Source organism: Streptomyces sp. NPDC056580 (assembly GCF_042793175.1).
Classification (GTDB): Bacteria; Actinomycetota; Actinomycetes; order Streptomycetales; family Streptomycetaceae; genus Streptomyces.
The window spans coordinates 112,079-168,812 of the sequence record NZ_JBHTVE010000012.1 but is presented as its reverse complement, the minus strand read 5'-3'; the positions used below and the strand labels follow the sequence as shown (position 1 = coordinate 168,812).

Here is a 56,734-nt window from a genome sequence, read left to right as displayed (position 1 = left end):
CGAAGGTGACGACGACGGACTTGAAGGAGGCGTCCCGGCCGATCAGCGCGTTGTGCTGGGCCACGTGGACGGCCTTGTCGTCCCAGTCCTGGACGGAGACGACGGTCAGCTTGGCGCCGTCGCCCAGGAGGTAGTCGACGTTGGCCGCGAGGACCGCGTCACCGGTGTGGTCGATGACCACGACGGCCTCGGCGAAGGCGCCCAGCTCGATCACCTGGTGGCCGAAGGCCACCCCGCCCTGGCCGTGCACGGCGATGCGGATCGGCTCGGTGAGCACCGTCTCCTTGGGGACGGTGACCACGCCGGCCTGCTCGAACGCCGAGTACGCCTGGGCGGCGACCCGGTCCACCGGGGTGCCGGCCCTGCCGATCCGCGCGTCGTCGCGGCCGACGGTCTCGACGGTCACGCCCTCGGGGGCCTCGACGGCGACCTTCACGCCCGCGCCGTTGGCGACGGCGGTGCCGTCGTGCAGGCCGCGCAGGCGCTCCAGCGGCGTGAACCGCCACTCCTCCTCGCGGCCGTGCGGGACCGAAAAGTCCGCCACGTCGAAGGACGGGGGCGCGCTCATGCGCGTGGCGACGGTCGACTCGGCGGCCACCGCGATCTGGCCCGCGGTGGTGGAGCCCACGGGGATGTTCTGAGCCTCAGCCATGGCTGTCGGTCTGCTCTCTTCCTACGTCAGAAATTGCTGGCTGCTGTCCGGGACGGTCTCAGCCGACCGCGCCTTCCATCTGCAGCTCGATCAGCCGGTTGAGCTCGAGGGCGTACTCCATGGGGAGCTCCTTGGCGATCGGCTCGACGAAGCCCCGCACGATCATCGCCATCGCCTCGAACTCGGACAGACCGCGGCTCATCAGGTAGAAGAGCTGGTCCTCGGAGACCTTGGAGACGGTCGCCTCGTGGCCCATGGACACGTCGTCCTCGCGGACGTCCACGTAGGGGTAGGTGTCGGAGCGGGAGATGGTGTCGACCAGCAGCGCGTCGCACAGCACGTTGGACTTGGAGCCCGCGGCGCCCTCGCCGATCTCGACCAGGCCGCGGTAGGAGGTGCGGCCGCCGCCGCGCGCCACCGACTTGGAGACGATGTTGGACGAGGTGTTCGGCGCCATGTGGACCATCTTGGAGCCGGCGTCCTGGTGCTGGCCCTCGCCCGCGAAGGCGATGGACAGGGTCTCGCCCTTGGCGTGCTCGCCCATCAGGTAGACGGCCGGGTACTTCATCGTCACCTTGGAGCCGATGTTGCCGTCGATCCACTCCATGGTCGCGCCCTCGTAGGCCACGGCGCGCTTGGTGACCAGGTTGTAGACGTTGTTCGACCAGTTCTGGATGGTCGTGTAGCGGCAGCGGGCGTTCTTCTTGACGATGATCTCGACGACCGCGCTGTGCAGCGAGTCGGACTTGTAGATCGGCGCCGTGCAGCCCTCGACGTAGTGCACGTAGGCGCCCTCGTCGACGATGATCAGGGTCCGCTCGAACTGGCCCATGTTCTCCGTGTTGATGCGGAAGTAGGCCTGGAGCGGGATCTCCACGTGCACGCCCTTCGGCACGTAGATGAAGGAGCCGCCCGACCACACGGCGGTGTTCAGCGCGGCGAACTTGTTGTCGCCGGCCGGGATGACCGTGCCGAAGTACTCCTTGAAGAGCTCCGGGTGCTCCTTCAGGGCGGTGTCGGTGTCGAGGAAGATGACGCCCTGCTCCTCCAGGTCCTCGCGGATCTGGTGGTAGACGACCTCCGACTCGTACTGCGCGGCGACACCGGCGACGAGGCGCTGCTTCTCGGCCTCCGGGATGCCCAGCTTGTCGTAGGTGTTCTTGATGTCCTCGGGCAGGTCCTCCCAGGACTCCGCCTGCTTCTCCGTGGAGCGCACGAAGTACTTGATGTTGTCGAAGTCGATGCCCGACAGGTCGGAGCCCCAGTTCGGCATGGGCTTCTTCTCGAAGAGCCTCAGACCCTTCAGGCGCAGCTTCGTCATCCACTCCGGCTCGGACTTCTTGCCCGAGATGTCGCGTACGACGTCCTCGTTCAGACCGCGCCTGGCAGAGGCACCGGCGACGTCGGAGTCGGCCCAGCCGTATTCGTACTTGCCCAGGCCCTCGAGTTCGGGGTGGGCAGTCTCCGTGGGGAGAGTCATGCGGGGTTCCTCCCGGCCGTGCTTGCAGATGCTTGGTGGCTCTGGTGATCGGACTTCGAAATCTTGGGGATGAACGTCGTGCAGACGCCGTCGCCGTGCGCGATGGTCGCCAGCCGCTGCACATGGGTACCCAGCAGCTCGGCGAAGATCTCCGTCTCCGCCTCGCACAGCTGCGGGAACTGCTCCGCCACGTGCGCGACCGGGCAGTGGTGCTGACAGAGCTGCTCGCCCTGCTGCGGGAGGGGCGCGCTGCGCGCCGCAGCAGCGTACCCGTCCGCGCTCAGGGCCTTGGCCAGTGCCTCGGCGCGCCGGTCGGGGCCGACGCCCGCGATCGCCTCGCGGTACGCCCTCGCCTGCGCGGCGAACCGGGCCCGGGCGAAGGCGGCGACCGCCTCCGGGCCGCCCTCCCGCTCGGCGATCCAGCGCAGCGCCTCGGCGGCGAGCTTGTCGTACGACTGGTCGAAGGCGTCCCGGCCGCAGTCGGTGAGCGCGAACACCTTGGCGGGCCGCCCGCGCGTACGCGCGCCGTACACCCGCTGCTCCCGGGCCTCCACGACGTCGTCGGAGACGAGCGCGTCCAGGTGGCGGCGTACGGCGGCCTGGGTCAGGCCCAGCCGTCCGGCCAGCTCGGCGACGGTCGACGGGCCGTGGTCCAGGATGGACCGCGCGACCCGGTTGCGCGTCGAACGCTCCCCGGTCGCGAGCTCCTCCTGGGGGGTCCCCACCGGGGTCTCCCGAGCCTCACCGACGTTTTTCACAACGCCATTGTTGCGTAATTCCTCGGGGACTGACAAGCGGCGTCCGGATCACCCTCCGGTGCCCTGCATCACTTAGGCATACCTAATCGGACCTGGGGAAACGATCTTCTGATCGATTGTCCCGGGCCCGCGGCCAGGCAATCCACTGGCGCCGGGCACCCTCGTCGGCAAGACTCCGGGACCATGTCCACACCCCCTCCGACCGGCCCGCTCCTCACCCGCGACGACATGGCCGCGGCGCTGCGCCGGCTGGGTGTCGCGAGCGGCGAGACACTCCTGGTGCACTCCTCGCTGAGTTCCCTCGGCTGGGTGAACGGAGGCGCCGTCGCCGTCGTCCGGGCGCTCCTCGACGCGCTCGGCCCGGCCGGCACGCTCGTCGTCCCCACCCAGTCCGGCGACCAGTCCGACCCGGCGGTGTGGGGGAACCCGCAGGTGCCCGAGGAGTGGTGGGACCGCATCCGCGCCACCATGCCGCCGTACGACCCCGCGATCACCCCCTCGCGCTGGGTCGGCGTGATACCGGAGACCGTGCGGACCTGGCCGGGCGCCCTGCGCAGCGCGCATCCGCAGACCTCCTTCGCCGCCCTCGGCCCCGGCGCGGCCCGCATCCTCGACGGGCACTCCCGCGACTGCCGGCTCGGCGAGCGCAGCCCGCTGGCCCGGCTGGAACGGCTCGGCGCACGGGTGCTGCTGCTCGGCGCGGGCTACGACGCCTGCACCAGCTTCCACCTCGCCGAGTACCGGATACCGGCGCCGCTGGTGCGGGTGGGACGGCCGGCGCCGGGCGGCGGCTGGGAGACGGTGACCGAGGTGTCGATCACCTCGGACCGCTTCGCCGAGCTGGGCCACGACTTCGAACGGGACCGCCCCGTCGTCCGCGGGAAGGTGGGCGCGGCCGGCGCGCGCCTGTTCCCGGTGGCGGACGCGGTGGCCTACGCACAGCGGTGGCTGCCGGTGCACCGCCCCCGTGAGGAGGACTTCCAGCACCCCCGCGTCTGAGCGGCCGGCGGCCTCCCTAGACTCTGGGTTCATGCGAAGTGAGCCCGTGGTCCAGGTCGAGGCCTTGGTGAAGCGGTACGGCACGAAGACCGCGGTGGACGGGCTGGACCTGGTGGCCGGGGCGGGAGTCACCGCCGTGCTCGGTCCCAACGGGGCCGGGAAGACCACCACGGTCGAGACCTGCGAGGGGTACCGGAAGCCGGATTCCGGCACGGTGCGCGTCCTGGGCCTCGACCCGGTGCGGCAGTCCGCCGAGCTGCGTCCCCGGATCGGCGTGATGCTCCAGTCCGGCGGCGTGTACTCCGGCGCCCGGGCCGACGAGATGCTGCGGCACGTCGCCAGGCTGCACGCGCACCCGCTGGACGTGGACGCGCTGATCGAGCGCCTGGGGCTCGGCTCCTGCGGCCGGACCTCCTACCGGCGGCTGTCCGGCGGCCAGCAGCAGCGGCTCGCGCTCGCGATGGCCGTGGTCGGGCGCCCGGAGCTGGTGTTCCTGGACGAGCCGACCGCGGGCCTCGACCCGCAGGCCCGCCGGGCCACCTGGGACCTGGTGCGGGACCTGCGCGCGGACGGCGTGTCGGCGATCCTCACCACCCACTACATGGAAGAGGCCGAGCAGCTCGCCGACGACGTGGCGATCATCGACGGCGGCCGGGTCATCGCCCAGGGCTCCGTGGAGGAGCTGTGCAAGGGCGGAGCCGAGAACACGCTGCGGTTCACCGGCCGTCCCGGCCTCGACGTGGCCTCGCTGCTGAAGGCGCTGCCCGCCGACTGCACGGCCGCCGAGCTGACCCCGGGCGCCTACCGCGTCGTCGGCAAGGTCAACCCGCAGCTGCTGGCCACGGTGACCTCGTGGTGCGCCCAGCACGGGGTGATGCCCGACCGGATCTCGGTCGAACAGCACACCCTCGAGGACGTCTTTCTGGAGATCACGGGCAAGGAGCTGCGGTCATGACCAGCGCATCGGGTACCTACACCCCCAAGCCGGGCGCGGCGCCGCTCCACCGCATGATCGCGGCGCAGGCGGCGCTGGAGACCCGGATGCTGCTGCGCAACGGCGAGCAGCTGCTGCTGACGGTCGTGATCCCGACCCTGCTGCTGGTGCTGTTCAGCTCCGTGGACATCGTCGACACCGGCAAGGGCGAGGCCGTGGACTTCCTCGCGCCCGGCGTCCTCGCCCTGGCCGTGATGTCCACGGCGTTCACCGGGCAGGCCATCGCGACCGGCTTCGAGCGCCGCTACGGCGTGCTCAAGCGGCTGGCCGCCTCCCCGCTGCCCCGCTGGGGCCTGATGGCGGCGAAGACGGCGTCGGTGCTGGTCACGGAGATCCTTCAGGTGATCCTGCTGACCGCGATCGCGTTCGCCCTCGGCTGGTCCCCGCACGGCAACCCCTTCGCCGTGCTGCTCCTGCTGGTCCTCGGCACCGCCGCCTTCTCCGGACTGGGCCTGCTGATGGCGGGCACGCTGAAGGCCGAGGCCACGCTGGCCGCGGCCAACCTGGTCTTCCTGCTGCTGCTGGTCGGCGGCGGGGTCGTCGTCCCGCTGGAGAAGTTCGGCCCGGCCGGCGAGCAGGTGCTCGGCCTGCTGCCGATCTCGGCGCTCTCCGGCGGCCTGCGGGACGTGCTGCAGCACGGGGCCGGGGTGCCCTGGAGCGACCTGGGCGTCCTCGCGGTGTGGGCGGTCGTGGGGCTGGCCGCGGCGGGGAAGTTCTTCCGCTGGGAGTGAGCCCGCGGTGGACCCTCGTGAAAGAGTGCACAAGCGGCGGCCTACCATGGTGCACGTGCCAAAGCTGACCCGCGCCGACGCCACCGCGGCGCTGCGCAACCCGCTCGCCTTCGTCGCCGACCGCTGGACCCCGGATCCCCGGACCGTCCGCCGGGCGGCGCTCACCGCGCTCGTCATGTCGGTGATCATCGTGGTCACCGGCGGCGCGGTCCGCCTCACCGGCTCGGGCCTCGGCTGCCCGACCTGGCCGACGTGCACCGACGACTCGCTGACCACCACCCGGGCCATGGGCTTCCACGGGGTCATCGAGTTCGGCAACCGGATGCTGACGTACGTGCTCTGCGCCGCCGTCGGCTGGGCGATCGTCGCCGCCCGGGCCGAGAAGCCGCGGCGGCGCAGCCTGACCCGGCTGGGCTGGGCGCAGTTCTGGGTGGTCATGGGCAACGCGGTGCTCGGCGGCATCGTCGTCCTGGTCGGTCTGAACCCGTACACGGTCGCCGCGCACTTCCTGCTCTCCTCGGCGCTGATCGCCATCGGCACGCTGATGTGGCAGCGCACCCGCGAGGGCGACGGGGCGCCGCGTCCGCTGGTCGGCAAGGCGGTGCAGCAGCTCGTCTGGTTCCTGGTGGCCGCTTCCGTGCTGCTGATCGCGGTGGGCACGGTGGTGACCGGGGCCGGTCCGCACGCGGGCGACTCCTCGGAGGTCGAGCGGATCCCGATCGACTGGGAGACGGTCAGCAAGCTGCACGCGGTGCTCGCGTGGATCGTGGTGACGCTGACGTTCGCGCTGTGGTTCGTGCTGAAGGCGGTGGACGCGCCCAAGGGCCCGCCGAACCGCACCCGCGAGCTGTTCCTGGTCCTGCTCGGGCAGGGCGTCATCGGCTACGTCCAGTACTTCACGCACCTGCCCGAGGTCCTCGTCGGCGCGCACATGCTGGGCTCGTGCCTGGTGTGGATCTGGGTGCTGCGGGTGCTGCTTTCGCTCCGGGAGCGGCCCGGGGCCGCGCTCGGCCTCCCCGGCCCCGCGGCCGAGGTGGCGGTGGGCACGCACGCGTGAGTCACCCGTAGGAGGTGACCAGCGCGTCGATCGCCGGCCCGAGGTAGGCCCGGGTCAGTCGGGCGCGGTGGGCGAGCCAGGCCTCGCCGCGCGGGGCCGGAGCGCCGTAGCGCCGGCGGGCGATGTCCTCGACCACCTCGGCAGGTGCGCCGAGAGCGGTCAGCTCGGCCAGCGCCTCCCGTTTGGCGATGAGCCGTCCGTCGCGCACGGTGACGGTGGCCCGGGCGAACGTCAGCAGGCCGAGGTCGACCCAGACGTCGTGCCGCCACAGCCGGGCGCGGTCCACCTTGGGCCGCCAGTAGTCCCGCTGGTCCCGCACGACGAACTCATGGAGCTGCCCGTCGGGCACCGGCGGCAGCAGTCCGGCGGGCGGCGCGCCGTGCAGCACCCGGCCGAAGTCGTGCAGTTCGCGCCGGGTCACGGGGGTGACCGGCCGGCGCATCACATGGCCGTGCGCCCAGGTCAGATGAGCCGCGCCGGGGTCCGCCGAGGCGGCCGGCGTGAGGTACGAGCAGTGCAGCCCGGCCGCGAGCGGTTCGGCGCGCAGCCGGCGGTGGGTGCGGATCACCCCGCGTACGGTGCCCAGGGTGACCGGGCCGGGAAGCACCGCGATCAGGTCGAGGTCGCTGCGGCCCTCCTGGTAGTCGCCGCCGGCCAGGGAACCGTGCGCCCAGAGGGCCAGCGGCCGCAGCGGCATGAGGTCGTGCAGGAAGCGGGCGAGGAGCGCGTCGGTCGGCATGGCGGCAGTCTGCACGGGACCCGCGACGCGGCGCGCCCCTCAGTCCAGCGCGTAGACGCGGCGCGCGTTGTCCGCGGCGACCATCCGGGCCACCCGCCGGGCGTCGTCCAGGGACCACGCGTCCTCGGCGACCCAGGCGCCCAGCACCCGCTCCAGGGCCTCGCGGAACAGCCGGGCGCCGACGACGTGCAGCTCGGGCAGGCCGCGGGCGCCGCTGGAGAAGAGGATCTTGCCGAACGGGGCCAGCTCCAGGATCTCGGCGAGGACCGCGACCGCACGGGCGCCGGTGCGCACCAGGGCCGCGCCCGAGTCGGCGTACACGTGCGGGAAGACCCCGGCGAGGTGGGCGGCGTGGCGGTGGTGCGGGTGGCCGTGCAGCAGGATCAGATCGGTGCCGAGCCCGGCCGTGGCCCGGGCGAAGTCGGTGAGCAGCACCGGGTCGGCGCGGTCGACGCGCGAGCCGGGCTCGCCCGGGCCGGCGTGGAGCTGCAGGGGCCGGCCCGAGGCGACCGCGATCCACAGCAGGTGCCGCAGCAGCACCGGGTCGGTCAGCGTCCCGCCGACCCGCCGTCCGGCCAGCCAGCGGCCCGCCGCGCCGCGCACCTCGCCCGGGCCGGGCGGCTCCGGGGCGAGGGCCAGGCCGTGTCTGAGCGCGGCGACGGAGGTGAAGGCGACCGCCTCGGCGGCGGCCGCGTGCACCGACTCGGCGAGGTTGGCGAGGAAGCAGTCGACGGTGCCCGAGGTGTCCGCGACCTGTTCGGCGAGGAGTTCCAGGCGGACGATCTCGTGGGCCTCGGCGTCGCCCGCGGACGCCAGCTCCGCCGGGCCGGTGAGGTCCCCGGGCAGGCCGGTGTCGACCAGGTAGGTGGTGATCCCGCTGCCCCGCAGCAGCCGGCGGCCCGCCTCCAGCACGCCCAGTTCCCTGCGCCGGGCCAGATAGCGGGCGGGCGGGCAGTGCGGTTCGAGGCCGAGCAGCGGCGGGCACCAGCGGCGGACCGCGAAACCGGTCTGCGTGTCGAAGAGGGTGGTGCCCGGCGCGGGCGGGCCCTCGGTCCGCGCGAGCCGGGCCTCGAAGGTGCCGAGGCCCAGCTCGGTGCGCAGCACGCCGTGGCAGTACTGGTCCACGAGGGACGGCGTTTCGATCATGCGGGCTCCCCGGGGAGGCGCTGCGCTTCTCGCAGGGCCTAACGGGTGAACCCGGGATCCGGTGTCGCCCGGGTGTCGTTCGAACAGCAGGCCGCAGGCGTCAGCCGTTGGCCGGACCGCCCACCTGGATGCCCGCCATCCGGCTCCACTCGTAGCGTCCGGTGGTCACCTTGGCGGCGAACTCGCCGTCGAAGGACTCGTGGACGGTGATGCCGGCCTTCCGCACGGCCTGTTCGGCGACGGCGGTGCTGGGCGCCACCAGGTCGCCCCAGCCGCCGTCCTCGCCGACGAGCACGATGCGGGCGCCGCGCTCGCCGATGTAGGCCACCTGGCCCTCGGCGCCGCCGTGGGCCTTGGCGAAGGCGCCGATCTGCCGGGCCAGCTTCGCCGCCCTGCGCTCTTCCTTGGGGTCAACCTGCTGCGTGTCTGCCATGCACAGGATGCTACTCACGGGTAGATCGACTGGCGAGAGCAGGGCTCTGTGACGTACGCCCGGCGCGGGTCAGCGCAGGAACGGGTCGACGGCGACCGCGACGAAGAGGATGGAGACGTAGGTGATGGACCAGTGGAACAGCCGCATCTCCTTGAGCTTGACGCCGGTCACCTCGGCCTTCGCCCGGTTCTGCAGCCCGTGCGCCTCCCACAGCCAGAAGCCGCCGGCCGCGAGGGCGACCACGGTGTAGAACCAGCCCGTGTAACCCAGCGGGGTGAGCAGCAGCGAGACGGCGACCATCACCCAGCTGTAGATGACGATCTGCCGGGCGACCACCTTGTTGGAGGCGATGACCGGGAGCATCGGCACGCCCACGCGCGCGTAGTCCTCCTTGACCTTCATGGACAGGGGCCAGTAGTGCGGCGGCGTCCAGAAGAACATGACGAGGAAGAGGACGACCGGCGCCCAGGACATCGAGTTCGTCACCGACGACCAGCCGATCAGCACCGGCAGGCAGCCCGCGATGCCGCCCCAGACGATGTTCTGCGAGGTGCGCCGCTTGAGGATCATCGTGTAGACGACGACGTAGAAAAGGAGCGCTCCGAGTGACAGCCAGGCGGACAGCCAGTTGACGGTCAGCCCGAACAGCAGCGTCGAGACGACCGCCAGGGTGATGCCGAAGGCCAGGCACTCGCGCGGGCTGACCATGCCGGTCACCAGCGGCCGCTGCGAGGTGCGGTCCATCAGGGCGTCGATGTCCCGGTCGATGTACATGTTCAGCGCGTTTGCGCCACCCGCCGAGAGGTACCCGCCCACACAGGTGAGGAGCACCAGCTTCAGGTCGGGCACACCCTGCTGCGCCAGGAACATGACCGGAACGGTGGTGATGAGCAGCAGCTCGATGATCCGCGGCTTGGTCAGCGCCACGAACGCCTTGACACGGGCCCCGAACGGCCGGTGAACCGGGCTCCGGCTCGCATCGCGAACCGCACCCTCCCCCAGCGCCTGAAGGGCCTGGGAAGTGCCCCCAGGACGGGATTCGACGGCCGTCACGCACACCCCTGACAGAGACTCCCAGCGAGCCTCCCCTCGTGAAGGTCGGGTAGGGGCTCGCGCGTACCACGCCACTGTAGACGTTGCCCATACCCGGGCATTCGCGGGGGTGGGGTCGTGTTGGCGGGCCGCCCGTCAGAGGTGGGGCGGGGCTCGGTTGAGCACCCGGATGAGCGGCTGCGTATTCATCTGGCGAACGGACCGTCGGCCGGTCGGGAGGCGGATGTCCGTGAGTCCCGGCAGTCTGTAATGACCCGCAAAAACGCACGTCCTCACGGGGGTAGGCTCGAAGCGGCCGGTGGGCAGGCAGTGCACCGGCGGCCGGGCGGGGGGCACGCCCCCAGGGCCGGCGACCGATCATGTGGAGAGGAGCCCTGACCCAGGGTGAGCACCAAGCCGACCACCACAGACCTTGAGTGGACCGAGCTGGACCAGCGGGCCGTGGACACCGCCCGGGTCCTGGCCGCCGACGCCGTACAGAAGGTCGGCAACGGCCATCCCGGTACGGCGATGAGCCTGGCCCCGGCCGCGTACACCCTCTTCCAGAAGGTGATGCGGCACGACCCGGCCGACCCGGAGTGGGTCGGCCGCGACCGCTTCGTGCTGTCCGCCGGACATTCGTCCCTGACCCTCTACACGCAGCTCTACCTGGCCGGCTTCGGCCTGGAGCTGGACGACCTGAAGGCCTTCCGCACCTGGGGCTCCAGGACCCCGGGCCACCCGGAGTACGGGCACACCAGGGGCGTGGAGACCACGACCGGCCCGCTGGGCCAGGGTGTGGCCAACGCGGTGGGCATGGCGATGGCCGCCCGCTACGAGCGCGGCCTGTTCGACCCGGAGGCCCCGGCCGGCGAGTCCCCGTTCGACCACTTCATCTACTGCATCGCCGGTGACGGCTGCCTCCAGGAGGGCATCTCCGCCGAGGCGTCCTCGCTGGCCGGCCACCAGAAGCTCGGCAACCTGATCCTGCTGTGGGACGACAACCACATCTCGATCGAGGGCGACACCGAGACCGCCGTCTCCGAGGACACCGTCAAGCGGTACGAGGCCTACGGCTGGCACGTGCAGCGGGTCGCCCCGAAGCCGAGCGGCGACCTCGACCCGCACGCGCTCTACGACGCCATCGAGGCCGCGAAGCGGGTCACCGACCGGCCGTCCTTCATCGCGATGCGCTCGATCATCGCCTGGCCGGCCCCGCACGCGCAGAACACCGAGGCCGCGCACGGCTCGGCGCTCGGCGACGACGAGGTCGCGGCGACCAAGCGCGTCCTCGGCTTCGACCCGGAGCGGACCTTCGAGGTCGCCGACGAGGTCCTCGCGCACACCCGCAAGGCGCTGGAGCGCGGCGCGCAGGCGAAGGCCGAGTGGGAGAAGTCGCTGCAGGTGTGGCGGGACGGCAACGCCGAGCGCGCCGCCGAGTTCGACCGCATCGTCAAGGGCGAGCTGCCGGCCGGCTGGGAGGAGAAGCTCCCGGTCTTCGAGCCGGGCAAGGGCATCGCGACGCGTGCCGCGTCCGGCAAGGTGCTGCAGGAGCTCGGCGCGGTGATCCCCGAGCTGTGGGGCGGCTCCGCCGACCTCGCCGGGTCGAACAACACCACCATCGACAAGGACAGCTCCTTCCTGCCGCCGGGCAACCCGCTGCCGGAGGCGAACCCGTACGGCCGCACGATCCACTTCGGCATCCGCGAGCACTCCATGGCCGCGGAGATGAACGGCATCACCCTGCACGGCAACACCCGCGTCTACGGCGGCACCTTCCTGGTGTTCTCGGACTACATGCGCAACGCCGTGCGCCTGTCGGCCCTGATGCATCTGCCGGTGACGTACGTGTGGACGCACGACTCCATCGGCCTCGGCGAGGACGGCCCGACCCACCAGCCGGTCGAGCACATCGCCTCCCTGCGCGCGATCCCGGGCCTGAACGTGGTCCGCCCGGCGGACGCCAACGAGACCGCGATCGCCTGGCGCGAGATCCTCAAGCGCTACACCAAGGAGTTCGGCAAGGGCCAGCCGCACGGTCTGGTGCTGACCCGGCAGGGCGTGCCGATCTACGAGCCCGACGACGCCGCCGCGCGCGGCGGCTACGTGCTGGCGGAGGCCGACGGCGGCGAGCCGCAGGTCGTCCTGATCGCCACCGGGTCCGAGGTGCACCTGGCCGTCGAGGCCCGTGGGCGGCTGCAGGCCGAGGGCGTGCCCACGCGGGTCGTGTCCATGCCGTGCGTGGAGTGGTTCGAGGAGCAGGACCAGGGGTACCGGGACTCCGTGCTGCCGCCGTCCGTGAAGGCCCGTGTCGCCGTGGAGGCGGGCATCGGTCTGACCTGGCACAAGTACGTCGGGGACGCCGGCCGCATCGTTTCGCTGGAGCACTTCGGTGCTTCCGCCGACGGCAAGGTGCTCTTCCGCGAGTTCGGCTTCACCGCCGAGAACGTGGCCGACAAGGCCCGGGAATCCCTGGCCGCCGCCCAGCGCTGACGCTCATATACGACACGTAGGAGATGTAATTCCATGACAGACGCACTCAAGCGCCTCTCCGAGGAGGGCGTGGCGATCTGGCTGGACGACCTGTCGCGCAAGCGGATCACGTCCGGCAACCTCGCCGAGCTGATCGACCAGCAGCACGTCGTGGGCGTCACCACCAACCCGACGATCTTCCAGAAGGCGATCTCGCAGGGTGACGGCTACGACCAGCAGCTGTCGGACCTGGCCGCCCGCAAGGTCACGGTCGAAGAGGCCATCCGCATGATCACCACGGCGGACGTCCGCGACGCCGCCGACATCCTGCGGCCGGTCTTCGACGCCACCAACGGCCAGGACGGCCGGGTCTCCATCGAGGTGGACCCGCGCCTGGCCCACAACACCAAGGCGACCGTCGCCGAGGCCAGGCAGCTCGCCTGGCTGGTGGACCGCCCCAACGCGCTGATCAAGATCCCGGCCACCGAGGCGGGCCTGCCGGCGATCGCCGAGACGATCGGCAACGGCATCAGTGTGAACGTCACGCTGATCTTCTCGCTGGAGCGCTACCGCAAGGTCATGGACGCGTACCTCTCCGGCCTGGAGAAGGCCAGGGAGCGCGGCCTGGACCTGTCGGAGATCCAATCCGTGGCGTCCTTCTTCGTGTCCCGCGTGGACACCGAGGTCGACAAGCGCCTGGACGGCATCGGCACCGACGAGGCCAAGGCGCTGCGCGGCAAGGCCGCCGTCGCCAACGCCCGGCTCGCCTACCAGGCGTACGAGGAGGTGTTCGGCTCGGAGCGCTGGAGCGCGCTGGAGAACGCCGGCGCCAACCGGCAGCGTCCGCTGTGGGCGTCGACCGGTGTGAAGGACCCGGCGTACCCGGACACCATGTACGTCACCGAGCTGGTCGCGCCGAACACGGTCAACACCATGCCGGAGGCGACGCTGGAGGCCGTCGAGGACCACGGCGAGATCCGCGGCAACACCGTGTCCGGCACCTACGAGCAGGCGCGCGCCGACCTGGACGCGCTGGAGCGGCTCGGCATCGCGTACGACGACGTCGTGCAGGTGCTGGAGGACGAGGGCGTCGACAAGTTCGAGGCGTCCTGGAACGACCTGCTGAAGTCGACCCAGGCGGAGCTCGAACGCCTCGCTCCCTCGGAGGGCTGAGTTGTCCCACCTTCCCGGTTCCGGAGCGAACCCGCTTCGTGACCCCGCCGACCGACGGCTCCCGCGTATCGCGGGGCCGTCGGGTCTGGTGATCTTCGGCGTCACGGGCGACCTGTCCCGCAAGAAGCTGATGCCCGCGGTGTACGACCTCGCCAACCGGGGTCTGCTGCCGCCGGGCTTCTCGCTGGTCGGTTTCGCCCGCCGCGAGTGGGCGAACGAGGACTTCGCCGCCGAGGTCCACGACGCCGTCAAGGAGCACGCCCGGACCCCGTTCCGCGAGGAGGTCTGGCAGCAGCTCATCCAGGGGATGCGGTTCGTCCAGGGCACCTTCGACGACGACGACGCCTTCGAGCGGCTGCGCGGCACCATCGAGGAGCTGGACAAGGCCCAGGGCACCGGAGGCAACTTCGCCTTCTACCTTTCGGTGCCGCCGCGTTCCTTCCCGGTGGTCATCCAGCAGCTCAAGAAGCACGGTCTGACCGACCAGTCCTCGGGCTCCTGGCGGCGTGCGGTCATCGAGAAGCCCTTCGGCCACGACCTGAAGTCGGCCGAGGAGCTGAACAAGGTCGTGCACGAGGTGTTCGAGCCGGACCAGGTGTTCCGGATCGACCACTACCTCGGCAAGGAGACCGTCCAGAACATCCTGGCGCTGCGTTTCGCCAACACGATGTTCGAGCCGATCTGGAACCGGTCCTTCGTGGACCACGTGCAGATCACCATGGCCGAGGACATCGGGGTGGGCGGCCGCGCCGGCTACTACGACGGCATCGGCGCCGCCCGTGACGTCATCCAGAACCACCTGCTGCAGCTCATGGCCCTCACCGCCATGGAGGAGCCCGCCTCCTTCGACGCGGACGCGCTGGCGGCGGAGAAGACCAAGGTGCTCGGTGCCGTACGGCTGCCGAAGGACCTGGCCCGCAGCACCGTGCGCGGGCAGTACGCGGCCGGCTGGCAGGGCGGCGAGAAGGTCACCGGCTACCTCGAAGAGGACGGCATCGACCCCAAGTCGAAGACCGACACCTTCGCCGCGGTGAAGCTGGGGATAGACAACCGCCGCTGGGCGGGCGTCCCCTTCTACCTGCGCACCGGCAAGCGGCTCGGCCGCCGGGTCACCGAGATCGCGGTGGTCTTCCAGCGGGCCCCGCACTCCCCCTTCGACCACACGGCGACCGAGGAGCTCGGCTCGAACGCGGTCGTCATCCGGGTGCAGCCGGACGAGGGCATCACGGTCCGCTTCGGTTCCAAGGTGCCGGGCACCTCGATGGAGATCCGGGACGTCTCCATGGACTTCGCCTACGGCGAGTCGTTCACGGAGTCCAGCCCGGAGGCGTACGAGCGGCTCATCCTGGACGTGCTGCTCGGCGACGCCAACCTGTTCCCGCGCACCGAGGAGGTCGAGCTGTCCTGGAAGATCCTCGACCCGATCGAGGAGTACTGGGACCGGCACGGCAGGCCCGCGCAGTACAAGTCGGGCACCTGGGGGCCCGTCGAGGCGGACGAGATGCTGGCACGAGACGGACGGAGCTGGCGCCGGCCATGAAGATAGACCTGACCGGCACCACCGCCGGCGAGATCAACAAGGCTCTGGTCCAGGGCCGCCGCGCCATCGGCACCCCCGCCGTGGGCATGGTCCTGACCCTGGTCATCGTCACCGACGAGGAGAACGCCTACGACGCCCTGAAGGCCGCCAACGACGCCTCGCGCGAGCACCCTTCGCGCACGCTGGTGGTCATCAAGCGGGTCTCCCGGTCCCCGCGCGACCGCACGTCCTCGCGGCTGGACGCCGAGGTGCGGGTGGGCGCGGAGGCGGGCACCGGCGAGACGGTCGTCCTGCGGCTGTACGGCGAGGTGTCCGAGCACGCCGACTCCGTGGTGCTGCCGCTGCTGCTACCGGACGCCCCGGTGGTCGTCTGGTGGCCGGTGAACGCGCCGCTGGACCCGGCCAACGACCCGCTGGGCGCGCTGGCCCAGCGCCGGGTGACCGACACCTACGCCGCCGAGCAGCCGGTGCGGGAGCTGTCCGCCCGCGCCCGGGCCTACACGCCCGGCGACACCGATCTGTCCTGGACCCGGATCACGCCGTGGCGCTCGATGCTCGCGGCGGCCCTGGACCAGGTGGTGTGCGAGGTGAAGGCCGTCGAGGTGGAGGGCGAGGAGTTCAACCCGAGCTGTGAGCTGCTGGCGATGTGGCTCGCGGACCGGCTTGACGTGCCCGTCCGGCGCTCCCTGTCCGCGGGGCCGGGCCTGACGGCCGTGCGGATGGACACCAGCGGGGGCCCCATCACGCTGGACCGGGCGGACGGCTCGCTGGCCACCCTGTCCATCGAGGGCCAGCCGGCCCGCGCGGTGGCGCTGAAGCGGCGGGACACCGCCGAGCTGATCGCGGAGGAGCTGCGGCGGCTCGACCCGGACGACACCTACGCCTCGGCGCTGGCCTACGGCGTGGAGCGGCTGAGCACCGTGCCGGAGCCCGCGGCGGCGGAGCCGGCCGCGGTCGCCGAACCGGTGGAGGAGGCCGCGAAGGCGCCCGCGAAGAAGGCGGCCGCCAAGAAGGCCCCGGCACGGAAGGCGGCCGCGAAGTGAGCACTCCGCAACTGGTGGTGCACCACAGCAAGGAGCTGATGGCGCAGGCCGCCGCGGCCCGCCTGATCACGCGGATCGTGGACGCGCAGGCCTCCCGGGGCACCGCGTCCGTGGTCCTCACCGGCGGCCGCAACGGCAACGGCCTGCTGGCCGCGCTGGCGGCGGCGCCGGCCCGGGACGCCATCGACTGGGGCCGCCTGGACCTGTGGTGGGGGGACGAGCGCTACCTGCCCGAGGGCGATCCGGAGCGCAACGTCACGCAGGCCCGCGAGGCGCTGCTGGACTCCGTACCGCTGGACCCGGAGCGCGTACACGCCATGCCCGCGTCCGACGGTCCGTACGGTACGGACGTGGAGGCGGCGGCGGAGGCCTACGCGGCGGAACTGGCCAAGGCCGCCGGGCCGGAGAACCACGGCCCGGTGCCGACCTTCGACGTGCTGATGCTGGGCGTCGGGCCGGACACCCATGTGGCCTCCCTCTTCCCGGAGTCGCCGGCGGTCCGCGAGACCGAGCGCACGGTGGTCGGCGTGCACGGCGCCCCCAAGCCGCCGCCGACGCGGATCTCGATGACCCTCCCGGCGATCCGTTCGGCCCGCGAGGTCTGGCTGCTCGCGGCCGGCGAGGACAAGGCGCAGGCCGTGGCCATCGCCCTGTCGGGCGCTGGCGAGGTGCAGGCGCCGGCGGCCGGCGCCCGGGGCCGCTCGCGGACGCTGTGGCTGCTGGACGCCGCGGCGGCGTCCGGCCTGCCGCGGTCGCTGTACCCGCCGGCCTCACCGTGAGATTCGCGCATCCGTGACGGACGGGGGCGGCAGGGAGAACTCAACTCCCCGCCGCCCCCTTCGCGTTGACGCCCGGTGACACCCGGCCGATCGGCGCCTTCACACTTACGTCACTTTTCACACCGGACGTTCATGTAATCCTCATCTTTTGTGTAAGCTCCTGGCCGCATCACTCGCACCATCGAGGGGGGACCTCATGCGTATACGTTTCGCGCTGTCCGCGGCCGTCGTGGCCGGAGCGCTCGCCGTCACCGTCGCGGCCCCGGCCCAGGCCGCCGAGTACTCCTCCGCCCTGAAGGTCAAGGGCGTCCAGTACGACGCTCCGGGGCGGGACTCCAACAGCTGCGCCACCGGCAACACCAAGAGCGAGTACGTCACGATCAAGAACTACTCGCGCACCGCGACCGTGAACCTCAAGGGGTACGTGGTCAGGGACGCCACCAGCAGCAACAAGTTCGTCTTCACCAAGAACCACTACCTCGAGCCCGGCGACTACGTGAAGCTGCGCGGCGGCCACGGCACCGACTCGGACGCCAGGAACGTCGTCTACCGCCAGAACTGCAACTTCATCTGGAACAACGACAAGGACACCATCCGCCTGTACAAGCCCTCCGGCGCCCACGCGGACACCCACGCCTACACCAAGTCCGCCGACGACCGCGACGGCAACGGCTACATCACCTTCCACGGCTGACGCCGGGGAACGTCCCCACACGGACGGAGGCGGCCGGGTCGCCGGCCGCCTCCGTCCGTGCCCTCGGGCGGGGTCACTTGACCGAGCCCGCCATCACGCCCTGGACGAAGTGGCGCTGGAAGGCGAAGAAGACGATCACGGGGACCACGAGGGAGAGGAAGGCGCCCGGGGCCAGGACGTCGATGTTGCTGCCGAACTGGCGTATCTGGCTCTGCAGTTGCACGGTCAGGGGCTGGGAGGAGCTGTCGGCGAAGAGGAGCGCGACCAGCATGTCGTTCCAGACCCAGAGGAACTGGAAGATGGCCAGCGAGGCGATGGCGGGGCGCCCCACCGGCAGGACCAGCCGGGTGAAGATGCGCCATTCGCCGCCGCCGTCCATCCGCGCCGCCTCCAGCATCTCCTTCGGCATCTCCGCGAAGTAGTTGCGCAGGAGGAACACCGCGAACGGCAGGCCGTAGGCGACGTGGAAGAGGACGACGCCCGGGATCGTGCCGAACAGGCCGAGTTGGCCGAAGAGTTTGGCCACCGGCAGCAGGCCGATCTGCACCGGCACCACCAGCAGGGCCACCACCAGCAGGAACAGCGGCTCGCGCAGCGGGAAGTCCAGCCAGGCGAAGGCGTATCCGGCCAGGGCGGCGAGCACGACGACCAGGACGGTGGTCGGCACCGAGATCAGCACGGTGTTCCAGAAGGCCTGGGTGATGCCGGCGTTCCTCAGCAGCGCCGAGTAGTTGTCGAAGGACAGTTGCCCCGGGTCGGCCAGCGCCGTCCACCAGCCGCCCTTCGCCGTGTCCCGGGCGGACCTGAGCGAGGACAGGAAGAGTCCGGCGAGCGGGGTCGCCCAGACCAGGCCGACCACCACGAGGAACGCCTGGACCAGGCCGTTGCCCAGGCCGCGCCTGACCGCGTTCATCGCTGACTCCTTCGGAAGCGGCGGACGTTGAAGACCATCGCGGGGATCACCAGCAGCAGGAGCAGCACGCCGAGGGCGCTGCCGAGGCCCTGGTTGTTGCCGCCGCCGAACGACACCAGCCACATCTGGGTCGCGAGCACGGTGGCGTCCTCCTGCACCGGACCCGGGGCGATGATGTAGACGAGGTCGAACACCTTCATCACGTTGATCACGAGGGTGACGAAGACGACCGTCAGGACGGGGGCGAGCAGCGGCACGGTGATGCGGCGGAAGATCTGCCACTCGTTCGCGCCGTCCATCCGCGCGGCCTCCAGCGCGTCCCGGGGCAGGCTCGACAGGCCCGCGCCGATCAGCACCATCGCGAAGCCCGTCCAGATCCACAGGTAGGCGCCGATGATCGCCGGGGTGACCAGCGTCGGGCCGAGCCAGGAGATTCCCTGGTAGGGCGGCGCGAAGTTGGACGCGGGCAGCTTCACCGTGTACGAGCCCTCGTGGAGTCCGGTGAAGCGGAAGGAGCCGTCGGCGGACGAGGTGGTGGCCGCGACCGTCCTTCCGTCGCGCAGCGCCTCGACCCGCATACCGGGCAGGCCGCTCTCCCGCGGGTCGACCCGGCCCTGCTTCCCACCTCCGCCGGGTGTGAAGTCCAGGTAGACGACGCCGCGCAGTTCGCCGGCGGCGGCCGCGCGCCGCGCCGCGGGCCCGGCGGGCGAGGCGTCCCGGGGCAGGTCCCCCGGCAGCACCCCGACCATGGGCAGCGTGACCGTGTCGCCCGGGGAGGCGGCCGCGTGGCTGAGGTAGGACCCGTCGCGGCCCTGGTCCAGCAGCCCCTCACGGCCCCGCGCCGTCGGGTACGAGGAGGTGCCCGCGAAGGCGTCGTGCACGGAGACCACGGCGGCGTCGAGGACGCCCTTGTCCGGATCCTCGTCGTAGGCGAGCCGGAAGATGATGCCGGCGGCGAGGAAGGAGACCGCCATCGGCATGAACAGCAGCAGCTTGAACGCCGTGGCCCAGCGGACCTTCTCCACCAGGACGGCCAGGATCAGACCGAGGCCGGTGAGCAGGGCGGGGGCGACGACCACCCAGATGGTGGTGTTGCGGATGGCCTTCAGCGTCGCCGGGTCGTGGAACATCTCGGCGTAGTTGCCGCCGCCGACGAACCGGGTGCCGGAGGCGTCGAAGAAGCTGCGGCCGACGGAGAACAGCACCGGGTAGACGACGAGCGCGCCGAGCAGGAGCAGGGCGGGGAGGACGAAGAGCAGCGCGACGGTCCGGCCCCGCCGCCGGGTGCGGCGCCTGCGGGGCGCACCGGCGGCGGACGGGCTCGCCCCTTCGGCTGCGAGTGTGGTGGCGGTCATCGGCCGGGTCAGTCCTGGTAGGCCTTGGCCGCGGCGGCCTCGAGCTTCGCCGCGGTCCCCTTCGGGTCGGACGGGTCGCGCAGGAAGTCCTGCAGGAGCTTCCACTCGCCGGCGCCCTTGGTGCCGCCGAAGGCCGCCGGCGCCTGGTCGGACATGTCGAAGCGGACCGAGTCGCCGGCGCCGACGAGGGACTTGGCGGTGGCGCGGGTGACGTCGTCGCCGTAGGAGGCGAGGTCGAGCTTCCGGTTCGGGGAGAGGAAGCCGCCGGCCTTCGCCCACACGGCCGCAGCCTCGGGCGTGGCCAGGTACTCCATGAGCTTCATGCCGGCCTCGGCGTTCTTGCCGTCCTTGAGGACGACGGCCGCGTCACCGCCGCTGACCACCGGTGCGGTGCCGCCGCCGACCGCCGGGAACGGGAAGAAGTCCGCGTCCTTGCCGATGGTCCGCTGGAACTGGTCGTGGGCGACGCCCGCGACGAAGTCGCCCTCGTAGACGAGCCCGGCCTGCGGCTTGGGCCCGAACACCTTCTCCACCGAGCCCGGGAAGTCGGTGTTGAGCGCGCCCTTCTGGCCGCCCGCGACGAGCTGCTGGTCCTTGAACAGCTTGCCGAGGGTGCCGAGCGCCTGGACCACGGAGGCGTCCGTCCACTTCAGCTTGTGTGCGGCGAGCGCGTCGTACTTCTCGGGTCCGGCCTGGGAGAGGTAGATGTTCTCGAACCAGTCGGTGAGGGTCCAGCCGTCCTGGCCCGCGACGGCGAACGCGGCGAGCCCGGAGTCGGAGACGGTGTGCCCGGCCTTCAGCATCTCGTCGTAGGTCTTCGGCGGCTTCACGCCTGCCTGGGCGAGGGCGTCGGGGCTGTACCAGACGGTCGACTTGTGGGCGGCCTTGAAGTAGAGGCCGTAGAGGGTGCCGTCGACGCTGCCGTACTTCTTCCACACGGGGGCGTAGCCCGCGTCCACGGACTTCGCGGTGGCGGCGGACAGCGGCTTCAGCCAGCCCTTCTTGGCGAACTGCTGGAGCACGCCGACCTGCGGGACCATCACCACGTCGGGCGCGTTGCCGCCCTCGATCTTGCTGCCGACGACCGTGGAGACGTTGTCGCCGGTGGAGACGAACCGGGTTTCGGCGCCGGTCTTCGCGGTGAAGGCGTCCAGGACCTTCTGGAAGTTCTTCTGTTCGCTGCCGGACCAGACGCCGGCCACGGTGACCGTCTGGCCGCTGAGCGCCTTGTCGCCGCCGCCGGCCGAGACGGGGCCGCCGCCGCAGGCGGTCGCGCCGAGCGCCAGGGCGAGGGCGGTGCAGCCGGTGAGCAGGGTGGTACGTCGTCGCATCATCGTTGATGTCCCTTCGGGAGGGTGGGAGTTGACGTGGAGCGGGGGGAGGTCAGAGGTCGGTGAGCCACCAGGCGGCCGTCGAGCCGGGCAGCACCCCGGCCGGGCACGGCCCGCTGGACAGCAGGGGCGTGCCGGAGGCGGGCGCGGGCGTGGGAGAGGCGGTGAAGTTGACGGCGCAGACCAGGCCGTCGCCGCGGACGAAGCCGAGGACGCCGGGCGGGGTGTCCAGCCAGCGCAGCGTGCCCTCGCCGAGCTGGGGCAGTGAGCGCCGCAGTTGCAGCCCGTCGCGGTACAGGTGCCAGAAGGAGCGGGTGTCGGCGAGGGCGCGGTCGGTGGCGTGCTCGGCGAAGTACTCGGGCTGCGGCAGCCAGGGCTTGGCGCCCTCCGCGCCGGAGGTGAAGCCGAACGGGGAGGCCTGTCCGGACCAGGGCAGCGGCACCCGGCAGCCGTCGCGGATGCGGGCCCGGCTTCCGGTGCGGCGGAAGATCGGGTCGGTGAGCACGTCGTCGGGCAGGTCGACGACCTCGGGCAGGCCCAGTTCCTCGCCCTGGTAGATGTACGCGGCGCCCGGCAGTGCCAGCATCAGCAGGGCGGCGGCGCGGGCGCGGGCGGCACCGAGGCCGCTGCCCCCGGTGGCGGGTTCGCCGTAGCGGGTGACGGTGCGGACCTGGTCGTGGTTGTTGAGCACCCAGGTGACGGTCGAGCCGGTGCCGGCGATGTCCTGCATGGCCTCCGAGACGACCTTGCGGAAGGCGTCGGCGTCCCAGGGGGCGCCGAGCAGGTCGAAGAAGAAGGCCTGGTGGAGCTCGTCGGGGCGGACGTACCGGGCGTGTTCGCGGGCGGTGGGCACGGAGACCTCGCCGACCAGCAGGCGCTCGCGGCCGTCGCGGGCGGTGTACTCCTCGCAGGTGGCCCGCCACTGCCGCCACACGTCGTGCACCTCGGGCTGGTTCCAGGCCAGCGGGTTGACCGAGTCGCGGGTGCGGGCGTCGGCCTCGGGGTCGTCCGAGTCGGGCAGTGCGGGGTGCTTGAACAGTCCGGCGGCGACGTCGATGCGGAAGCCGTCCACGCCGCGGTCGAGCCAGAAGCGCAGGGTCCGGTCGAACTCCGCGGGCGTCTTCGGGTTCCGCCAGTTCCAGTCGGGCTGTTCGGGCGTGAACATGTGCAGGTACCACTGGCCGGGCCGGCCGTCCGCCTCGGTGACCCGGGTCCAGGCCGGGCCGCCGAACATGGCGTGCCAGTTGTTGGGCGGCTCGCCGCCGTCGGGGCCGCGCCCGTCCGCGAAGTGGAAGCGGGCGCGGGCCGCGCTGCCGGGCGGGGAGGCGAGCGCCTCGCGGAACCACGGGTGCTCGCTGGAGCAGTGGTTGGGGACGATGTCCAGCAGGACCCTGATCCCGAGCCGCCGGGCGGCCGTCATCAGCAGGTCGAACTCGGCGAGGTCGCCGAAGACCGGGTCGACGTCGCGGTAGTCGGCGACGTCGTAGCCGTGGTCGTGCTGGGGCGAGGGGTAGAACGGGCTGAGCCAGATCCCGTCGACACCGAGCTTCTTCAGGTACGGCAGTCCGGCGCGGACGCCGGCCAGGTCGCCGATGCCGTCGCCGGTGCTGTCGAGGAAGCTGCGGACGTAGACCTGGTAGATCACCGCGTCACGCCACCAATGATGCCTGTTCAACCCTGGGGCCTGTCTCTGTGAAGGGCAGCAGTTATGCATGCATGTTAGGTAGCTGTGTCGCGAGGGTGTCAATGAAGAGAACGGAAACTACTGGGGGGTTGGGTGAGCAAACCGGACTCTATCCGGGCAACCTGAGCGCAGTTGAGATGTCGGCGTTACCTAACAAGTAACTAGAGAGCCGTCATCGGCCGGCGACGGCGTCCAGTTCCCGCGCCAGCCGGCGCACCGCCGCGGCCGGCGTCTGCCGCCCGGTCAGCGCGTCGTGCACGACCGCCTGGACCACCAGGCTGACCTGGTCGTAGCGCGGGCTCCGGGGGCGCGGCTCGGCCGTCCGGACGGCGGCGCGCAGGGTCGGCAGGTACGGGAAGCGGGCGATCAGCGCGGGATCGTCGTAGAGGGCGGCGCGCACGGGCGGCAGTGAGCCCCGGGTCAGGACCTGGCGCTGGACCCGCTCGCTCGTCAGGTAGGCGATCAGCCGGGAGGCCGAATCCGGGTGCCGCGCATGGGTGTTGACGGCCAGGTTCGACCCGCCGAGGACGCTCTTGCCCGGCCCGTCGGGGCCGGGCAGCGGTACGGCGCCGATCCGGCCGGCGACCTTGGAACCCCTGGCCGAGGCGACGGCGTAGGCGTAGGGCCAGTTGCGCAGGAAGAGCAGCCGCCCGTCCTGGAAGGCCTGCTTGGACTCCTCCTCCTTGTACGTCAGCGCCGCCTTCGGGATCCAGCCCTCGCGCAGGCCGCGGGCGAGGAAGCCGATGCCCTCGCGGGCGGCGGCGGAGTCGACTGTGACGCGGGCCCCCTCGTCGCCGAGGATGGTGCCGCCCGCCGAGTACACCGCCTCGGCCGCGTTGACCGTGAGGCCCTCGTAGGGCAGGAACTGGCCCGCGTAGCCGTCCAGTCCGTACCGGGGCGCGATGGTCTTCGCGTCGCGCTCCAGTTCGGCCCAGGTGCGCGGCGGCGGCACGCCCGCCCTGGCGAGGACGTCCTTGCGGTACAGCAGCAGCCCGGCGTTGGTGACGTAAGGGACCGCGTACAGCCGCCCGTCGTACCGGGCGGTCCTGACCACCGGCTTCAGAAAGCTGCCGAGCGGGAAACGGTCGCCCGGCAGCGGGCGGATCCAGCCGGCCGCGGCGAACTCGGCGGTCCAGTTCACGTCGATGTTGAGGACGTCGAACCGGCCCCGGTCGCCGCCGCGCAGGTCGGTGGTCATCTGCGCGTACGTCTCGTCGGCGGAGTCCGGCAGTTCGACGAGGGTCACCCTCTCGCCGGGGTGGGTGCGGTTCCAGCCCCGCAGCAGCGGGCCGAGGTAGCCGGTCAGGTCGCCGGCCGTGGCCAGGGTGAGCGGTCCGCGCCCGCCGGCGCCGGTCTCGCCGGCCCGGGCGCCGGAGGCGACGTACCCCGACAGGACCACGGCGAGAACGAGGAGCCCCCTACCGGCGGCGCGCATCCACCGCATAGGTTCCTCCCTGAACACGTACACCCGGCTCCGGGCGCCCTCGCCGGGAGTCAGAGGCCATGTATACCTGTTAGGTATGGGCGATACTAGGGCCTGGAGCACATTGCCGCGGACAGGAGGAGAGCACGAGTGCGCCTGCCCCTCCTGGCACTCCTGGCGCGTGGCCCCGCCCACGGTTACGAGCTGAAGCAGGACCTTGAGCAACTGCTGGGCTCCGCGTACCCTCAGCCGAACGTCGGCCAGATCTACGTGACCCTCGGCCGCCTCGAGAAGTCGGGGCTGATCGCGGGCGAGGACGTCGAGCAGTCGAGCCGGCCCAACAAGAAGGTCTACCACCTCACCGACGCCGGGCGGGAGGCGCTGCACGCCTGGTTCGAGGAGACCGAGGACGAGCCGCGGGTACGGGACGAGTTCTTCATGAAGCTCGCCCTGGCCCCGCAGACCGGTCTCGCCGACCAGATCGCACTCATCAACCGGCAGCGGCGCCAGTACCTCAACACCATGCGCAACCTGTCGAAACTGGCCGCGGCCGAGAGCCGGGACAACCGAATCGCCCAACTGCTCATCGAGGGCGCGATGCTGCACCTGCAGGCCGACCTCGACTGGCTGGAGCGGTGCCAGGAGGAACTGGAGGGACTGGAGTGAACGACGGCTCCGTTCCGCTGCTGCGCGCCGAGGGACTGGTGAAGACCCACCACGGCGAGGGCGCGCCCGCGCACGCCGTGCGCGGGGTCGGCCTGAGCGTGGCGCGCGGCGAGTTCGTGGCGATCACCGGGCCGTCCGGGGCCGGCAAGTCCACGCTGCTGCACCTGCTGGGGGGCCTGCAGCGGCCGGACGCGGGCAGCATCTGGCTCGACGGACGGTGCACGGACTCCTTCAGCGAGGCGCGCTGGGCGGTGGAGCGCCGCAAGGCCATCGGGATCGTCTTCCAGTTCTTCAACCTGGTGTCCAACCTGTCGGTCGCGGACAACGTCGAACTGCCCGCCCTGCTCGCCGGCGTCCCCCCGAAGCGGGCCCGGGCCGAGCGCGAGGAACTCCTCGCCGAACTGGGCCTCGCGGGCAAGGAGCGCAGCATGCCCGGCGAGCTGTCCGGCGGCGAGCAGCAGCGGGTGGCGCTCGCCCGCGCCCTGGTCAACCATCCGCCGCTGCTGCTGGCCGACGAGCCCGCCGGCAGCCTGGACAGCAGGGGCACCCGTGAGGTGATGCGGTTGCTGGCCCGCTTCCACGGACGCGGGCAGAGCATCGTCCTGGTCACCCACGACGCCCGGCTGGCCAGCGCCGCCGACCGCGTGATCAGCTTCTTCGACGGCCGGATCGCCGACGACGCCGTCCTGGACGGCGCCCCGCCCCGCAAGTCCGGCACCGCGGGCGTGCTGGAGCTGAGGGACTGATGGCGCGCCGACCGTCCGGCCCCGGGACCGGGGACTGAGCCGTGCGAGCCACCCTGCGCTGGGCCCACTCCGATCTGCGCGCGCACCGCGGCGAGGCGCTGTTCATCACGCTCGCCACCGCCGGCATCGTCGCCTCGCTGCTGCTGGCCGCCGCCCTGTTCGGCTACGCCACCAACCCCTGGCAGCGGACCTTCACCCAGGCCCACGGGGCCCATGTGTGGATCCACACCGCCGCATCGGCGGACGCGCGCGAGCTCGCCCGGCTGGACGGTGTCGAGTCCGTCGCCGGCCCCTACCGCACCGAGTCCGCGACCGTCGCCGTGCGCGGCGTCCGGGCCGCCGTGGAGCTGCGCGGTACCCCCGAGCTGCCGTCGGTGGGCCGCCCGGTGCTCATCGCGGGCCGCTGGCTGGACCCGGCGCTGCCGGACGAGGTGGTACTGGAGAGCCGGCTGGCCCGGGCGCTGCTGGCGGAGCCCGGCGACATCCTCACGCTGCCCGGCACCGCCCGGACGCTCACGGTGGCGGGCATCGCGGACAGCGCCGAGCCCGGCTACAGCCCAGGCTCCCGGCCGGGGCTGGTCTGGGCCCTGCCGTCCGCCGTGCGCTCCCCCGGCGGCGAGGTGACCGGGCTGCGCCTCGGCGACCCGGCCGACACGGACTACGCGGTCCAGCGCGCCGTCACCGTGCTGGGCGCGGGCGCGGTCGGCGAGGTCTCCACCTGGCAGCAGGCGCGGGCCGCGGCGCAGGGCGAGGACCGGCTGCTCGGGCAGGTGCTCGGGCTGTTCGGCCTGGGCGCCCTGGCGGCGGCCGGGTTCGCCGTGCACGGGGCGATCGGCACCCGCATCCGCGGCCACCTGCGGGACATCTCGGTGCTGAAGGCGATCGGCTTCACGCCCGGGCAGGTGGTCCGGATCTTCCTGCTGCAGCACCTGGCGTACGCCGCGCTCGGCGCGGTGGCCGCGGCGACCCTCACCGAGGGGCTCGGCAGCCGCGTCCCGGGCAGGCTCGGCGACGCGGTGGGCGTGTGGCAGACACTGCCCGGGCACACCCTGACACTGTCCGCCGTGCCCGTGGGCGCGGTGCTGTTCATCGGCCTGACGACGGGTCTCGCCGCCTGGCGGGCGGGCCGGGTGCCGCCGGTGCCGGTGCCGCGTGCGTCCGCTCCGGCGGGCGGCCGGCTGACCGGCCTGGCGCGCGGCGCCCTGGGGCTGCGGCTGCCGGCCGCGCTCGTCCTCGGCTGCCACAAGGCGTTCGCGGGCCGCGGCCGGTCGCTGGCCGGCGTGGCCCGGCTGACGCTGCCGCTGACGCTGATCGTGGTGGCGCTCAGTGCCTGGACGACCATCGACCGGTTCCACAGCAGCCCGGAGCGGGTCGGCCTGCCGGCCGCGCTCGCGGTCCGCTCCGACGGCGCGCTGGGCGACGCCCGGGTGCGGGCCGTGCTGGCGGCCGACCGCCGGGTCGCGGCCGCCTGTCCGGGGGTCGAGGTGGCCGCGCTGGTGCCCGGCCAGACCGGGACGATCGCCCTGCGCGGCCTCGGCACCCACGACCGGCCCTACCCCTACGCCCTCGCCGAGGGCCGGCCCCCGCGCGGCCCGGACGAGGCGGTGGCCGGGCAGGGCCTGCTCGACCTGCTGCACGTACGGGTCGGCGACTGGGTGCGGATGACGGTGGGCGAGCAGCCGCAGATCCTGCACATCGTGGGCCGCAGCCTCGAACCGCAGAACGCCGGCCGGGTCGTGACGACCTCGCTGGACACCCTGCGCGAGAACGACCCCCGGCTGTCCCCCGCCTTCTATCAGCTCCGGCTGCGCCCGGGCGCCGATCCGCAGCGGGTCGCGGCCGCCCTCACCGCGGCCGGGCGAGGCCACCTGGACGTACACGCCGTGCCGAACCCCGCCGACGGACTGTCGCCGCTGCGCGCGGTCGTCGCCGGGCTGATCGCGGTGCTCGCCCTGATCGGCCTGGTCGAACTGCTCACCGCGATCGGCGGCAGCGTCCGCGAGGGCGAGCGGGACGTGCTGGCGCTGCGGGCGGTCGGCATGTCGCCGCGGCAGATCGGTGCGATCACCGTCACGGCGACGACCTGTACGGCGCTGGCGGCGGCGGTCGCCGGCACGGCACTGGGGCTGCCGCTGGCGGACCGGCTGATCGACGCCCAGGGCGTCTCCAGCGGCATCGGCGCCGGGATCGCCCAGTCTCCCCCGCCCGGTCTGCTGCTCGCGCTGGGCGCGGGCGCCGTGCTGGGGGCCGCCGCCCTCACCGCCCTGCCCGCCGCCCGGGCGGCCCGCCGGCGGCAGGCGGACACGCTGAGCGCGGCGGCCTGAGCACCGGCCCGCGGTCCGCCGCGCCGACGGGCCCGCCTCCGGCGCGGCGGACCGCGGGTGGTCAGCTACGGCCGCGCAGCTCCCGGTACCTGGCGACGAGGGCTGTGGTGGAGGGGTCCAGGCCGGGTACCTCGGCGCCTTCGGTCAGGGCCGGTTCGATGCGCTTGGCGAGGACCTTGCCCAGTTCCACGCCCCACTGGTCGAAGGAGTCGATGTTCCACACCGCGCCCTGCACGAACACCTTGTGCTCGTAGAGCGCGATCAGCTGGCCGAGCACGGACGGGGTCAGCTCGGGCGCGAGGATGGTGGTCGTGGGCCGGTCGCCGGGGAAGGTCTTGTGCGGGACCAGTTCGTCCGGCACGCCCTCGGCGCGGACCTCCTCGGCGGTCTTGCCGAAGGCCAGGGCCTGGGTCTGCGCGAAGAAGTTCGCCATCAGCAGGTCGTGCTGGCCCGCGAGTTCGCCGCTGAGCTCGCCGACGGGACGGGCGAAGCCGATGAAGTCCGCCGGGATCAGCTTGGTGCCCTGGTGGATCAACTGGTAGTAGGCGTGCTGCCCGTTGGTGCCGGGCGTGCCCCACACCACCGGCCCGGTCTGCCACGTCACCGGCCTGCCGTCACGCTGCACCGACTTGCCGTTGGACTCCATGTCCAGCTGCTGCAGGTAGGCGGTGAACCGGGACAGGTAGTGGCTGTAGGGCAGCACCGCGTGCGACTGCGCGTCGTGGAAGTCGCCGTACCAGATGCCCAGCAGGCCCATCAGCAGCGGGGCGTTGGACTCGGCGGGAGCGGTGCGGAAGTGCTCGTCGACGGTCCGGAAACCGTCCAGCATCTCCCGGAACCGGTCCGGGCCGATCGCGATCATCAGCGACAGGCCGATCGCCGAGTCCAGGGAGTAGCGTCCGCCGACCCAGTCCCAGAACTCGAACATGTTCTCCGGGTCGATACCGAAGCCGGCGACCTTCTCGGCGTTCGTCGACAGCGCCACGAAGTGCCGGGCGACGGCCTTCTCGTCGCCCAGCGCCTCCAGCAGCCAGGACCGCGCCGACGTCGCGTTGGTGATCGTCTCGATCGTGGTGAACGTCTTCGACGCGACGATGAACAAGGTCTCCGCCGGGTCCAGGTCACGGGTCGCCTCGTGCAGGTCGGCGCCGTCCACGTTGGACACGAACCGGACGGTGAGGTCGCGGTGGGTGAAGGCGCGCAGCGCCTCGTAGGCCATCGCGGGGCCGAGGTCGGAGCCGCCGATGCCGATGTTGACGACGTTGCGGATCCGCCTGCCGGTGTGGCCGGTCCACTCACCGGAACGGACCCGCCCGGCGAAGTCGGCCATCTTCTCCAGCACGGCGTGCACCCGGGGCACGACGTTCTCCCCGTCCACCTCGACCACCGCGTCCGGCGCGGCCCGCAACGCGGTGTGCAGCACCGCCCGGCCCTCGGTGACGTTGATCCGCTCACCACGGAACATGGCGTCCCGCAGGCCGAAGACGTCCGTCGCGGCGGCAAGTTCCCGGAGCAGCGCCAGGGTCTCGTCGGTGACCAGGTGCTTGGAGTAGTCGATGTACAGGTCGCCGACCTGCAGCGTGTACCCGGCGCCGCGCTGCGGATCGGCGGCGAACAGGTCCCGCAGATGGATGCCGGCCAGCTCCTGACGGTGCTCGGCGAGCGCTCGCCACTCGGGTGTCCGGTCGAGCCCGGTACGGGCGTCTGCGTTCATCTCGACGTCAGCCTTCTTTCCTGCGACCTGTCCTGTTGTGCGCCTTGCCCCGCTGCCGGTCCCAACCTAGTTGATCAGCACGGCGGACGAGCGCTCATGACGTCGTCCACGCGGGCAACAACAAGTACGTCCGGATTGCGGGCAGGTGTCGGCGCGATGGCGGCAGGCAGGCGGAAGGCGGCCGGCGCGGGTGTCCCGCGACGGCCGCGGCCGGGCGCCCGTGGGCACCCGGCCGGTTGCAAGTCTCAGATCTCGCCGCGGAGTTTGGCGAGGGCCTCGGCGAGGATCGCCTCGCCGTCCGCGTCGCTGCGCCGCTCCCGTACGTACGCGAGGTGCGTCTTGTACGGCTCGGTGCGCGGCGGGTCCGGCGGGTTGTCCCGGTCCTGGCCGGCCGGGAAGCCGCAGCGCGGGCAGTCCCAGGTCTCGGGCACCTGCGCGTCGCTGGCGAAGCTTGGCTGGGTCTCATGCCCGTTGGAGCACCAGAAGGAGATGCGCAGACGCGGCGCGGACTCGCCGCGCTCGGCCTCGCCCATCGGCCCCGCCCCGACCCGGCTACCTCGGATCGCGTTGCCACTTGCCACGGTCGTAACTCCCTGCGTAATGGTGCCGCAAAGCGAGTCGGCGTTTCGCTTCGCTGCGAGCGCCTCAGTCTACGTAAGGCCCAACGCGCGTCCAGTGATTGGAGTTACCGGCCCCGCACCTAGACGCAAGCCCCATGATAGGCCGCGCACAGGAGCGCGTACCGAACATGGGGCCTTACGTACCGAATGGATGCACCCGGGCGGCGCGGATCAGCCGTTCGACTTCATCAGCAGGCCGAGGACCACGATGCAGGCGAACCACAGGAGGCCGACCACGATGGTGATCCGGTCCAGGTTGCGCTCGGCGACCGAGGAGCCGCCGACGGACGACTGCATGCCGCCACCGAACATGTCGGAGAGGCCGCCGCCCTTTCCCTTGTGCATCAGCACCAGCAGCATCATCAGCAGGCTGAAGACGATCAGGGCGATCGAGAACCCCAGAACCACGGCTGGACCAACTTCCTCGGAATCGGATGGACGACGGGGGCACAGCACCTGGGCCGTGCCCCCGCAAGGGTACGACGAATCGCCGTTACCGCCTACTCACGGCCCTGATCACTGATCGCGGAACCGAACGATCTTCACGAACTCGTCGGCGTCCAGCGAGGCGCCGCCGACCAGGGCGCCGTCGATGTCTGCCTGCGCCATGATCTCGGCGACGTTGCCCGACTTCACGGAGCCGCCGTACTGGATGCGGACCTTGTCGGCCAGCTCCTGGGAGTACAGCTCGGCGAGCTTGGCGCGGATGGCGGCGCAGACCTCCTGGGCGTCCTCGGCGCCGCAGACCTTGCCGGTGCCGATGGCCCACACCGGCTCGTAGGCGATCACGACCGTCTCGGCCTGCTCGGCCGGGAGGTCCTTCAGACCGCCCTCGACCTGGGCGAGGGTGTGCGCGACGTGGTCGCCCGCCTCGCGCACGTCCAGCTCCTCGCCGACGCACAGGATCGGGGTGAGGCCGTGCCTGTAGGCGGCCTTGACCTTGGCGTTGACGATGTCGTCGGTCTCGTTGTGGTACTGCCGGCGCTCGGAGTGGCCGACCGCCACGTACGTGCACTTCAGCTTGGCCAGCATCGAGCCGGAGATCTCGCCCGTGTAGGCGCCGGAGTCGTGCGCCGACAGGTCCTGGGCGCCGTACTTGATCCTGAGCTTGTCGCCGTCGACCAGGGTCTGCACGGAGCGCAGGTCGGTGAAGGGCGGCAGGACGGCGACCTCGACGGCCTCGTAGTCCTTGTCGGCCAGGGCGAAGGCGAGCTTCTGGACGTGCGCGATGGCCTCGAGGTGGTTGAGGTTCATCTTCCAGTTGCCCGCCATCAGCGGCGTGCGGGTGCTCAAAGGTCAGTCCTCCAGTGCGGCGAGGCCGGGGAGCGTCTTGCCCTCGAGGTATTCGAGGGAGGCGCCGCCACCGGTCGAGATGTGGCCGAATGCGTTCTCGTCGAAGCCGAGCGTACGCACGGCCGCGGCGGAGTCACCGCCGCCCACGACGGTGAAGGCGTCGGTGTCGACGAGAGCCTGGGCGACCGCCTTGGTGCCCTCGGCGTAGTCGGGGTGCTCGAAGACGCCCATGGGACCGTTCCAGAAGACGGTCGCGGCGTCGGCGAGCTTCGAGGCGTAGAGCTCGCGGGTCCTCGGGCCGATGTCCAGGCCCTCCTGGTCGGCGGGGATCTTGTCCGCGTCGACCACGCTGTGCTCGGTGGGGGCCTTGGTCTTCAGGTCCGGGAACTCCCGGGAGACCACGACGTCGACGGGGAGCACCAGCTCGACGCCCTGCTTCTCGGCGCGCTCCATGTACTCGGTGACGGCCGGCACCTGGTCCTCCTGGAGCAGGGAGATGCCGACCTCGTAGCCCTTGGCCTTGAGGAAGGTGTAGGCCATGCCGCCGCCGATGAGGAGGCGGTCGGCCTTGCCGAGCAGTTCGTCGATGACGGCGAGCTTGTCGGAGACCTTGGCCCCGCCGAGCGCGACGACGTAGGGGCGCTTGACGTTCTCGGTGAGCTTCTTGAGGACGCCGACCTCGGTGACGATGAGGTAGCCGGCGTAGTGCGGCAGGCGGGCCGGGAGGTCGTACACGGAGGCGTGCCTGCGGTGCACCGCGCCGAAGCCGTCGCCGACGTAGACGTCGGCGAGGGCGGCGAGCCGGTCGGCGAACGCGCCGCGCTCGGCGTCGTCCTTGGCCGTCTCGCCCGGGTTGAAGCGGAGGTTCTCCAGGACGGCGACCTGGCCGTCGGCGAGGCCCGCGACGGTCTCCTGGGCCGACTCGCCCACGGTGTCGGCCGCGAAGGCCACGGCGGAGCCGAGGAGTTCACCCAGGCGGGAGGCGGCCGGGGCGAGGGAGAAGGCCGGGTCCGGGGCGCCCTTGGGGCGGCCCAGGTGCGAGGCGACGACCACCTTGGCGCCCGCGTCCGCGAGGGCCTTCACGGTGGGCAGGACGGCGCGGATGCGGCCGTCGTCGGTGATGGTCCCGTCGGCGAGCGGCACGTTGAGGTCGGCGCGGACGAAGACCCGCTTGCCGCTCACGCCGTCGGCGAGAAGTTCGTCGATCGTCTTCATGCGGTGGACTCCTGAGGAGGGCTCTTGATGCCCCTGATCGTATGGGGGCGTGGTCCGTACGCGAGACAGGGCCCGGACAGCGCGACGGTGCGCTGCCCGAGCCCTGCTCTCACTTCAAGGTCCTGCTGCTGTGATCTGCGGCGATCAGAGCTGGTTGCCGACGAAGACCGTCAGGTCGACGAGGCGGTTGGAGTAGCCCCACTCGTTGTCGTACCAGCCGATGACCTTCACGTTCTTGCCGTCCTGGACCATGGTCAGGGACGAGTCGAAGGTGCAGGACGCCGGCGCGTGGACGATGTCCGAGGAGACGATCGGGTCCTCGGTGTAGTCCAGCAGGCCCTTCAGCTCGCCCTCGGCGGCCTTCTGGAAGGCGGCGTTGACCTCGTCCTTGGTGACCTCGCGGCCGAGTTCGACGACCAGGTCGGTGACCGAGCCGGTCGGGACCGGGACGCGCATGGCCATGCCGTCCAGCTTGCCCTTGAGCTGCGGCAGGACCAGCGCGGTGGCCTTGGCGGCACCGGTGGTGGTCGGGATGATGTTCTCGGCGGCGGCACGGGCGCGGCGCAGGTCCTTGTGCGGGAAGTCGAGGATGCGCTGGTCGTTCGTGTACGCGTGCACCGTCGTCATGAGGCCCTTGACGATGCCGAAGTTCTCGTCGAGCACCTTGGCCATCGGCGCCACGCAGTTGGTGGTGCAGGAGGCGTTGGAGATGACGTGGTGGTTCGCCGGGTCGTACTTGTCCTGGTTGACGCCCATCACGATGGTGATGTCCTCGTTCTTGGCCGGAGCCGAGATGAGGACCTTCTTCGCACCGCCCGCGATGTGCTTCTCGGCGTCTTCCTTCTTGGTGAAGATGCCGGTCGACTCGATGACGATGTCGACGCCCAGCTCGCCCCAGGGGATGTCGGCCGGGTTGCGCTCGGACAGGACCTTGATGGTGTGACCGTCGACGGTGATCGTGTCGGCGGTGTGGGAGACCTCCTGCTTGAGGCGGCCCAGGATCGTGTCGTACTTGAGCAGGTGCGCCGTGGTGGCGGTGTCACCCAGGTCGTTGACAGCCACAACCTCGATGTCCGCACCCTGCTCCAGCAGCGCGCGGAAGTAGTTACGGCCGATGCGGCCGAAGCCGTTGATGCCTACGCGGATCGTCACGAACCGATCTCCTCGTTGGTACGCCGGCCATGGGGTGCCGGCGAGCTGTATTTGGGATGTCCCCGACCACCCCCGACCCTACCGCTCCGGGGGCCCTGGGGTGACATTGAGATGCCGCATACACGGGCAGGCGGTCCGTACCCGTCAGTAGGGTACGGACCCTCCCGGATCGACGTTCGTTTCACTCCCATTTGTCACGGACCGCGAGTGCCCGCCGACGCTTTTTTCACTCGTTCGTGAGCGGGTCGGCTCACCTGATGACCAAGCTCCGCCGCACCGTTGAGAAGGGGTTGCGCTCACCTGTCGAGCGCGGCCAACGCCTTCCTCGTCACGGCTGCCCGGTCGGCGGCCGACGGCACCTGTTCCAGGCCGAATCCGAGCAGCACCGTGTCGTCGGTGGTGACCGCTCCGTACGTCTGGAACAGGGTTCCGGTGCGCGTCCAGTCCTTCAGCACCGCCGGGCTGCCCGGGGGCGGTCCGGACACCTTCCAGGGGCCCAGCGACGACTCGAACCCCTCGGTCTGCCTCGCCGCGCCCCCGACGACGAGGGAGGCGTCGTCGGCGAGGACGCCGTGCCCGCCGCTGCCCGGGTCGGTGACGTAGGCGATGGAGACCTCCACGGTCCGGCCGGCGTAGGCGCTGAGGTCGAAGCCGGTCTGCCGCCAGCCGCCGGAGCTGCCGGTGAGGCTGTGCCACGAGCCGGTGGCGCCGGTCGCGGCGCAGGTGCCGCCGTCGAGCGTCAGGTAGTGCCCGAGCCACGGGTGCTCGCCGATCAGGAAGCCGGCCCCGCACTCGGCCGGCACCGAGTCCGTGGTGGCCCCGCCCGTCTCCGGCAGGGTCGTCCAGTCGTCGGCGCCCGCGGTGTGCGCCTCGATCACCGCGTGGTCGTAGCCGGGTTCGGTGTCCCAGAGCAGCCGGGCGGAGAGGGTGGGGCGGTCGGCCGCGGCGACGCCGGTGAGGTCGATGGTGCGGGTGAGGCGTTTGTAGGCGTCGTCGGTGTGCACCGCGGCGGCCATGGCGGTGCCGCTGTACGGGCCGTACGGGTTGACGGTGCCCGCGAACCGGCCCGCTCCCTCGCTCCTGAACTGCGGGTACGTGGACGGGGGCAGCTCGTCGGAGGTGACGCCGTAGGTGCCGGCCCTGTCCAGCGGATTGCCGGGCGCGTCGCCGAGGGCGCCGCTGTAGCCGGCGAGGGCGCCGGAGCCGGTGAAACCGGTGGCCCCCTTGGTCGAGGTACGGCTGTAGGCGCCCAGGTAGTACTGGCTGAAGTCGTCGGACAGGGTGCCGTCGCCGAGGTCGACGCCGCCGCCGGCCAGCTCGCCGGCCTCGATCAGCCTGCCGCCCTCGTTGAGGTAGGCGCGCAGCTGGAGCTGGGTGGCGTTGGCCGGGCCGCTCGCGCCCGAGTAGTGCACGACGGTGCGGAAGTGCCTGAGCACGCCGAGGGCGTCCGGGGCGCCCTGACGGGCGACGTCCCACACGACCGCACGGCGCCCGGCCGCCCGGAGCGCGTCCACGTACTTGCGCGCCTCGGTGGCCGTCGCGCCCTCCTCGGCGACGACAAGGGTGTCCGCCGGGGGCCGCTCGGCGACCGTGTACGTGAAGTGCGGGCCGGTGGCCCTTCCGCCCCTGCCGGTCCGGCCGGTGAACCACACCTCGACCCGGTCGCCCGGCCGGCCGCCGGGCACCGTGGCCCGGTACTCGTCGAAGTAGAGGTTGTCCTCGCCGCCGTAGGTCCGGCCGCCCTTCCAGGGCCGCAGCGGCCGCTCGTGCGTACGGCCCCCGTTGACGCGGTACTTCAGCTCCTTGCCCCGCACCGCCCTGCGGACGACGGCGGACACCTCCTGGCCGTCGCCGCGGGCGTACGACGTGGTGAACGCGGCCGGGGTGATGTCGGCGGCGTCGAGCCCGACCGAGGAGACCGGCCGGTCGGGGTGGGCGGCGGTCTCGGCGACGGAGAGCGCGAACGGGACGTTCTTGGCGAACTCCTGCTGGGTCAGCCTCTCGTCGTCGGGGAAGTTGAAGACCGACTGGCAGTCCTCGGGCTTCCAGGCGTCGCCCGGGTCGACGGCCGACGCGGTCTGGCAGGTCGACATCTCGGGGGTGAACATCGAGACGCCGTTGACGTTCGAGGCGTGGCCGTCCGCCTCGCCGTTGGTGGTGTAAAGCTCCGAGGAGAGCTGGGAGCGGTAGCCCGGGACGGCCGGCCTGGCGGGGGTGCCGGCGAGCGCCCGGTAGAGGACGTCGTCGGGGGTGGGGGTGGCCACCTGCCAGCCGACGCCGTACAGCAGGAGTTCGGCCGCGGAGTGGTAGTTGACGGCGTACTTGAACCCGACCCGCTTCTCCAGGGCGTCGACGGCCCTGGTCTCGGGCTCGGAGCCGGGGCTCGCGCCGCGGTAGGTCTGGCTGGTGGGGCTGGGGGACGAACCCTCGTCGTCGTAGCCCCACTTGTAGGCGAAGTTGCGGTTGAGGTCGACGCCGTCGCCGGTGCTGATGACACCGTCGCCGTTGTTGTCGCGGAGGTTCTTGCGCCACAGGCGGTTGGCGGGGCTCCTGAACGTGTAGTCGTAGCCGTCGGGGTTGGCGGAGAGGACGAACCACAGCTCGGTCGTGTCGACGATTCTCCTGATCCGCCGGTCGGTCCGGTAGTTGTCCAGGTAGTAGTGCATCAGGCGGCGGGTCGTCTCCGGCGTGATCCACTCGCGCGCGTGCTGGTTGGACATGTACAGCACGGAGGGCCTGGAGCCGTCCTTCGACTTCCTGGCGTCCCTGGTCAGCCGGAGCGCGAGGATGTCCTGGCCGTCCACGGTCCGGCCGATGGACTCGACCTTGGTGAGGCCGGGGTTGGCCCGGGCCGTCCGCAGGATCTCCTCCTTCAGGCCGCCCTTGCCGCTGTACGGGCGGAACACGCCCTGGGCCGCGCCCTTCAGGCGGGCCGCGGTCCGGTCCGGCAGGGTGTGCTCGGTGAGCCGGACCCCCTGCCGTTCGAGCGTCCGCGCCTGTCCTTCCGTCAGATAGACCTCGACGGCGGTCCGACCGCCCGCGGCGACCTGCCCGGACAGCTCGCGGCCGTCCTGCCCGGCCGCGAGGAGCAGGGGCAACTGCTGGCGGGTGACCTGGGCGCGGTAGACCTTCACCTCGTCGGGGCGGGACGGGGCGGAGTCCGCGCTGCGGGCCTGGGCGACGGGCGTGAGGCTCGCGGCCGCGGCGAGGAGCGCGCCGACAGCGAGGATCGATCTCGCTCTGTGTCTCATGAACCCCCCTCGGACCTGACCGCCACAGCGGCGACCAGGCTGCCAGGTTCATGTCACTCCACCATCGAGTCAAGGGCGCCTCATGGACAGGCAAACGCCGGTGCCGGCACGCCCAAGTGGGCGCCGGCACCGGCGAGTCGACGCGGGACGGATCAGCCGGCCAGGTTGTCCGCCAGCTCCTCCGAGAGATTGGCCTCCGTGCCCGGCAGGCCCAGGTCGGAGGCGCGCTTGTCGGCCATCGCCAGCAGCCGGCGGATACGGCCGGCGACCGCGTCCTTGGTGAGCGGCGGGTCGGCGAGCGCGCCCAGCTCCTCCAGGGAGGCCTGCTTGTGCTCCATGCGCAGGCGCCCGGCGGCGGCGAGGTGCTCGGGCACCTCCTCGCCGAGGATCTCAAGGGCCCGCTGCACCCGGGCGCCCGCGGCCACGGCGGCGCGGGCCGAGCGGCGCAGGTTGGCGTCGTCGAAGTTGGCGAGCCGGTTGGCGGTGGCCCGCACCTCGCGCCGCATCCGGCGCTCCTCCCAGGCCAGCACGGACTCGTGCGCGCCGAGCCGGGTCAGCAGGGCGCCGATCGCGTCACCGTCGCGCACGACCACCCGGTCCACTCCGCGCACCTCGCGGGCCTTGGCGGCGATGGACAGCCGGCGAGCCGCACCCACCAGGGCGAGCGCGGCCTCCGGACCGGGGCAGGTCACCTCAAGGGAGGAGGAGCGGCCCGGCTCGGTCAGCGAGCCGTGCGCCAGGAACGCTCCGCGCCAGGCGGCCTCCGCGTCGCAGGTGGCCCCCGAGACCACCTGCGGGGGCAGGCCCCGGATCGGACGGCCGCGGCCGTCGACGAGCCCGGTCTGCCGGGCGAGCTGGTCGCCGCCCGCCACCACGCGGACGACGTAGCGCGAGCCGCGGCGCAGGCCTCCGGGCGCCATCACGATCAGTTCCGAACTGTGGCCGAAGATCTCCAGGATGTCCCGCTTGAGCCGGCGGGCGGCCATCGCGGTGTCCAGCTCCGCCTCGATCACGATGCGCCCGCTCACCAGGTGAAGGCCGCCGGCGAACCGCAGAATGGCGGAGACCTCCGCCTTCCTGCAGCAGGTCCGGGTGACGGGGAGCCGGGAGATCTCGTCCTTCACCGCTGCCGTCATCGCCATGGGCCGATCCTTCCATGCATCCGAAAAATACGGTCGTACGCGGCGGCCAACAGCTCCGGGTCGTGCCGGGGGCTTCCGTCGGTCCGGGCCACCGGGGCCAGCTCGACCGCGGCTCCGAGCCGCTTGGCGGCCTCGGTGAGCGAGTCGCGGTCGGGCACGGCGGCCTCGTCGGCCAGCACCACGTCCAGGGCGAGTTTAGGGGCGTGTCGCCCCAAAACCTCCAAATGACGCTGCGGGGAGAAGCCGTCGGTTTCTCCGGGCTGCGGGGCGAGGTTCAGCGACAGTACACGGCGCGCCTTGGTCGCGGTGAGGGCGTCCAGCAGCTCGGGCACGAGCAGGTGCGGGATCACCGAGGAGAACCAGGAGCCGGGGCCGAGCACCACCCAGTCCGCGTCCAGGACGGCGGCGACGGCCTCCGGGACGGCGGGCGGGCCGTGCGGCACGACGTGCACCGACTGCACCTCGCCCGGGGTGAGGGCCACCGTGGCCTGGCCGCGGACGGTGTCCACGTCCTCGGGGCGCTCCGGATCGTGCCCCTTGACCAGGGCCTGCAGCTCCAGCGGCACCGCGGACATGGGCAGCACCCGCCCGTGCGCGCCGAGCAGCTTGCCGACCAGGTCCAGGGCCTGGACGTGATCGCCGAGCTGCTCCCACAGCGCCACGATCAGCAGGTTGCCGACGGCGTGGTCGTGCAGGTCGCCCTGGGACTGGAAGCGGTGCTGGATGACGCGGGCCCAGGTCTGGCCCCAGTCGTCGTCCCCGCACAGCGCGGCCAGCGCCTTGCGCAGGTCGCCGGGCGGCAGCACGCCCAGCTCGTCGCGCAGGCGCCCGCTGGAGCCGCCGTCGTCGGCCACCGTGACGACGGCGGTGAGGTCGCCGGTGATCCGGCGCAGCGCGGCGAGCGAGGCGGACAGGCCCATGCCGCCGCCGAGCGCGACGACCTTGGGCTGGGTCCCCCGTCTGCGGGGCCGGCCGCCGCGGGCCTCCGCCGGGCGGACCGCCCGGCCGTCGGCCGTGGTGCGGCTCGAGCGGCTGTCAGGCACCTGCCGGCGCAGCCGGCTCAGCCGCCGTGTACGTTCCGTCATTCCCGTCCCATGTCCCGGTGCACGACCACCGTCTCCACGCCCTCGGCCACGAGGCGCGCGGCGAGCTTCTCCGACATGGCCACCGAGCGGTGCTTGCCCCCCGTGCAGCCGATGGCGATGGTCACATAGCGCTTGCCCTCGCGCCGGTATCCGGCCGCGACGAGGCGCAGCAGCTCGGCGTACCGGTCGAGGAACTCCTTGGCGCCGGGCTGGTTGAAGACGTACGCCGCGACCTCCTCGTTGAGGCCGGTGTACGGGCGCAGCTCCGGGACCCAGTGCGGGTTGGGCAGGAAGCGCATGTCCGCGACCAGGTCGGCGTCGACCGGGAGGCCGTACTTGAAGCCGAAGGACATGACGGTGGCCCGCAGCTCGGGCTCCTCCTCGCCGGCGAACTGGGCGTCCATCTTGGCGCGCAGCTCGTGCACGTTGAGGCTGGAGGTGTCGATCACCAGGTCGGCGTCGCCGCGCAGCTCGCGCAGCAGCTCGCGCTCGGCGGCGATGCCGTCGACGATCCGGCCGTCGCCCTGCAGGGGGTGCGGGCGGCGCACCGACTCGAAACGGCGCACCAGGGCGTCGTCGGAGGACTCCAGGAAGACGATCCGCCGGGTGACGTGCTTGGCCTCCAGGTCGGCGAGGGACTCGCGCAGATTGTCGAAGAAACGGCGGCCGCGCACGTCGACGACGACCGCGATCCGCGCCACGTTGCCCTGGGAGCGGGCGCCCAGCTCGACCATGGTGGGAATGAGGGCCGGCGGGAGGTTGTCGACGACGAACCAGCCGAGGTCCTCCAGGCACTTCGCCGCCGTGGACCGGCCGGCTCCGGACATGCCGGAGATGATCACCAGTTCGGGGATGGCCGCCTCGGTGGGGCCGGCCGGTGTGACGTCCGTGCTCACCTTTGCTCCGTTGTCCTGAACCGGCTGCCGCGGGTGTCCGCCGGCCGCCTGCCGCGGCTGGTTCCCGCCCGCTTCCCCGTGCGCCTGTTCTCGCTGTGCCGTGGGGTGTTCGCCGTGCTCGGTCATGTCTCCTGCCCCCGTCGTTCGTCCGGGAGGCCCGCGGTCGCGGACTCTCCCGCGGAACCCGCCGTCGTACCGGGTTCCTCGTCCTCAATGATCTCTCCGGTCGCCGTGTTCACGGCGGGTCCGGCCGGGACCGCCCCGGCGAGGGCCGCGGCGATCGTCTCGGCCGTCTTCCGGCCTATCCCGGGCACTTCCTGGATCTGTTCGATTGTGGCGGACCGCAGCCTCTTCACCGAGCCAAAATGCTTGATGAGCGCCTGTTTGCGGGTGTCGCCGAGGCGGGGCACGTCGTCCAGGGGGCCGGCCCGGAAACGCTTGGCGCGCTTGGTGCGCTGGTAGGTGATCGCGAAGCGGTGGGCCTCGTCGCGGACGCGCTGGAGCAGGTACAGGCCCTCGCTGGTGCGCGGCAGGACCACCGGGTCGTCCTCGCCGGGTACCCACACCTCCTCCAGGCGCTTGGCGAGGCCGCACACGGCGATGTCGTCGATGCCCAGCTCGTCCAGCGCCCGCCGGGCCGCGGCGACCTGCGGCTGCCCGCCGTCGACGACCACGAGCTGGGGCGGGTAGGCGAACTTCCTCGGGCGGCCCTCCTCGTCCTTGAGGGCGCCGTCGATCACCTCCGTCGCGGTGAGCGGAACCGTGCCGCCGCCCGCCGGCGCGGCGCCTTCCCCGGCCGGCCCGGCCCCTTCGCCTGCCGGAACGGCCCCGTCGGCGGTGCGCGCGGTACCGCCGTCGGCGCCGGTCTCCTCGCCGTCGGCCCACTCCCCCGTCCGCTCCTTCTCCGCGAGGTAGCGCCGGAAGCGGCGGCTGATCACCTCGTGCATGGAGCGGACGTCGTCCTGCCCGGCGAAGCCCTTGATCTGGAAGCGCCGGTACTCGCTCTTGCGCTGCAGCCCGTCCTCGAAGACGACCATGGAGGCGACCACGTCGTCGCCCTGGAGGTGCGAGATGTCGTAGCACTCGATGCGCAGCGGGGCGCTGTCCAGGTCCAGGGCCTCGGCGATCTCCTCCAGCGCGCGCGAACGCGTGGTCAGGTCGGAGGCGCGCTTGGTCTTGTGCAGGGCCAGGGACTGCTGGGCGTTGCGCTGCACGGTCTCCATGAGCGCCTTCTTGTCACCGCGCTGCGGCACGCGCAGCGAGACGTTCGCCCCGCGGCGGCCGGCCAGCCACTCCTGGACCGGCTCGACCGGCTCCGGCAGGGCCGGGACCAGGACCTCCCTGGGCACGGCGTCCCCGCTCTCCTCGCCGTAGAGCTGCTGCAGGGCGTGCTCGACCAGGGCGCCGGTGGTGACCTCCTCGACCTTGTCCGTCACCCAGCCGCGCTGGCCGCGCACCCGGCCGCCGCGCACGTGGAAGATCTGCACCGCCGCCTCCAGCTCGTCCTCGGCGACGGCGATGAGGTCGGCATCGGTCGCGTCGGCGAGCACGACCGCGCTCTTCTCCATGGCCTTCTTCAGGGCCCCGATGTCGTCGCGCAGGCGGGCGGCCCGCTCGTATTCCATCTCCTCCGCGGCCTGGGTCATCCGCCTCTCCAGGCGGCGCAGGTAGGTGCCGGTGCGGCCGGCCATGAAGTCGCAGAACTCCTCGGCCAGCTCCCGGTGGTCCTCGGGGGTGATCCGGCCGACGCAGGGGGCGGAGCACTTGCCGATGTAGCCGAGCAGGCAGGGACGGCCCGTGCGGGCGGCGTTCTTGAAGACACCGGCCGAGCAGGTGCGCACCGGGAAGACCCGCAGCAGCAGGTCGACGGTGTCCCGGATGGCCCACGCGTGCGCGTACGGGCCGAAATACCTGACGCCCTTCTTCTTGTGACCGCGCATCACCTGAACGCGCGGGAACTCCTCGTTCATCGTCACCGCGAGGTACGGGTAGCTCTTGTCGTCGCGGTACTTGACGTTGAACCGGGGGTCGTACTCCTTGATCCAGGAGTACTCCAGCTGCAGCGCCTCGACCTCCGTGGACACCACGGTCCACTCCACGGACGCGGCGGTGGTCACCATCGACCGGGTGCGGGGGTGCAGGCCCGCCAGGTCCTGGAAGTAGTTCGCCAGGCGCTGGCGCAGGCTCTTCGCCTTTCCGACGTAGATCACCCGGCGGTGCTCGTCACGGAACCTGTACACCCCGGGAGAGTCCGGGATCTCACCCGGCCTGGGGCGGTAGCTGGAGGGATCGGCCATGGTTCACACCCTACTGGCGAGCACCGACACCGCGCCGGGCCTGTGGACGGCGCACCGGGCGGGCGCTCCCGAAAGAGATCCGGGCGGCCGCTCGGCGGGGAGGCGGACGGGCCGGAAACGGCGTGCGCGGGAGGCCGTCAGCCGGCCGGAGCGGACACCGGCCGGTCCGCGGTGTTGTCGGGGCATGGTCAACACGCTTCAATGCGTGGGAACTCGGGACCGTGCCACCGGGCACGGACGCGACGTGCGCGGACATGGGCGTGCCCGGGTGCCCACGGGGGTGGCAGCCGCGCCGGCGCCAGCGGTCCGACCAGCCGTTGTGACACCTCACAGAAAGGCCTCTGTCCATGCGGCACGCCACAGAGCACGCGGACGTCCCCATCCCCGAACTGGACACGGCCCTGCGGGGCGGCCCCTTCCACGTGGCGCTGCGCGCCGCGATCGCAGCCCGCGGACTGCCGCTGCAGCGCGTGCAGCACCACCTCTCCCGGCACGGGATCAGGGTCGGCATCACGAGCCTGAGCTACTGGCAGCAGGGCGCCCGGCGCCCGCAGCGCCCCGAGTCGCTGCGCGCGGTACGGGCCCTGGAGGAGATCCTGCGGCTGCCGGAGGAGTCGCTGATCCGGCTGCTGACCGAGTCCGGCGAGCCCGCGACGGGCGGCCGCCGCCCGGCCCGCTCCTACCGCTCCCTGGCCGCGGCGTGCGACGCCGGGAACCGGCTCCGCGCCGACCTGGACTGGTCCCTCGACGGGGGGCTGCACACCCTGGGCCGGCACGAGCGCGTCCGGATCGGCGCCCGGCGCGAACTGGCCGGACTGGAGTCCCACCACATCGTGCGGGCGCACCTCGACGGCGCCGACCGCTTCGTCGCCGTGCACCACGGCGACCCCGGCTGCAGTCCGGGCGGCATGACGGTGCACGCCCTGGAGAACTGCCGCACCGGCCGGGTCCGCTGGGACCAGGACACCGGTGTGCTGGTGGCGGAGCTGCTGTTCGGCACCCGGCTGCGCTCCGGCGACACGTTCCTCTTCCGCTACGGCGTCGAGGACGGCACGGCGGGGGTCTGCGGCGAGTACGTCCACCGGTCCGGTTTTCCGGGCGGCCAGTACGCGCTCCAGGTGAGCTTCGACGGTGCCGCGCTGCCGGCCCGCTGCCACCGCTTCACCCAGCACACCCCGGCCGCCCCGCGCGGCGGCCGGCAGGAGCTGCGGATCAGCGCGCCGCACCGCAGCGTCCACGTGGTCGAGCCCCGGATCAGGCCGGGGCTGGTGGGCATCGCGTGGGAGTGGGAGTGAACCCGCGGGAACGGCCCCGCTCAGGCGCCGGGACCGGCGACGATCCGTCCCCTGGAGACGCGGACCGGCAGTTCGCCGAGCGGCTCGGTGGCCGGGGCCTGCAGCACCTTGCCGGTCACCGCGTCGAACTCGCTGCCGTGGCAGGGGCAGATCAGCGTCGTGCCCCGCAGCTTGTTGATCACACAGCCGGCGTGCGTGCAGACCGTGCTGTAGGCCTTCAGCGCGCCGCCCGCGTCCCGGCTGACCACCACGTTCCGGTCCCGGTAGAGCTTGGCCCCGCCCTTCGCGACCTCGTCCTCGGCGCCGAGGTCGACCGGCGTGGTGGGGGTCGCGTCGGCGGAGTCGCCGCCCGGGGAACAGGCGGCGAGCCCCAGCCCCGCTGCCGGGACCACCGCGGCTCCGCGGAGGACGGTACGACGACTCGCTGACGATCGGGCGGGCATCAGGATCTCCACTGCTCAGAGGACGTGCAGCCCGACGATACCCGGGGCCGGCCGAGGGCCGGGGGCGGGGGCGGCGGCTGGGCTGGGCGGCGGGGGCGGGCAGGGGGCGGGGCGGGGCGGTTGTGGGGGCGGGTGGTGGCGGAGAAGTCGGTCGTTGGGCGCGTAAACGCTTGCGCAAGCGTTTACGCGAGCTGTGCGGATGGGATACCTTCCCGGCCGAAGGGCCACCGAAGGGCCACCGAAGGGCCACCGAAGGGCCACCGAAGGGGCCGCCGAACAGCCTTCGGCAGCCGCAGGGTGCCGCCGCCTGTCGCCGTCGGTTGCCGACGGCAGGGCGAACGACTCGGACGCCCCGGACGCACCGAACCGCGGGAGAAGGGACGCCGCGATGCCCACCATGGCCGACGTGGCCCGCAGCGCCGGTGTCTCCGTGGCGACCGTCTCCCACGTGCTCAACGGCACGCGCCCGGTGCTGCCCCACACCCGCCGGGCCGTGCTGGACGCCGTCGACGCGCTCGGCTACACGCCCAACACCCTGGCCCGCTCACTGGTGACGTCCCGCACCCGCTCCATCGGCCTCGCGGTGTCGGCGATCAGCAATCCGTACTTCACGGAGATCCTCCAGGGGGTCGAGGCCGCAGCCCTGGACGCGGGTTACGGCCTGCTCATCGCCGATCCGCACGACGACCCGGTTCACGAGCGCAAGGTCGTCCAGCTCCTCCACGAACGCCGGGTCGACGGCATGATCGTCGCCCCGTCCGCCCAGCCGCAGGACCTGGTGGCCTACCTCGGCCGGCATGCCGTGCCGGCCGTGTTCCTGGACCGGGTGCTCCCGGCCGGCGGCCAGTTCGCAGGCGCCCCGGACCCGGACCGCGCCCCCTTCGACCAGGTGTGCGCCGAGAACACCGGCCCGATGGCGGACCTCGTCGGCCACCTCGCCGGGCTGGGCCACCGCCGGATCGGCCTGGTCACCGGTCTGCCCGGGCTCAGCACCACCGAGGAACGCGTCGCCGGCTACCGGCGGGCCCTGGCCGCCGCCGGACTGGCCTTCGACGCCGGCCTCGTGGTGTCCGGTCACTCGGGGTCGGCCGGCGCGGAGCGGGCGACGGCCGCGCTGCTCGCCCTGTCCGCTCCGCCCACCGCGCTGGTCACGGCGAACAACGCCATGACCATCGGTGCCCTGCGCGCCCTGCGCGAGCGGACTCTGGCCGTACCGGGCGACCTCGCGCTTTGCTGCTTCGACGACTTCGCCTGGGCCGACCTGTTCTCGCCCCGGCTCACCGTCGTCGCCCAGCCCAGCAGGGCGCTCGGCGCCGAGGCGGTCCGGGTGCTCCTGGACCGGCTGGCGGCTCCAGGCCGGCCCGCGAGGACGATCCGGCTCCCCTGCGCCTTCGTCCACCGCACCTCATGCGGCTGCCCTGAACAGCGGGACGCCGCCACGGGTCGTCGGGACGGGGCAGCGGGCCGCCCGCCGGCCGGGCCCGTCGTCGGCCACACCGAACCGTCCTTCGGGACGACCGAACAGACCGCGCCTTCCGAGAGGGGAACCGCCTCGTGATCGTCGTCGCCGGAGAGGCACTGATCGACCTGGTCCCGCGCGGCCCGGGCGCCCTGGCCGACCTGAAGCCGGCGCCGGGCGGCGGCCCGTACAACACCGCCGTGGCGCTCGGCCGTCTCGGCTCCCCCACCGCCTTCTGCTCGCGCACCTCCGAGGACGCCTTCGGGGAGGCCCTGCTCGACGGGCTGCGGCGGGCGGGGGTGGAGGTGTCGGACGTGCAGCGCGGCCCCGAGCCGACCACCCTCGCCGTCGCCACGCTCGACGCCGGCGGCTCGGCCGCCTACTCGTTCTACGTGGAAGGCACCGCGGACCGCCTCTTCACCGTCCCCGCATCCCTTCCCGCGGGAACCCGCGCGGTGTCCTTCGGCACCTGCTCACTCGTCCTGGAGCCCGGGGCGAGCGCCTACGAGAAGCTGATGCGCGAAGCGGCCGCACAGGGCCTGTTCACCGCCCTCGACCCCAACATCCGCACCGGTCTGATCCCGGACGCGGACGCCTACCGGAGGCGCTTTCGCGACTGGCTGCCCTCGGTCACGCTGCTGAAGCTGTCCGAGGAGGACGCCGAGTGGCTCGGCGGCACCCCACAGGAGTGGCTGGCCGCGGGCCCGTCGGCTGTCGTGGTCACGCGGGGCGGCGAGGGCCTCACCGTCCACACCCGGGAGGGGGCGGAGTGCTCCGTACCGGGCGAGAAGGTCGAGGTGGTGGACACCATCGGCGCAGGTGACACGGTGAACGCGGCCCTGCTGCACGGACTGGCCGCCCAGGACGCCCTGTCGCCCGGGGGGCTGGCGGCCCTGGGACCGGACGGCTGGCGGAGGCTGCTGCGGTTCGCGGCGCGCGCGGCGGCGATCACCTGTTCCCGGGCGGGGGCGGAGCCGCCGTTCGCGGCCGAACTGGGCGAGCCGTGACCCCGTCGCACGACGCGCGGGCGGCGCCCTGCGGGAAGTTCCCGCGGGGCGCCGCCCGCCCGACGGCGCGTCAGGACGCCGTCGGTGACGTCAGGCCTTGCGGGCCCGCGTCGTCTTCTTGGCCGGTGCCGCCTTCCTGGCGGTGGCGACCGTCTTTCCGCCGGCCGTGCCGTCGGCCTTGGCCGTCACCGTCTTCCGCGCCGTCGACCGGGCGGCGGCCGTCTTCCTGGACGCCGTGCCGCGCGGTGCCTTCACCGGCTGGGCGTCGCTGATCCGGTCGGCGCCGAGGACCTCGCGCAGGAACTTGCCGGTGTGGCTGGCCGGGACCCCGGCGACCTCCTCGGGCGTGCCCTCGGCGACCACGAGACCGCCGCCCGCGCCGCCCTCCGGGCCCATGTCGACGAGCCAGTCGGCGGTCTTGATCACATCGAGGTTGTGCTCGATGACGATGACCGTGTTGCCCTTGTCGACCAGGCCGGAGAGGACCTTCAGCAGCTTGCTGATGTCCTCGAAGTGCAGACCGGTGGTCGGCTCGTCCAGGACGTAGACCGTGCGGCCGGTGGAGCGCTTCTGCAGCTCGCTGGCGAGCTTCACGCGCTGGGCCTCACCGCCGGACAGGGTGGTCGCGGACTGGCCGAGCCGGACGTAGCCGAGGCCGACGTCCTTCAGCGTGCGCAGGTGCCGGGAGATGGCGGGGACGGCCTCGAAGAAGTCGGTCGCCTCCTCGATCGGCATGCTCAGCACGTCGGCGATGGACTTGCCCTTGTAGTGGACCTCCAGGGTCTCCCGGTTGTACCGGGCGCCGTGGCAGACCTCGCACGGGACGTAGACGTCCGGCAGGAAGTTCATCTCGATCTTGATCGTGCCGTCGCCCGCGCAGTTCTCGCAGCGGCCGCCCTTGACGTTGAAGGAGAAGCGGCCGGGCAGGTAGCCGCGGACCTTCGCCTCGGTGGTCTCGGCGAACAGCTTGCGAATGTGGTCGAAGACGCCGGTGTAGGTCGCCGGGTTGGACCGCGGGGTGCGGCCGATGGGCGACTGGTCGACGTGCACGACCTTGTCGACCAGGTCGTCGCCGTCGACGCGCGTGTGCCGTCCGGGGACGTTGCGCGCGCCGTTCAGCTCGCGTGCCAGGTGGGTGTACAGGATGTCGTTGACCAGCGTCGACTTGCCGGAGCCGGACACGCCGGTCACGGCGGTGAACACCCCCAGCGGGAAGGACACGTCGATGTCCTGCAGGTTGTTCTCCCGGGCGCCGTGCACGGTGAGCTGCCGGGACGGGTCGCGGGGGCGCCGTACGTCGGGCAGCGGGATCGACTTGCGGCCCGAGAGGTACTGGCCGGTCTGGGACTCGGTGTTGGCGAGCAGTTCCTTCAGGGAACCGCTGTGCACGACCTTGCCGCCGTGCTCGCCGGCGCCGGGGCCGATGTCCACGATCCAGTCGGCGACCTTGATGGTGTCCTCGTCGTGCTCGACGACGATGAGGGTGTTGCCCATGTCCCGCAGCCGGACCAGGGTCTCGATCAGCCGGTGGTTGTCCCGCTGGTGCAGGCCGATGGACGGCTCGTCCAGCACGTACAGCACGCCGACCAGACCGGAGCCGATCTGTGTGGCGAGACGGATGCGCTGGGCCTCGCCACCGGAGAGAGTGCCGGCCGCGCGGTTGAGCGAGAGGTAGTCGAGGCCGACGTCGACCAGGAACTTCAGCCGCTCGTTGACCTCCTTCAGGACCCGCTCGGCGATCTTCTTGTCGCGGGCGCTCAGCTTCAGCTCGCCCAGGAAGTCCGCGCAGTCGCTGATGGACATCGCGGAGACCTCCGCGATGGACTTCTCCATGACCGTCACGGCCAGGACGATCGGCTTCAGGCGGGTGCCCTGGCAGGAGGGGCAGGGCACCTCGCGCATGTAGCCCTCGAACCGCTCGCGGCTGGCGTCGCTCTCGGCCTCGCTGTGCCGGCGCTTGACGAACGGCACCGCGCCCTCGAAGGGGGTGGTGTACACCCGCTCGCGGCCGTACCGGTTGCGGTAGCGGACCTCGATCTGGGTCTTGTGGCCGTACAGCAGGGCCTTCCGCGCGCGTTGGGGCAGGCCGGCGAAGGGGATGTCGGTGCGGAAGCCGAGGGCGTCCGCGAGGGCGCCGATCAGACGGCTGAAGTAGTCCTTGGTGTGACCGTGCGACCAGGGGTGGATGGCGCCCTCGTCGAGGGACTTGTCCTCGTCCGGGACGATCAGCTCGGGGTCGACCTCCATGCGCGTGCCGATGCCGGTGCACTCGGGGCAGGCGCCGAAGGGCGAGTTGAAGGAGAAGGAGCGCGGCTCCAGCTCCTCGAAGGACAGGTCGTCGTACGGGCAGTACAGGTGCTCCGAGTACATGCGCTCGCGCTCGGGGTCGTCCTCGGGGAGGTCGACGAAGTCGAGCACGACCATGCCGCCCGACAGGCCGAGGGCGGTCTCGACGGAGTCGGTGAGCCTGCGCTTGGCGGAGTCCTTCACCGTGAGGCGGTCCACGACCACCTCGATGGTGTGCTTCTCCTGCTTCTTCAGCGTGGGCGGCTCGGAGAGCTGGATCGTCTCGCCGTCCACGCGCGCGCGGGAGTAGCCCTTGGTCTGGAGATCCGAGAAGAGGTCGACGAACTCGCCCTTGCGCTCGCGCACCAGCGGCGACAGCACCTGGAAGCGGCTGCCCTCCGGCAGCTCCAGGACCTTGTCGACGATGGCCTGCGGCGACTGGCGCGAGATCGGGCGGCCGCACTCGGGACAATGCGGCTTGCCGATGCGCGCGAAGAGCAGACGCAGGTAGTCGTAGACCTCGGTGATGGTGCCGACCGTCGAGCGCGGGTTGCGCGAGGTCGACTTCTGGTCGATGGAGACCGCCGGGGACAGGCCCTCGATGAAGTCCACGTCCGGCTTGTCCATCTGGCCGAGGAACTGCCGGGCGTACGAGGAGAGCGACTCCACGTACCGCCGCTGCCCCTCGGCGAAGATCGTGTCGAAGGCCAGCGAGGACTTGCCCGACCCCGACAGGCCCGTGAAGACGATGAGCGAGTCGCGCGGGAGGTCGAGCGAGACATTCCTCAGGTTGTGCTCGCGCGCTCCACGGACGATGAGACGGTCGGCCACGCCGGTCCGCACCTTTCTTGAGAGAAGTGACAGGGGCCGGGGCCCCCGTGCTTCTTCCGAGACTAGGGGGAGCCACTGACAGCGCCGGTCGGATTCCGGGATGCATAACAATCCCGAGCCCTCAGGCATGCCCGGTGCCGCCTTCGACGATATAGCACGTGCTTTCGATTTACGGGCGAGCTTCACCACCTTCACCCGAACGGGTGGCGCTACTAGGGTCGGACGCATGATTGATCACGCTCATGACCTGGCATGTGTACGGGAGGCGACCGAGCGGCTCCTGACCGCTGTCGCCAAGCTGGACAACGCCTCACAGGCCGAGCCGTCACGGCTGCCCGGCTGGACGCGCGGACACGTTCTCGCCCATCTCGCCCGCAACGCGGACGCCCTCGTGAACGTCCTGGAGGGCCGGCCCATGTACGAGAGCGCCGAGGCGCGGGACGCCGACATCGAGCGCGACGCCCAGCGCACGCTGGACGCCCAGCTCACCGACGTGCGCGAGAGCGCCGCCCGGTTCCAGCGGACGGGGGCCGCGCCGGCGGACTGGACGCGCACGGTGGAGCTGCGCAACGGCGTCACCGACGCCGCGGCCCGGCTGCCGTTCCGGCGGTGGGCCGAGGTCGACCTGCACCACGTGGACCTCGGGATCGGATACGAGCTGGAGGACCTTCCGGCGGAGTTCACGCGGCGGGAGACCGGCTTCCTCGCGGACCGCTTCGCCGGGCACCCGGAGGTCCCGGCGACCCGGGTCACGGACGGCACGCGCGAGTGGCGCACCGGCCGCGAGGCGGACGTGACCGAGGTCACGGTGAGCGGGGCGCCGGCCGACCTGCTGGGCTGGCTCGCCGGCCGCCGCCCGGGGACCGCGCTGGAGGTGACGGGCGGCACGCTGCCGAAGCTGCCGCCGCTGTAGCGCGACACGGGTCCCCGGGCGCCGGCCCGCTATAGGCTGATCACCATGACGTACAGCGGAGAGGTCAGGGTCGGCGGACCCGCGGACGTGCACGAGCTCAAGGACCTGATGATCACCAAGATCGCGGTCGGCCCGATGGACAACAACGCCTATCTGCTGCGCTGCCGGGCCACCGACGAGCAGCTGCTGATCGACGCCGCCGCCGACGCCGGTGCGCTGCTGGGCATGATCGGTGACGACGGCATCGCGTCCGTCGTCACCACCCACCGGCACGGCGACCACTGGCAGGCGCTCGCCGAGGTCGTCGCCGCCACGGGCGCGCGGACGTACGCCGGCCGCGAGGACGCCGCCGGCATCCCGGTGACCACCGACGTCCTCGTCGACGACGGCGACGTCATCCGGGTGGGGCAGGTGGAGCTCACCGCGCGCCATCTCGTCGGGCACACCCCGGGCTCCATCGCCCTGGTCTACGACGACCCGCACGGGCACCCGCACGTCTTCACCGGCGACTGCCTCTTCCCGGGCGGTGTCGGCAACACCCACAAGGATCCCGAGGCGTTCGCCAGCCTGATCCACGACGTCGAGACGAAGATCTTCGCCGCGCTGCCGGACGAGACCTGGGTCTATCCCGGGCACGGCAACGACACCACCCTCGGCACGGAACGGCCGCACCTGCCGGAGTGGCACGCGCGCGGCTGGTAGGCCGCGCGGGCACGACGACCCACGCCGGGCGTACGCCCTCGATGCGCGCCCGGCGCATGCCCCATGGCGTGCGCCCCGTGTGAACTCTTCACACGCGCCGGGCACGCGTGCGCGCTCCCCGCATCCCGTGACACGCGGTCAACTGGTGGAGGCCCGCGCAGGACGACGGCTCCTGAGCGGTATGGGCCGCCGGTCACCAACCCCGCCCTCGGCCGGCGGCCCGGGCCGGAGCGCGTGCGGCGCCCGCCGTGTCAGCGCCCGGGCGGCCGCCCGTCGCCGTGGTGGGCTACGCGTCGGCCCGCGCCGCTCCCACCAGCGCGACGACCCGCTCCACGCCGAACACGTAGCCCTGCACCCCGCAGCCCGCGATCACGCCGTCGGCCCGCAGCGAGACGTAGCTGTGGTGCCGGAACGACTCGCGCTGGTGGATGTTGGAGATGTGCACTTCCAGCACCGGCATCCCGTCGCAGGTGTTGAGCGCGTCCAGGATCGCGACCGAGGTGTGGGAGTAGGCGCCGGGGTTGATGACGACGCCGCAGTGGTTCGTCCGGGCCTCGTGGATCCAGTCGACCAGCTCGCCCTCGTGGTTGGACTGCCGGAAGTCCACCGTGCCGCCGTGCGCGGCCGCGGCCTCGGCGCACATCGCCTCGACGTCGGCGAGCGTGTCCGTGCCGTAGATCTCGGGCTGGCGCAGGCCGAGGAGGTTCAGGTTGGGCCCGTTGAGGATCATGATCGGGGCGTTGGCCAGGGTGCGGGGCACGGTTCCTCCGGTCCGTTCTGGGCGGTGTGCTCACGACCGCTTCTCGCCCCGGTCTATCACGGCACGGCGAGCGGCCGAGGGGTGGCGTACGCCGGTCCGTCCGGGCGGCGCCGCGGGCCCCGGTCAGCTCCGTGCGCCCCCGTAACCCAAGATCACTGCGGATGGTTGACGCGGTATGCAGCCCGTACGCCCCGTGAGGGCGCCCTCCATGCCGCGGCTGGCGGCCGCCTCGCTCGCCGGGACCGCGATCGAGTTCTACGACTTCTTCGTCTACGGCACCGCGGCCGCCCTGGTGCTGGGGCCGCTGTTCTTCCCGACGTTCTCGCCGGTGGCCGGAACGCTGGCGGCGTTCGGGACGTTCGCGGTGGGATTCGTGGCCCGGCCGCTCGGCTCGGTGCTCTTCGGACACCTCGGCGACCGGCGCGGACGGCGGCCGGTGCTGATCGCCTCCCTGCTGCTGACCGGCGCCTCGACGGTCGCGGTCGGCTGCGTGCCCACCTACGGGACGATCGGAGCGGCCGCCCCCGTGCTGCTGCTCCTGCTGCGCTTCCTGCAGGGGCTGGGGCTCGGCGGCGAGTGGGGCGGGGCGGTGCTGCTGACCGCCGAGCACGCGCCCGCGGAACGCCGTGCCCTGTGGTCCAGTTTTCCCCAGGTGGGGCCCGCGGTGGGCTTCGTGTTCGCCAACGGGGTCATGCTCGCGCTGTCGGCCGCCCTGCCCGACGACCGCTTCGCGCAGTGGGGCTGGCGGGTGCCGTTCTGGGCGGCCGGGGCGCTGGCGCTGGCCGGGCTGTGGCTGCGGGCCTCGCTGACCGAGAGTCCCCGGTTCCTGGAGATCGACGACCACGCGCGCCTGCCGCTGGCGGAGGTCGTACGGCGCCACGGACGGCTGGTGCTGCTGACGGCCGGGGCGCTGGCCGTCGGGTACGCGGTGTTCTACGCGGTGACGACATGGTCGCTGGCGTACGCCACCGGGCGGCTCGGGGTGAGCCGGACGGTCATGCTGAGCTGTGTCATGGCCGCGGTGGTGGTGAAGGGGGCGCTGACGCCCGTCATGGCGCTGCTCGGTGACCGCTACGGCCGCCGCCCGCTGTGCCTGGCGGGGTGCGCGGGCTGCGCGCTGTGGATGCTCCCGATGGTCGCGCTGCTCGGGACCGGCGAACCGCTGCTGATGTTCCTCGGCATCCTGGGCGCGCTGATCGCCTTCATCGCCATGTTCGCGGTGATCGCCGCGTACCTGCCGGAACTGTACGAGGCGCGGGTGCGCTGCACGGGCGCCGCGGTCGGCTACAACCTCGGCGGGGTCCTGGGCGGCGCGCTCACCCCGGTCGTGGCGACGGCGCTGGCGGACCACGGCGGGCGGGTCCCGTGGGGTGTGGGCGCGTACCTCACGGGGATCGCCCTGGTGAGCCTGGTCTGCTTCGCGCTGCTGCCGGAGACGCGGCCCGCGCCGGCGGTCGAACCGGAAACGGGCCGCCCGGGCGGGCCGGCGCGGTCCCGCACGAGCCCTATGGGTTGATCGCGAGTTCCAGGTAGGCCGCGAACAGCACGAGGTGCACACCGCCCTGCAGCGGTGTGGCCCGGCCCGGCACGACGGTCAGGGAACTGACCACCACGGTCAGGGCCAGCAGCAGCATGTGGGTCGCGCTGAGGCCGAGGACGAGCGGTCCGGCCAGCCAGACGGAGGCCAGGGCGACGGCGGGGATGGTCAGGCCGATGCTGGCCATCGCCGAGCCGAGCGCGAGATTGAGGCTGGTCTGCACCCGGTCCCGGCGCGCCGCGCGCAGCGCCGCGATGGTCTCGGGCAGCAGCACGAGCAGGGCGATGATCACACCGACGACCGCCTGGTGCAGGCCGGCCGCCTCCACACCGGACTCGATGGTCGGTGACACCCCCTTGGCCAGTCCGACCACGCCGATCAGCGCGAGGCCGAGCAGGCCGAGGCTGATCCGCGCCGTGCGCGCGGACGGCGGTCCGGCGTGGTCGTCCCCGGTGATCACGTCGCCCTGCCTGCTGATCGGCAGGAAGTAGTCACGGTGCCGCACCGTCTGGGTGGCGACGAACAGGCCGTACAGGATCAGTGAGGACAGCGCGGCGAACGTGAGCTGGACGGTGGAGAATTCGGGGCCGGGCTTGCTGGTGGTGAAGGTCGGCAGCACCAGGCTGAGCGTGGCGAGCGTCGCCACGGTGGCCAGGGCGGCACCGGTGCCCTCCGGATTGAAGACCGCGGTGCCGTGCCGCAGAGAGGCCACGAGGAGACTCAGTCCGACGATGCCGTTGCAGGTGATCATGACGGCGGCGAAGACGGTGTCCCGGGCCAGGGTGGCGCTCTTGTCGCCGCCGTCGGCCATGAGTGTGACGATCAGGGCCACTTCGATGATCGTGACGGCGATGGCCAGCACCAGGGAGCCGAAGGGCTCGCCCACCCGGTGCGCGACCACCTCGGCGTGGTGCACCGCGGCGAGGACGGATCCGGCGAGGATCAGCGTGACCAGCACGACGAGCGGGCCGGGGAGACTGCGGCCCCAGGTGAGGATGAGCAGGACGACCGCGAGGACCGGCACGAGGAACGTCCACTGGGTGGTGAGCGGTCTGAGCCGAGCGATCATGTTGCGATCGTGACAGACGGGTACAGGATTCGCATTACGTTCTTTTCGGATCCCTCGTCATCCTTCCTGCGTGGGGCACCGGTCGCGGTGCGGCCGGTGCCCCACGGGTTCGTGATGGTCTCTCGCGCGCCGGGCCGGTCAGGCGTCGACGCCGTGCTTCGCCGTCTCGTCGCTCCCGGGCTGCGCCGCTTCGGCCGCCGTCTGCTTCCGGGTGGCCATCAGGCTGGTGACGGTGGTGACGGCGAGGACCGCGCAGATCACGCCGAGCGACACCGGGATGCTGATCTCGGGGACGTGGATCCCGGACTCGTGCAGCGCGTGCAGCACCAGCTTGACGCCGATGAAACCCAGGATGATCGACAGGCCGTACGACAGGTGGACCAGCTTCCTCAGCAGGCCGCCTATGAGGAAGTAGAGCTGCCGCAGTCCCATCAGGGCGAAGGCGTTGGCGGTGAAGACGATGTACGGGTCCTGCGTCAGGCCGAAGATCGCGGGGATGGAGTCGAGCGCGAACAGCACGTCGGTGGTGCCGATGGCCAGCATCACGACCAGCATCGGGGTCATGACCCGCTTGCCGTTCTCCCGGATCCACAGCTTGGTGCCGTGGTACCGGTCCGCGACGCCGAACCTGCGCTCGGCGGCCTTCAGGAGCTTGTTCTCCTCGAACTCCTCGTCCTCCTCGCCGGCCCGCGCGTCCTGGACGAGCTTCCAGGCGGTCCAGATCAGGAAGGCGCCGAAGAGATAGAACACCCAGGAGAAGCTGGCGATGATCGCGGCTCCGGCGGCTATGAAGACGGCGCGCAGCACCAGGGCTATGAGGACGCCGACGAGCAGCACGCGCTGCTGGTACTGCGAGGGCACCGCGAACTTCGCCATGATCAGGACGAAGACGAAGAGGTTGTCGACGCTCAGCGATTTCTCGGTGATGAAGCCGGCGAAGAACTCGCCGGACGGCCCGCCGCCGCCGAAGAGGAACAGGCCGAGGCCGAAGAGCCCGGCGAGGGCAATCCAGACGACGGTCCAGATGCCCGCTTCCTTGATCGACACGTCATGGGGCTTGCGCCCGATGAAGAAGTCGACCGCGATGAGGACGGCGAGGCCCACGATGGTGAGGACCCACAGGGTCGGGGAGACTTCCACTGCACCTCCGGCATAGGTCATGGCAGACACATGTGCGTTGTCATTGCCGGAGGTCTCTTCCACCCGCGTGGGCCGACGCCCCGGGATCCGTAACGGTCCGTACTGACGGGTGCGCCGCAGTCAGGGAGTACTCCCCTCCGCACGGAAAACAGTACCCCAATCACCAAGGAAAGGTAAAGCGATTAGTAAAAGAAGTGCCAAGTTCGCTGGCCAGAAGCGCTTTACTTACGCTTGGTACGGGCCGCCGTCACCTCGGTGAGCACCTGCTGGAGGATCCCGCTGCCGGGCGGCACGAGCGAGGGCTCGAACGTCCAGGTGTGTCCCACCCAGGGGTCGGCGAGGTGGTCGTCAGGCACGGGGGTGAGTCGCAGGAGCGAACGCCACAGCGGGTCGAGCAACGGACCGTAGGCCGCCGCGTCCTCGCGGTCCGCGACCATCAGCAGGTGGACACCGACGGCCGGCC

Annotated in this window: 48 protein-coding genes (2 of these 48 cut by a window edge); 19 read left to right on the top strand and 29 right to left on the bottom strand. The window is 71.9% G+C overall.

The window, feature by feature from the left end; translation table 11 throughout:
- The 3 genes in view from sufD to ACFQ9Z_RS26550 are tightly spaced (at most 58 nt apart) and all read right to left on the bottom strand, a layout consistent with a single transcriptional unit that may run on beyond the window.
- A protein-coding gene (gene sufD / locus ACFQ9Z_RS26560) for a Fe-S cluster assembly protein SufD (protein ID WP_383023509.1) crosses the window boundary here: on the bottom strand, window positions 1-652 show its 5' portion. 533 nt of this gene lie to the left of the window's left edge; 652 of the gene's 1,185 nt are visible here — the first part of the coding sequence; the start codon lies at window positions 650-652; its stop codon lies off the left edge, out of view.
- 58 nt (window positions 653-710) lie between these two features.
- A complete protein-coding gene (sufB, locus tag ACFQ9Z_RS26555; protein ID WP_383023505.1) occupies window positions 711-2,132 on the bottom strand; it encodes a Fe-S cluster assembly protein SufB in 1,422 nt (473 codons plus the stop codon).
- On the bottom strand, window positions 2,129-2,890 hold the full coding sequence (locus tag ACFQ9Z_RS26550) for a helix-turn-helix transcriptional regulator (protein WP_383023502.1): 762 nt from the start codon (window positions 2,888-2,890) through the stop codon (window positions 2,129-2,131). Before ACFQ9Z_RS26550 ends, sufB begins: the two co-directional genes overlap by 4 nt.
- Window positions 2,891-3,073: 183 nt before the next feature.
- Here ACFQ9Z_RS26550 and ACFQ9Z_RS26545 point away from each other — a divergent pair, with 183 nt between their 5' ends.
- The 4 genes from ACFQ9Z_RS26545 to ACFQ9Z_RS26530 are packed head-to-tail and all read left to right on the top strand — an operon-like array spanning window position 3,074 to window position 6,671.
- On the top strand, window positions 3,074-3,889 hold the full coding sequence (locus tag ACFQ9Z_RS26545; RefSeq protein WP_383023496.1) for an aminoglycoside N(3)-acetyltransferase: 816 nt from the start codon (window positions 3,074-3,076) through the stop codon (window positions 3,887-3,889).
- A gap of 31 nt (window positions 3,890-3,920) precedes the next feature.
- Complete coding sequence (locus ACFQ9Z_RS26540; protein ID WP_383023493.1) at window positions 3,921-4,844, top strand: ABC transporter ATP-binding protein; 924 nt, start codon at window positions 3,921-3,923, stop codon at window positions 4,842-4,844.
- The gene (locus ACFQ9Z_RS26535; protein WP_383023490.1) at window positions 4,841-5,614 is read left to right on the top strand and encodes an ABC transporter permease; all 774 of its coding nucleotides are present in this window, start codon (window positions 4,841-4,843) and stop codon (window positions 5,612-5,614) included. The genes ACFQ9Z_RS26540 and ACFQ9Z_RS26535 overlap by 4 nt, the downstream gene beginning before the upstream one ends.
- 46 nt (window positions 5,615-5,660) lie before the next feature.
- Window positions 5,661-6,671, top strand: a complete 1,011-nt coding sequence (locus ACFQ9Z_RS26530; RefSeq protein WP_383023487.1) for a heme A synthase — start codon at window positions 5,661-5,663, stop codon at window positions 6,669-6,671.
- A 1-nt stretch (window position 6,672) separates the two neighbouring features.
- Here the strand turns inward: ACFQ9Z_RS26530 and ACFQ9Z_RS26525 are convergent, their stop codons facing one another.
- The 4 genes from ACFQ9Z_RS26525 to ACFQ9Z_RS26510 form a co-directional block, all read right to left on the bottom strand.
- The gene (locus ACFQ9Z_RS26525) at window positions 6,673-7,410 is read right to left on the bottom strand and encodes a nucleotidyltransferase (protein ID WP_383023483.1); all 738 of its coding nucleotides are present in this window, start codon (window positions 7,408-7,410) and stop codon (window positions 6,673-6,675) included.
- Between the two features lie 39 nt (window positions 7,411-7,449).
- A complete protein-coding gene (locus ACFQ9Z_RS26520; RefSeq protein ID WP_383023480.1) occupies window positions 7,450-8,556 on the bottom strand; it encodes an amidohydrolase family protein in 1,107 nt (368 codons plus the stop codon).
- Between the two features lie 100 nt (window positions 8,557-8,656).
- A complete protein-coding gene (locus ACFQ9Z_RS26515) occupies window positions 8,657-8,989 on the bottom strand; it encodes a hypothetical protein (protein WP_383023477.1) in 333 nt (110 codons plus the stop codon).
- 69 nt (window positions 8,990-9,058) lie between these two features.
- On the bottom strand, window positions 9,059-10,048 hold the full coding sequence (locus tag ACFQ9Z_RS26510; protein ID WP_383023474.1) for a heme o synthase: 990 nt from the start codon (window positions 10,046-10,048) through the stop codon (window positions 9,059-9,061).
- 378 nt (window positions 10,049-10,426) lie between these two features.
- Here ACFQ9Z_RS26510 and tkt point away from each other — a divergent pair, with 378 nt between their 5' ends.
- From tkt to ACFQ9Z_RS26480, 6 genes are all read left to right on the top strand, one after another.
- Entirely contained in the window at window positions 10,427-12,514 is a 2,088-nt protein-coding gene (gene tkt, locus ACFQ9Z_RS26505) for a transketolase (RefSeq protein WP_383023471.1), read from the top strand.
- A 33-nt stretch (window positions 12,515-12,547) separates the two neighbouring features.
- On the top strand, window positions 12,548-13,666 hold the full coding sequence (gene tal / locus ACFQ9Z_RS26500; protein WP_383023468.1) for a transaldolase: 1,119 nt from the start codon (window positions 12,548-12,550) through the stop codon (window positions 13,664-13,666).
- Window position 13,667: 1 nt separating this feature from the next.
- Complete coding sequence (gene zwf / locus ACFQ9Z_RS26495) at window positions 13,668-15,206, top strand: glucose-6-phosphate dehydrogenase (RefSeq protein WP_383023465.1); 1,539 nt, start codon at window positions 13,668-13,670, stop codon at window positions 15,204-15,206.
- Window positions 15,203-16,249, top strand: a complete 1,047-nt coding sequence (opcA, locus tag ACFQ9Z_RS26490; RefSeq protein ID WP_383023462.1) for a glucose-6-phosphate dehydrogenase assembly protein OpcA — start codon at window positions 15,203-15,205, stop codon at window positions 16,247-16,249. The genes zwf and opcA overlap by 4 nt, the downstream gene beginning before the upstream one ends.
- A complete protein-coding gene (pgl, locus tag ACFQ9Z_RS26485; protein ID WP_383023457.1) occupies window positions 16,246-17,028 on the top strand; it encodes a 6-phosphogluconolactonase in 783 nt (260 codons plus the stop codon). The genes opcA and pgl overlap by 4 nt, the downstream gene beginning before the upstream one ends.
- A gap of 196 nt (window positions 17,029-17,224) precedes the next feature.
- The gene (locus tag ACFQ9Z_RS26480; RefSeq protein ID WP_383023453.1) at window positions 17,225-17,722 is read left to right on the top strand and encodes a lamin tail domain-containing protein; all 498 of its coding nucleotides are present in this window, start codon (window positions 17,225-17,227) and stop codon (window positions 17,720-17,722) included.
- A gap of 73 nt (window positions 17,723-17,795) precedes the next feature.
- On the opposite strand, the gene ACFQ9Z_RS26475 is transcribed toward ACFQ9Z_RS26480, so the two are convergent.
- The 5 genes from ACFQ9Z_RS26475 to ACFQ9Z_RS26455 form a co-directional block, all read right to left on the bottom strand.
- Window positions 17,796-18,635, bottom strand: coding sequence for a carbohydrate ABC transporter permease (locus ACFQ9Z_RS26475; protein ID WP_383023450.1), 840 nt, complete (start codon window positions 18,633-18,635; stop codon window positions 17,796-17,798).
- Window positions 18,632-19,990 (bottom strand): ABC transporter permease subunit, encoded by a 1,359-nt coding sequence (locus ACFQ9Z_RS26470; protein WP_383023446.1) that lies wholly within the window; start codon window positions 19,988-19,990, stop codon window positions 18,632-18,634. The genes ACFQ9Z_RS26475 and ACFQ9Z_RS26470 overlap by 4 nt, the downstream gene beginning before the upstream one ends.
- Before the next feature lie 8 nt (window positions 19,991-19,998).
- Complete coding sequence (locus ACFQ9Z_RS26465) at window positions 19,999-21,324, bottom strand: ABC transporter substrate-binding protein (RefSeq protein WP_383023443.1); 1,326 nt, start codon at window positions 21,322-21,324, stop codon at window positions 19,999-20,001.
- Between the two features lie 49 nt (window positions 21,325-21,373).
- A complete protein-coding gene (locus ACFQ9Z_RS26460; RefSeq protein WP_383023441.1) occupies window positions 21,374-23,035 on the bottom strand; it encodes an alpha-amylase family glycosyl hydrolase in 1,662 nt (553 codons plus the stop codon).
- 142 nt (window positions 23,036-23,177) lie between these two features.
- Window positions 23,178-24,449 carry an ABC transporter substrate-binding protein gene (locus ACFQ9Z_RS26455; protein WP_383023438.1) on the bottom strand — a complete coding sequence of 424 codons (1,272 nt, stop codon included), beginning with the start codon at window positions 24,447-24,449 and terminating at the stop codon, window positions 23,178-23,180.
- 129 nt (window positions 24,450-24,578) lie between these two features.
- Here ACFQ9Z_RS26455 and ACFQ9Z_RS26450 point away from each other — a divergent pair, with 129 nt between their 5' ends.
- Genes ACFQ9Z_RS26450 through ACFQ9Z_RS26440 form a run of 3 tightly spaced genes read left to right on the top strand, consistent with a single transcriptional unit; the run spans window position 24,579 to window position 28,164 of the window.
- Window positions 24,579-25,094, top strand: a complete 516-nt coding sequence (locus ACFQ9Z_RS26450; protein WP_365296977.1) for a PadR family transcriptional regulator — start codon at window positions 24,579-24,581, stop codon at window positions 25,092-25,094.
- Window positions 25,091-25,840 carry an ABC transporter ATP-binding protein gene (locus ACFQ9Z_RS26445; RefSeq protein ID WP_383023435.1) on the top strand — a complete coding sequence of 250 codons (750 nt, stop codon included), beginning with the start codon at window positions 25,091-25,093 and terminating at the stop codon, window positions 25,838-25,840. The genes ACFQ9Z_RS26450 and ACFQ9Z_RS26445 overlap by 4 nt, the downstream gene beginning before the upstream one ends.
- Before the next feature lie 41 nt (window positions 25,841-25,881).
- Window positions 25,882-28,164, top strand: a complete 2,283-nt coding sequence (locus tag ACFQ9Z_RS26440; RefSeq protein WP_383023432.1) for an FtsX-like permease family protein — start codon at window positions 25,882-25,884, stop codon at window positions 28,162-28,164.
- Between the two features lie 61 nt (window positions 28,165-28,225).
- On the opposite strand, the gene pgi is transcribed toward ACFQ9Z_RS26440, so the two are convergent.
- From pgi to uvrC, 11 genes are all read right to left on the bottom strand, one after another.
- Window positions 28,226-29,878 carry a glucose-6-phosphate isomerase gene (gene pgi, locus ACFQ9Z_RS26435; RefSeq protein WP_383023429.1) on the bottom strand — a complete coding sequence of 551 codons (1,653 nt, stop codon included), beginning with the start codon at window positions 29,876-29,878 and terminating at the stop codon, window positions 28,226-28,228.
- Window positions 29,879-30,123: 245 nt separating this feature from the next.
- Window positions 30,124-30,459, bottom strand: a complete 336-nt coding sequence (locus ACFQ9Z_RS26430; RefSeq protein ID WP_003976875.1) for an RNA polymerase-binding protein RbpA — start codon at window positions 30,457-30,459, stop codon at window positions 30,124-30,126.
- A 210-nt stretch (window positions 30,460-30,669) separates the two neighbouring features.
- Entirely contained in the window at window positions 30,670-30,900 is a 231-nt protein-coding gene (gene secG / locus ACFQ9Z_RS26425) for a preprotein translocase subunit SecG (RefSeq protein ID WP_268894183.1), read from the bottom strand.
- A gap of 114 nt (window positions 30,901-31,014) precedes the next feature.
- A complete protein-coding gene (tpiA, locus tag ACFQ9Z_RS26420; RefSeq protein ID WP_383023426.1) occupies window positions 31,015-31,791 on the bottom strand; it encodes a triose-phosphate isomerase in 777 nt (258 codons plus the stop codon).
- 3 nt (window positions 31,792-31,794) lie between these two features.
- Complete coding sequence (locus ACFQ9Z_RS26415) at window positions 31,795-33,006, bottom strand: phosphoglycerate kinase (protein ID WP_383023423.1); 1,212 nt, start codon at window positions 33,004-33,006, stop codon at window positions 31,795-31,797.
- A gap of 144 nt (window positions 33,007-33,150) precedes the next feature.
- A complete protein-coding gene (gene gap, locus ACFQ9Z_RS26410; RefSeq protein WP_383023419.1) occupies window positions 33,151-34,158 on the bottom strand; it encodes a type I glyceraldehyde-3-phosphate dehydrogenase in 1,008 nt (335 codons plus the stop codon).
- Window positions 34,159-34,454: 296 nt separating this feature from the next.
- Complete coding sequence (locus ACFQ9Z_RS26405; RefSeq protein ID WP_383023415.1) at window positions 34,455-37,409, bottom strand: M14 family zinc carboxypeptidase; 2,955 nt, start codon at window positions 37,407-37,409, stop codon at window positions 34,455-34,457.
- 152 nt (window positions 37,410-37,561) lie between these two features.
- A complete protein-coding gene (gene whiA, locus ACFQ9Z_RS26400; RefSeq protein WP_383023412.1) occupies window positions 37,562-38,551 on the bottom strand; it encodes a DNA-binding protein WhiA in 990 nt (329 codons plus the stop codon).
- Entirely contained in the window at window positions 38,542-39,636 is a 1,095-nt protein-coding gene (gene yvcK / locus ACFQ9Z_RS26395; protein WP_383023407.1) for a uridine diphosphate-N-acetylglucosamine-binding protein YvcK, read from the bottom strand. Before yvcK ends, whiA begins: the two co-directional genes overlap by 10 nt.
- On the bottom strand, window positions 39,633-40,658 hold the full coding sequence (rapZ, locus tag ACFQ9Z_RS26390) for an RNase adapter RapZ (RefSeq protein ID WP_383023404.1): 1,026 nt from the start codon (window positions 40,656-40,658) through the stop codon (window positions 39,633-39,635). The genes yvcK and rapZ overlap by 4 nt, the downstream gene beginning before the upstream one ends.
- A complete protein-coding gene (gene uvrC / locus ACFQ9Z_RS26385; protein ID WP_383023401.1) occupies window positions 40,655-42,829 on the bottom strand; it encodes an excinuclease ABC subunit UvrC in 2,175 nt (724 codons plus the stop codon). Before uvrC ends, rapZ begins: the two co-directional genes overlap by 4 nt.
- A 347-nt stretch (window positions 42,830-43,176) precedes the next feature.
- On the opposite strand from uvrC, the gene ACFQ9Z_RS26380 reads away from it, so the two are divergent.
- A complete protein-coding gene (locus tag ACFQ9Z_RS26380) occupies window positions 43,177-44,124 on the top strand; it encodes a hypothetical protein (protein WP_383023397.1) in 948 nt (315 codons plus the stop codon).
- Window positions 44,125-44,144: 20 nt separating this feature from the next.
- On the opposite strand, the gene ACFQ9Z_RS26375 is transcribed toward ACFQ9Z_RS26380, so the two are convergent.
- Window positions 44,145-44,567 carry a Rieske (2Fe-2S) protein gene (locus ACFQ9Z_RS26375; RefSeq protein ID WP_383023394.1) on the bottom strand — a complete coding sequence of 141 codons (423 nt, stop codon included), beginning with the start codon at window positions 44,565-44,567 and terminating at the stop codon, window positions 44,145-44,147.
- A gap of 388 nt (window positions 44,568-44,955) precedes the next feature.
- On the opposite strand from ACFQ9Z_RS26375, the gene ACFQ9Z_RS26370 reads away from it, so the two are divergent.
- Both ACFQ9Z_RS26370 and ACFQ9Z_RS26365 read left to right on the top strand, forming a co-directional pair.
- The gene (locus tag ACFQ9Z_RS26370) at window positions 44,956-46,125 is read left to right on the top strand and encodes a LacI family DNA-binding transcriptional regulator (RefSeq protein WP_383023391.1); all 1,170 of its coding nucleotides are present in this window, start codon (window positions 44,956-44,958) and stop codon (window positions 46,123-46,125) included.
- Window positions 46,122-47,033 carry a carbohydrate kinase gene (locus ACFQ9Z_RS26365; RefSeq protein WP_383023388.1) on the top strand — a complete coding sequence of 304 codons (912 nt, stop codon included), beginning with the start codon at window positions 46,122-46,124 and terminating at the stop codon, window positions 47,031-47,033. Before ACFQ9Z_RS26370 ends, ACFQ9Z_RS26365 begins: the two co-directional genes overlap by 4 nt.
- A gap of 90 nt (window positions 47,034-47,123) precedes the next feature.
- Here ACFQ9Z_RS26365 and uvrA read toward each other — a convergent pair whose 3' ends face one another.
- Entirely contained in the window at window positions 47,124-50,150 is a 3,027-nt protein-coding gene (gene uvrA, locus ACFQ9Z_RS26360) for an excinuclease ABC subunit UvrA (protein WP_383023385.1), read from the bottom strand.
- Window positions 50,151-50,376: 226 nt separating this feature from the next.
- Between uvrA and ACFQ9Z_RS26355 the strand changes: the two genes are divergently transcribed.
- Together ACFQ9Z_RS26355 and ACFQ9Z_RS26350 are read left to right on the top strand one after the other, a co-directional pair.
- Window positions 50,377-51,063, top strand: coding sequence for a maleylpyruvate isomerase family mycothiol-dependent enzyme (locus ACFQ9Z_RS26355; RefSeq protein ID WP_383023382.1), 687 nt, complete (start codon window positions 50,377-50,379; stop codon window positions 51,061-51,063).
- Between the two features lie 45 nt (window positions 51,064-51,108).
- Window positions 51,109-51,765 (top strand): MBL fold metallo-hydrolase, encoded by a 657-nt coding sequence (locus ACFQ9Z_RS26350; RefSeq protein ID WP_383023377.1) that lies wholly within the window; start codon window positions 51,109-51,111, stop codon window positions 51,763-51,765.
- A gap of 286 nt (window positions 51,766-52,051) precedes the next feature.
- Here ACFQ9Z_RS26350 and aroQ read toward each other — a convergent pair whose 3' ends face one another.
- On the bottom strand, window positions 52,052-52,525 hold the full coding sequence (gene aroQ / locus ACFQ9Z_RS26345) for a type II 3-dehydroquinate dehydratase (RefSeq protein ID WP_383023373.1): 474 nt from the start codon (window positions 52,523-52,525) through the stop codon (window positions 52,052-52,054).
- Window positions 52,526-52,733: 208 nt separating this feature from the next.
- On the opposite strand from aroQ, the gene ACFQ9Z_RS26340 reads away from it, so the two are divergent.
- Window positions 52,734-54,041: an MFS transporter gene (locus ACFQ9Z_RS26340; RefSeq protein ID WP_383023370.1), complete on the top strand. Its 1,308-nt coding sequence runs from the start codon at window positions 52,734-52,736 to the stop codon at window positions 54,039-54,041.
- Here the strand turns inward: ACFQ9Z_RS26340 and ACFQ9Z_RS26335 are convergent.
- From ACFQ9Z_RS26335 to ACFQ9Z_RS26325, 3 genes are all read right to left on the bottom strand, one after another.
- Window positions 54,031-55,131 (bottom strand): calcium:proton antiporter, encoded by a 1,101-nt coding sequence (locus tag ACFQ9Z_RS26335; protein WP_383023367.1) that lies wholly within the window; start codon window positions 55,129-55,131, stop codon window positions 54,031-54,033. The genes ACFQ9Z_RS26340 and ACFQ9Z_RS26335 overlap by 11 nt on opposite strands.
- A 138-nt stretch (window positions 55,132-55,269) precedes the next feature.
- Entirely contained in the window at window positions 55,270-56,271 is a 1,002-nt protein-coding gene (locus ACFQ9Z_RS26330) for a TerC family protein (RefSeq protein WP_383023363.1), read from the bottom strand.
- Between the two features lie 221 nt (window positions 56,272-56,492).
- Window positions 56,493-56,734: the 3' end of a TerD family protein gene (locus ACFQ9Z_RS26325; RefSeq protein ID WP_383023360.1), read on the bottom strand. The gene runs 1,654 nt beyond the window's last position; the window shows 242 of its 1,896 coding nt (coding positions 1,655-1,896); its start codon lies beyond the right edge, outside the window — the gene reads right to left on this strand; the stop codon is at window positions 56,493-56,495.

Bases quoted from the DNA above. Each gene is read 5' to 3' on its own strand.
- sufB (WP_383023505.1), bottom strand. From the start codon at position 2,132: ATGACTCTCCCCACGGAGACTGCCCACCCCGAACTCGAGGGCCTGGGC.
- ACFQ9Z_RS26545 (WP_383023496.1), top strand. From the start codon at position 3,074: ATGTCCACACCCCCTCCGACCGGCCCGCTCCTCACCCGCGACGACATG.
- ACFQ9Z_RS26540 (WP_383023493.1), top strand. From the start codon at position 3,921: ATGCGAAGTGAGCCCGTGGTCCAGGTCGAGGCCTTGGTGAAGCGGTAC.
- ACFQ9Z_RS26535 (WP_383023490.1), top strand. From the start codon at position 4,841: ATGACCAGCGCATCGGGTACCTACACCCCCAAGCCGGGCGCGGCGCCG.
- ACFQ9Z_RS26530 (WP_383023487.1), top strand. From the start codon at position 5,661: ATGGTGCACGTGCCAAAGCTGACCCGCGCCGACGCCACCGCGGCGCTG.
- ACFQ9Z_RS26525 (WP_383023483.1), bottom strand. From the start codon at position 7,410: ATGCCGACCGACGCGCTCCTCGCCCGCTTCCTGCACGACCTCATGCCG.
- ACFQ9Z_RS26520 (WP_383023480.1), bottom strand. From the start codon at position 8,556: ATGATCGAAACGCCGTCCCTCGTGGACCAGTACTGCCACGGCGTGCTG.
- ACFQ9Z_RS26515 (WP_383023477.1), bottom strand. From the start codon at position 8,989: ATGGCAGACACGCAGCAGGTTGACCCCAAGGAAGAGCGCAGGGCGGCG.
- tal (WP_383023468.1), top strand. From the start codon at position 12,548: ATGACAGACGCACTCAAGCGCCTCTCCGAGGAGGGCGTGGCGATCTGG.
- opcA (WP_383023462.1), top strand. From the start codon at position 15,203: ATGAAGATAGACCTGACCGGCACCACCGCCGGCGAGATCAACAAGGCT.
- ACFQ9Z_RS26480 (WP_383023453.1), top strand. From the start codon at position 17,225: ATGCGTATACGTTTCGCGCTGTCCGCGGCCGTCGTGGCCGGAGCGCTC.
- ACFQ9Z_RS26475 (WP_383023450.1), bottom strand. From the start codon at position 18,635: ATGAACGCGGTCAGGCGCGGCCTGGGCAACGGCCTGGTCCAGGCGTTC.
- ACFQ9Z_RS26470 (WP_383023446.1), bottom strand. From the start codon at position 19,990: ATGACCGCCACCACACTCGCAGCCGAAGGGGCGAGCCCGTCCGCCGCC.
- ACFQ9Z_RS26465 (WP_383023443.1), bottom strand. From the start codon at position 21,324: ATGATGCGACGACGTACCACCCTGCTCACCGGCTGCACCGCCCTCGCC.
- ACFQ9Z_RS26460 (WP_383023441.1), bottom strand. From the start codon at position 23,035: ATGCATAACTGCTGCCCTTCACAGAGACAGGCCCCAGGGTTGAACAGG.
- ACFQ9Z_RS26455 (WP_383023438.1), bottom strand. From the start codon at position 24,449: ATGCGGTGGATGCGCGCCGCCGGTAGGGGGCTCCTCGTTCTCGCCGTG.
- pgi (WP_383023429.1), bottom strand. From the start codon at position 29,878: ATGAACGCAGACGCCCGTACCGGGCTCGACCGGACACCCGAGTGGCGA.
- ACFQ9Z_RS26415 (WP_383023423.1), bottom strand. From the start codon at position 33,006: ATGAAGACGATCGACGAACTTCTCGCCGACGGCGTGAGCGGCAAGCGG.
- ACFQ9Z_RS26405 (WP_383023415.1), bottom strand. From the start codon at position 37,409: ATGAGACACAGAGCGAGATCGATCCTCGCTGTCGGCGCGCTCCTCGCC.
- whiA (WP_383023412.1), bottom strand. From the start codon at position 38,551: ATGGCGATGACGGCAGCGGTGAAGGACGAGATCTCCCGGCTCCCCGTC.
- yvcK (WP_383023407.1), bottom strand. From the start codon at position 39,636: ATGACGGAACGTACACGGCGGCTGAGCCGGCTGCGCCGGCAGGTGCCT.
- rapZ (WP_383023404.1), bottom strand. From the start codon at position 40,658: ATGACCGAGCACGGCGAACACCCCACGGCACAGCGAGAACAGGCGCAC.
- uvrC (WP_383023401.1), bottom strand. From the start codon at position 42,829: ATGGCCGATCCCTCCAGCTACCGCCCCAGGCCGGGTGAGATCCCGGAC.
- ACFQ9Z_RS26380 (WP_383023397.1), top strand. From the start codon at position 43,177: ATGCGGCACGCCACAGAGCACGCGGACGTCCCCATCCCCGAACTGGAC.
- ACFQ9Z_RS26375 (WP_383023394.1), bottom strand. From the start codon at position 44,567: ATGCCCGCCCGATCGTCAGCGAGTCGTCGTACCGTCCTCCGCGGAGCC.
- ACFQ9Z_RS26370 (WP_383023391.1), top strand. From the start codon at position 44,956: ATGCCCACCATGGCCGACGTGGCCCGCAGCGCCGGTGTCTCCGTGGCG.
- ACFQ9Z_RS26355 (WP_383023382.1), top strand. From the start codon at position 50,377: ATGATTGATCACGCTCATGACCTGGCATGTGTACGGGAGGCGACCGAG.
- ACFQ9Z_RS26350 (WP_383023377.1), top strand. From the start codon at position 51,109: ATGACGTACAGCGGAGAGGTCAGGGTCGGCGGACCCGCGGACGTGCAC.
- ACFQ9Z_RS26340 (WP_383023370.1), top strand. From the start codon at position 52,734: ATGCCGCGGCTGGCGGCCGCCTCGCTCGCCGGGACCGCGATCGAGTTC.
- ACFQ9Z_RS26335 (WP_383023367.1), bottom strand. From the start codon at position 55,131: ATGATCGCTCGGCTCAGACCGCTCACCACCCAGTGGACGTTCCTCGTG.